This is a genomic window from Streptomyces sp. NPDC048671 (genome assembly GCF_055587045.1).
This window is the reverse complement of sequence record NZ_JBVJHB010000004.1, coordinates 401,489-459,159: the sequence shown is the minus strand read 5'-3', so window position 1 is coordinate 459,159 and position 57,671 is coordinate 401,489. Positions and strand designations below refer to the sequence as shown.

At 71.5% G+C, this 57,671-nt stretch carries 45 protein-coding genes, 1 pseudogene and 2 riboswitches (2 of these 48 running past the window's edge); of the genes and pseudogenes, 28 read left to right on the top strand and 18 right to left on the bottom strand.

From position 1 onward, the window contains the following. The 7 genes from ACZ6S6_RS10950 to ACZ6S6_RS10920 all read left to right on the top strand — a co-directional run. Positions 1-399, top strand: the final stretch of a protein-coding gene (locus ACZ6S6_RS10950; RefSeq protein ID WP_469705013.1) for a non-ribosomal peptide synthetase. 3,093 nt of this gene lie to the left of the window's left edge; the window shows 399 of its 3,492 coding nt (coding positions 3,094-3,492); the start codon falls outside the window, past its left edge; it ends in the stop codon at positions 397-399. A 106-nt stretch (positions 400-505) separates the two neighbouring features. Continuing rightward, on the top strand, positions 506-724 hold the full coding sequence (locus tag ACZ6S6_RS10945; RefSeq protein ID WP_362964285.1) for an MbtH family protein: 219 nt from the start codon (positions 506-508) through the stop codon (positions 722-724). Positions 725-785: 61 nt separating this feature from the next. Further along, positions 786-1,856 carry an ornithine cyclodeaminase family protein gene (locus tag ACZ6S6_RS10940; protein WP_469704937.1) on the top strand — a complete coding sequence of 357 codons (1,071 nt, stop codon included), beginning with the start codon at positions 786-788 and terminating at the stop codon, positions 1,854-1,856. A 39-nt stretch (positions 1,857-1,895) separates the two neighbouring features. Continuing rightward, entirely contained in the window at positions 1,896-9,161 is a 7,266-nt protein-coding gene (locus ACZ6S6_RS10935) for an amino acid adenylation domain-containing protein (protein ID WP_469704935.1), read from the top strand. 26 nt (positions 9,162-9,187) lie between these two features. Next, the gene (locus ACZ6S6_RS10930; protein ID WP_469704933.1) at positions 9,188-10,234 is read left to right on the top strand and encodes a GntG family PLP-dependent aldolase; all 1,047 of its coding nucleotides are present in this window, start codon (positions 9,188-9,190) and stop codon (positions 10,232-10,234) included. Between the two features lies 1 nt (position 10,235). Continuing rightward, positions 10,236-16,805 (top strand): amino acid adenylation domain-containing protein, encoded by a 6,570-nt coding sequence (locus ACZ6S6_RS10925; protein ID WP_469704931.1) that lies wholly within the window; start codon positions 10,236-10,238, stop codon positions 16,803-16,805. Between the two features lie 236 nt (positions 16,806-17,041). Beyond that, positions 17,042-17,713 (top strand): hypothetical protein, encoded by a 672-nt coding sequence (locus tag ACZ6S6_RS10920; RefSeq protein WP_469704929.1) that lies wholly within the window; start codon positions 17,042-17,044, stop codon positions 17,711-17,713. Between the two features lie 85 nt (positions 17,714-17,798). Here the strand turns inward: ACZ6S6_RS10920 and ACZ6S6_RS10915 are convergent, their stop codons facing one another. Further along, positions 17,799-19,241: an LLM class flavin-dependent oxidoreductase gene (locus ACZ6S6_RS10915; protein ID WP_469704927.1), complete on the bottom strand. Its 1,443-nt coding sequence runs from the start codon at positions 19,239-19,241 to the stop codon at positions 17,799-17,801. Positions 19,242-19,468: 227 nt separating this feature from the next. Beyond that, complete coding sequence (locus ACZ6S6_RS10910; RefSeq protein ID WP_362964299.1) at positions 19,469-20,161, bottom strand: hypothetical protein; 693 nt, start codon at positions 20,159-20,161, stop codon at positions 19,469-19,471. 117 nt (positions 20,162-20,278) lie between these two features. Between ACZ6S6_RS10910 and ACZ6S6_RS10905 the strand changes: the two genes are divergently transcribed. After that, positions 20,279-20,935 (top strand): TetR/AcrR family transcriptional regulator, encoded by a 657-nt coding sequence (locus ACZ6S6_RS10905; protein WP_362964301.1) that lies wholly within the window; start codon positions 20,279-20,281, stop codon positions 20,933-20,935. A 260-nt stretch (positions 20,936-21,195) separates the two neighbouring features. Here the strand turns inward: ACZ6S6_RS10905 and ACZ6S6_RS10900 are convergent, their stop codons facing one another. The 4 genes from ACZ6S6_RS10900 to ACZ6S6_RS10885 all read right to left on the bottom strand — a co-directional run bounded on the left by ACZ6S6_RS10900 (position 21,196) and on the right by ACZ6S6_RS10885 (position 24,353). Then, a complete protein-coding gene (locus ACZ6S6_RS10900; RefSeq protein ID WP_469704923.1) occupies positions 21,196-22,014 on the bottom strand; it encodes an isocitrate lyase/PEP mutase family protein in 819 nt (272 codons plus the stop codon). A 323-nt stretch (positions 22,015-22,337) separates the two neighbouring features. Next, positions 22,338-23,156, bottom strand: a complete 819-nt coding sequence (locus ACZ6S6_RS10895) for an SAM-dependent methyltransferase (RefSeq protein WP_469704921.1) — start codon at positions 23,154-23,156, stop codon at positions 22,338-22,340. An 82-nt stretch (positions 23,157-23,238) separates the two neighbouring features. Further along, the gene (locus tag ACZ6S6_RS10890; RefSeq protein ID WP_362963096.1) at positions 23,239-23,490 is read right to left on the bottom strand and encodes a DUF397 domain-containing protein; all 252 of its coding nucleotides are present in this window, start codon (positions 23,488-23,490) and stop codon (positions 23,239-23,241) included. After that, positions 23,487-24,353 carry a helix-turn-helix domain-containing protein gene (locus ACZ6S6_RS10885; protein ID WP_362963094.1) on the bottom strand — a complete coding sequence of 289 codons (867 nt, stop codon included), beginning with the start codon at positions 24,351-24,353 and terminating at the stop codon, positions 23,487-23,489. Before ACZ6S6_RS10885 ends, ACZ6S6_RS10890 begins: the two co-directional genes overlap by 4 nt. Before the next feature lie 309 nt (positions 24,354-24,662). Here ACZ6S6_RS10885 and ACZ6S6_RS10880 point away from each other — a divergent pair, with 309 nt between their 5' ends. From ACZ6S6_RS10880 to ACZ6S6_RS10865, 4 genes are all read left to right on the top strand, one after another. Continuing rightward, entirely contained in the window at positions 24,663-25,121 is a 459-nt protein-coding gene (locus ACZ6S6_RS10880) for an ATP-binding protein (protein WP_362963092.1), read from the top strand. 200 nt (positions 25,122-25,321) lie between these two features. Beyond that, a complete protein-coding gene (locus ACZ6S6_RS10875; protein ID WP_362963090.1) occupies positions 25,322-25,573 on the top strand; it encodes a hypothetical protein in 252 nt (83 codons plus the stop codon). 327 nt (positions 25,574-25,900) lie between these two features. Then, entirely contained in the window at positions 25,901-26,524 is a 624-nt protein-coding gene (locus ACZ6S6_RS10870; protein ID WP_362963088.1) for a TetR/AcrR family transcriptional regulator, read from the top strand. Positions 26,525-26,613: 89 nt separating this feature from the next. After that, positions 26,614-28,272 carry an acyl-CoA dehydrogenase family protein gene (locus ACZ6S6_RS10865; RefSeq protein ID WP_469704917.1) on the top strand — a complete coding sequence of 553 codons (1,659 nt, stop codon included), beginning with the start codon at positions 26,614-26,616 and terminating at the stop codon, positions 28,270-28,272. 120 nt (positions 28,273-28,392) lie between these two features. Here the strand turns inward: ACZ6S6_RS10865 and ACZ6S6_RS10860 are convergent, their stop codons facing one another. Then, positions 28,393-29,595 (bottom strand): erythromycin esterase family protein, encoded by a 1,203-nt coding sequence (locus ACZ6S6_RS10860; RefSeq protein ID WP_469704914.1) that lies wholly within the window; start codon positions 29,593-29,595, stop codon positions 28,393-28,395. 58 nt (positions 29,596-29,653) lie between these two features. Between ACZ6S6_RS10860 and ACZ6S6_RS10855 the strand changes: the two genes are divergently transcribed. Beyond that, the gene (locus ACZ6S6_RS10855) at positions 29,654-30,403 is read left to right on the top strand and encodes a TioE family transcriptional regulator (protein ID WP_469704912.1); all 750 of its coding nucleotides are present in this window, start codon (positions 29,654-29,656) and stop codon (positions 30,401-30,403) included. Between the two features lie 68 nt (positions 30,404-30,471). Here ACZ6S6_RS10855 and ACZ6S6_RS10850 read toward each other — a convergent pair whose 3' ends face one another. Continuing rightward, positions 30,472-31,566, bottom strand: a complete 1,095-nt coding sequence (locus ACZ6S6_RS10850; protein WP_469704910.1) for a Rieske 2Fe-2S domain-containing protein — start codon at positions 31,564-31,566, stop codon at positions 30,472-30,474. A 206-nt stretch (positions 31,567-31,772) separates the two neighbouring features. Beyond that, on the bottom strand, positions 31,773-33,185 hold the full coding sequence (locus ACZ6S6_RS10845; RefSeq protein WP_469704908.1) for a hypothetical protein: 1,413 nt from the start codon (positions 33,183-33,185) through the stop codon (positions 31,773-31,775). A gap of 120 nt (positions 33,186-33,305) precedes the next feature. Next, a riboswitch (cobalamin riboswitch) is annotated at positions 33,306-33,382 on the bottom strand. Between the two features lie 404 nt (positions 33,383-33,786). Between ACZ6S6_RS10845 and ACZ6S6_RS10840 the strand changes: the two genes are divergently transcribed. The 5 genes from ACZ6S6_RS10840 to ACZ6S6_RS10820 are packed head-to-tail and all read left to right on the top strand — an operon-like array spanning position 33,787 to position 41,102. Next, on the top strand, positions 33,787-36,510 hold the full coding sequence (locus ACZ6S6_RS10840) for a prenyltransferase/squalene oxidase repeat-containing protein (protein ID WP_469704906.1): 2,724 nt from the start codon (positions 33,787-33,789) through the stop codon (positions 36,508-36,510). After that, on the top strand, positions 36,507-37,430 hold the full coding sequence (locus tag ACZ6S6_RS10835; protein WP_469704904.1) for a hypothetical protein: 924 nt from the start codon (positions 36,507-36,509) through the stop codon (positions 37,428-37,430). The genes ACZ6S6_RS10840 and ACZ6S6_RS10835 overlap by 4 nt, the downstream gene beginning before the upstream one ends. Next, positions 37,427-38,620 (top strand): energy-coupling factor transporter transmembrane component T, encoded by a 1,194-nt coding sequence (locus tag ACZ6S6_RS10830; protein WP_469704902.1) that lies wholly within the window; start codon positions 37,427-37,429, stop codon positions 38,618-38,620. Before ACZ6S6_RS10835 ends, ACZ6S6_RS10830 begins: the two co-directional genes overlap by 4 nt. Then, a complete protein-coding gene (locus ACZ6S6_RS10825) occupies positions 38,617-40,281 on the top strand; it encodes an ABC transporter ATP-binding protein (protein ID WP_469704899.1) in 1,665 nt (554 codons plus the stop codon). Before ACZ6S6_RS10830 ends, ACZ6S6_RS10825 begins: the two co-directional genes overlap by 4 nt. Continuing rightward, positions 40,278-41,102, top strand: a complete 825-nt coding sequence (locus ACZ6S6_RS10820) for an ECF transporter S component family protein (protein ID WP_362963068.1) — start codon at positions 40,278-40,280, stop codon at positions 41,100-41,102. Before ACZ6S6_RS10825 ends, ACZ6S6_RS10820 begins: the two co-directional genes overlap by 4 nt. 80 nt (positions 41,103-41,182) lie before the next feature. On the opposite strand, the gene metE is transcribed toward ACZ6S6_RS10820, so the two are convergent. After that, a complete protein-coding gene (gene metE / locus ACZ6S6_RS10815; protein ID WP_469704897.1) occupies positions 41,183-43,501 on the bottom strand; it encodes a 5-methyltetrahydropteroyltriglutamate--homocysteine S-methyltransferase in 2,319 nt (772 codons plus the stop codon). Positions 43,502-43,664: 163 nt separating this feature from the next. After that, a riboswitch (cobalamin riboswitch) is annotated at positions 43,665-43,880 on the bottom strand. Positions 43,881-44,190: 310 nt separating this feature from the next. Between metE and ACZ6S6_RS10810 the strand changes: the two genes are divergently transcribed. From ACZ6S6_RS10810 to ACZ6S6_RS10790, 5 genes are all read left to right on the top strand, one after another. Further along, the gene (locus ACZ6S6_RS10810) at positions 44,191-44,439 is read left to right on the top strand and encodes a hypothetical protein (RefSeq protein WP_362963064.1); all 249 of its coding nucleotides are present in this window, start codon (positions 44,191-44,193) and stop codon (positions 44,437-44,439) included. A 197-nt stretch (positions 44,440-44,636) separates the two neighbouring features. Then, positions 44,637-44,975, top strand: a complete 339-nt coding sequence (locus ACZ6S6_RS10805; protein ID WP_469704894.1) for a YciI family protein — start codon at positions 44,637-44,639, stop codon at positions 44,973-44,975. A 2-nt stretch (positions 44,976-44,977) separates the two neighbouring features. Then, a complete protein-coding gene (locus ACZ6S6_RS10800; RefSeq protein WP_469704892.1) occupies positions 44,978-46,135 on the top strand; it encodes an RNA polymerase sigma factor in 1,158 nt (385 codons plus the stop codon). Between the two features lie 162 nt (positions 46,136-46,297). Further along, positions 46,298-46,855, top strand: a complete 558-nt coding sequence (locus ACZ6S6_RS10795; protein ID WP_362963058.1) for a YceI family protein — start codon at positions 46,298-46,300, stop codon at positions 46,853-46,855. 96 nt (positions 46,856-46,951) lie between these two features. After that, on the top strand, positions 46,952-47,395 hold the full coding sequence (locus ACZ6S6_RS10790; protein WP_362963056.1) for an ester cyclase: 444 nt from the start codon (positions 46,952-46,954) through the stop codon (positions 47,393-47,395). A gap of 79 nt (positions 47,396-47,474) precedes the next feature. Here ACZ6S6_RS10790 and ACZ6S6_RS10785 read toward each other — a convergent pair whose 3' ends face one another. Both ACZ6S6_RS10785 and ACZ6S6_RS10780 read right to left on the bottom strand, forming a co-directional pair. Beyond that, positions 47,475-47,903, bottom strand: coding sequence for a pyridoxamine 5'-phosphate oxidase family protein (locus ACZ6S6_RS10785; RefSeq protein ID WP_362963054.1), 429 nt, complete (start codon positions 47,901-47,903; stop codon positions 47,475-47,477). A 163-nt stretch (positions 47,904-48,066) separates the two neighbouring features. Next, complete coding sequence (locus ACZ6S6_RS10780) at positions 48,067-49,026, bottom strand: quinone oxidoreductase family protein (RefSeq protein WP_469704888.1); 960 nt, start codon at positions 49,024-49,026, stop codon at positions 48,067-48,069. A gap of 287 nt (positions 49,027-49,313) precedes the next feature. Between ACZ6S6_RS10780 and ACZ6S6_RS10775 the strand changes: the two genes are divergently transcribed. Then, positions 49,314-49,772: a helix-turn-helix transcriptional regulator gene (locus tag ACZ6S6_RS10775; protein WP_362963050.1), complete on the top strand. Its 459-nt coding sequence runs from the start codon at positions 49,314-49,316 to the stop codon at positions 49,770-49,772. Positions 49,773-49,850: 78 nt separating this feature from the next. Beyond that, positions 49,851-50,000, top strand: coding sequence for a hypothetical protein (locus tag ACZ6S6_RS10770; RefSeq protein ID WP_469704884.1), 150 nt, complete (start codon positions 49,851-49,853; stop codon positions 49,998-50,000). A 210-nt stretch (positions 50,001-50,210) separates the two neighbouring features. Here the strand turns inward: ACZ6S6_RS10770 and ACZ6S6_RS10765 are convergent. The 3 genes and pseudogenes from ACZ6S6_RS10765 to ACZ6S6_RS10755 form a co-directional block, all read right to left on the bottom strand. Then, a pseudogene (locus ACZ6S6_RS10765) lies at positions 50,211-50,462 on the bottom strand (NF041680 family putative transposase); the annotation flags it as partial. A 23-nt stretch (positions 50,463-50,485) separates the two neighbouring features. Further along, positions 50,486-51,982 (bottom strand): caspase family protein, encoded by a 1,497-nt coding sequence (locus tag ACZ6S6_RS10760; protein WP_469704882.1) that lies wholly within the window; start codon positions 51,980-51,982, stop codon positions 50,486-50,488. Then, a complete protein-coding gene (locus tag ACZ6S6_RS10755) occupies positions 51,979-52,884 on the bottom strand; it encodes an effector-associated constant component EACC1 (protein ID WP_469704880.1) in 906 nt (301 codons plus the stop codon). The genes ACZ6S6_RS10760 and ACZ6S6_RS10755 overlap by 4 nt, the downstream gene beginning before the upstream one ends. A 172-nt stretch (positions 52,885-53,056) precedes the next feature. Here ACZ6S6_RS10755 and ACZ6S6_RS10750 point away from each other — a divergent pair, with 172 nt between their 5' ends. Next, positions 53,057-53,893 (top strand): carboxylesterase family protein, encoded by an 837-nt coding sequence (locus tag ACZ6S6_RS10750; RefSeq protein WP_469704878.1) that lies wholly within the window; start codon positions 53,057-53,059, stop codon positions 53,891-53,893. 192 nt (positions 53,894-54,085) lie between these two features. Here ACZ6S6_RS10750 and ACZ6S6_RS10745 read toward each other — a convergent pair whose 3' ends face one another. Continuing rightward, positions 54,086-54,709: a TetR family transcriptional regulator gene (locus ACZ6S6_RS10745; RefSeq protein WP_469704876.1), complete on the bottom strand. Its 624-nt coding sequence runs from the start codon at positions 54,707-54,709 to the stop codon at positions 54,086-54,088. 132 nt (positions 54,710-54,841) lie between these two features. Here ACZ6S6_RS10745 and ACZ6S6_RS10740 point away from each other — a divergent pair, with 132 nt between their 5' ends. Both ACZ6S6_RS10740 and ACZ6S6_RS10735 read left to right on the top strand, forming a co-directional pair. After that, complete coding sequence (locus ACZ6S6_RS10740) at positions 54,842-55,687, top strand: class I SAM-dependent methyltransferase (RefSeq protein WP_362963042.1); 846 nt, start codon at positions 54,842-54,844, stop codon at positions 55,685-55,687. Between the two features lie 205 nt (positions 55,688-55,892). Then, positions 55,893-56,345, top strand: a complete 453-nt coding sequence (locus tag ACZ6S6_RS10735; RefSeq protein WP_362963040.1) for a flavodoxin family protein — start codon at positions 55,893-55,895, stop codon at positions 56,343-56,345. Positions 56,346-56,561: 216 nt separating this feature from the next. Here ACZ6S6_RS10735 and ACZ6S6_RS10730 read toward each other — a convergent pair whose 3' ends face one another. After that, the gene (locus ACZ6S6_RS10730) at positions 56,562-57,497 is read right to left on the bottom strand and encodes an NADP-dependent oxidoreductase (RefSeq protein ID WP_469704873.1); all 936 of its coding nucleotides are present in this window, start codon (positions 57,495-57,497) and stop codon (positions 56,562-56,564) included. Positions 57,498-57,576: 79 nt separating this feature from the next. Next, positions 57,577-57,671, bottom strand: partial view of a DODA-type extradiol aromatic ring-opening family dioxygenase gene (locus ACZ6S6_RS10725; RefSeq protein WP_469705011.1) — the final stretch only. Its footprint extends 655 nt past the window's final position; the window shows 95 of its 750 coding nt (coding positions 656-750); the start codon falls outside the window, past its right edge; its stop codon occupies positions 57,577-57,579.

Below are 57,671 nucleotides of genomic sequence, written 5' to 3'. Positions count from 1 at the left end.
GTCCTGCTGCTCGCCACCTTCCCGCTCACCCCGAACGGCAAGGTGGACCGCAAGGCGCTGCCGGAGCCGGACCGGCTGCGGGACTACTCCGAACTGGCCTTCGTACCGCCTGAGGGGCCCGTCCAGGAGAACCTCGCCGAGATCTGGGGCGACATCCTGGGCGTCGACAAGGTGGGGGTGCTCGACAACTTCTTCTCGCTGGGCGGCCATTCCCTGGTCGCCACGCGGCTGGCCTCCCGCATCCGCCGGCGCTTCGGCGTGGAGCTGCGCCTCCAGGACGTCTTCGGGATGCCGACCATCACGGCGATGGGGGACGAGGTGGAACGCCTGCTGGCCGAACGCGTCAACAGCATGACCGAGGACGAGGTCAGGGAACTGTTCGAGCAACTCGGCGGCTGAGCCGCCCCGTACGGCGTCCGTCCGACCGGACGCGTCCGACACCCGCCGATCCGATACCCGCCGATCCGATACCGGCCCCATCCGACAGCAGAGGGGAAAACCAACCATGCCCAATCCGTTCGAGGACGCCGACGGCACGTTCCACGTCGTGGTCAACGCCGAGGGACAGCACTCCCTGTGGCCGGCCTTCGCGGAGGTCCCCGCGGGCTGGGAGACGGTCTACGGCGAGGCGGACCGCGAGTCGTGCCTGAAGTACGTCGAGGAGTCCTGGACCGACATGCGGCCGCGGTCGCTCGTCGAGGCCACCGACGGCGCGTCCCGGTGAACCCCGTACCCCTTCGTTTCCCTGTTCTCTTCAGGAGCACCCACTACCACGGAGTTCCCTCATGACCACTGTAGTTCTGGACGCGCGGGACATAGCCCGCATCATCGGCACCATCGGCCGGGACCAGGTGATGGACCGGGTCACCGACCGCCTCCTCGTCGCTTTACGCGCACTGGCGAACGGCGAGGGCGGCATCACCCCCGCCCGTGACGGATTCATCAGAGAGGCCAACGGCCAGGGCTGCCTGGAGTGGATGCCGCACCATGAGCCCGGGAAGAGCGTCACGCTCAAGACGGTCGCCTACTCTCCGGGCAACCCCGAACACTGCTCGCTGCCAACCATCCTCGGCACCGTCGCCCGCTTCGACGACGTGACGGGCCGACTGATGGCCCTGGCCGACGGGGTCGTGCTCACCGCGATCCGCACCGGCGCGGCCTCGGCCGTCGCCAGCCGGCTGCTCGCGCACCCCGACAGCAGCGTGGTCGGCCTGATCGGCGCAGGCGCACAGGCGGTGACCCAACTGCACGGCCTCAGCCGGGACTTCGACATCAGCAAGGTCCTCGTCCACGACATCGACCCGCGCCACGTCGCCGGCTTCCCGCAACGGGTGGAGTTCCTCGGCCTCGACGTACAGATCGCCTCGGCCGCCGAAGTCGTCGCCGCGGCGGACATCCTGTGCACCGCCACCTCGGTCGAGGTCGGCGCGGGCCCGGTTTTCCAGGACGCCGGCGTGCGCGAGCACCTGCACATCAACGCCATCGGGGCGGACCTGCCGGGCAAGACAGAGCTGCCGAAGGACCTGCTGGAGCGGTCGTTCATCTGCACCGACCACATCGAGCAGGCCCTGCGCGAGGGCGAGTGCCAGCAGCTCGGCGCGGACGCGGTCGGCGCGCACCTGGCCGACCTGTGCGCCAAGCCCGAGCTGGCGCAGCCGCACCGGACGCGCACCTCCGTCTTCGACTCCACCGGGTTCGCCCTGGAGGACCACGTGGCCCTGGACGTGCTCCTCGAACTGGCCACCGAGCTGGGCCTCGGCACCGCGATCGACATCGAGTACCACCCGGCGGACGCCCTCGAGGTCTACCCGCCGCTCCAGGCAGGTGACCGACGCGTGGGGATCACGGCCGGCTGATACCTGGACCACCCGCGACCGAGAGAACAGGAATTCACGTTGAGTGCAAGCCAGTCGGAGGCCGCGACCACGAGCCGGCCGGGCGGCGCCGTCGGCCAGGAGTTCTATGTGTTCCCCGCCTCGCGGGCCCAGAAGCGCATGTACTTCCTACAGGAGCTGGCCGGCGACGCGTCGACCTACCACGTGCCCCTCTTCTACACGCTGACCGGCACGGTCGACGAACAGGCGCTGCGGGAGGCCGCCCAGGGCCTGGTGGACCGGCACGAGGCGCTGCGGACCCGGTTCGCCGTGCGCGACGGCGAGCTGCTCCAACTGGTCAGCCCCGAGGGCCGGGTGGACTGGCGGGCCGAGGAGGTGGCCGACGACGACGCGGCCGTCGCGTGGTGGGTACGGCGCGAGAGCGACCGGCCCTTCGACCTGCTCGGCGGACCGCTGTTCCGGGTCGCGCTGCTGCGCAGGTCCGCCCGTACCTCGGTGCTGCTGATCGACGCGCACCACATCGTCACCGACGGCTGGTCCACGGGCATCCTCCTGGAGGAACTCTCCCGCGGCTACGCGAGCCTCGTCGCGGGCGCGCCGGACGCCCAGGAGCCGCCGGAGATTCAGTACGCGGACTACTCCGAGTGGCAGGACGAGTGGCTGCGGAGCGAGGCGGCCGCCCGGCAGGAGCGCTACTGGCAGGAGCGGCTCGCCGGTGACCTCCCGCTGCTCGAACTGCCCACCCCCCGGCCCCGCCGGCAGGACGCGCCCGCACCCGGCACCGCCGGGATCCATGTCTTCGAGCTGCCCGACCGGGCCGTGGAAGCGCTGCGCGGCCTGTGCCAGGAGGCGGGCGGCACGCTCTTCATGGGGCTCCTCGCCGCCTTCAAGGTGCTGCTGAACCGCTACAGCGGGCTCGACGACATCCTCGTCGGCACGCCCATCGCCAACCGCAACCGCGAGGAGTTCGAGAAGACGGTCGGGCTGTTCGTCAACACCACGGTCCTGCGCTCGGACCTGGCGGGCGATCCGGCCTTCCGCGAACTGCTCGGGCAGGTCCGCGACCGGGTCCTGGAGGCCCAGGACCACCAGGACATCCCGTTCGAGCGGCTCGTGGACATGAAGAACCCGCAGCGCGCGGCGGCCGCGTCCCCCGTGTTCCAGGTGATGTTCGGCATGAACCGCGCCGGCGACCTGGCCTGGACCCTGCCGGGCGTCGACGTCGAATGGCTCCCGACGCCCCTGTCCCAGGCCAAGTTCGACCTGCTGCTCGACGCGACGGACGGTCCGACGGGCGTCGAGTGCTCCTTCGAGTACCGGGCCGATCTGTTCGGCGCGGAGACCGTCGCCCTCCTGGCCGAGCACTACGGCGTGCTGATCGAGAGCATCGTCCGCAACCCCGACGCGCCCGTCTCGGCCCTGCGCGTGCTGACCGACGCCGAGCTCGCACGGCAGGCCCCGGCCCCGCCGCAGGGCCGTACGGCCGGACCGGCGCCGCAGCCGTGCCACGAGCGGTTCGGGCAGTGGGCGGCGCGCACGCCCGACGCCGTCGCGGTGGTCGACGGCGGCGAGCACCTCACGTACGGTCAGCTGGACGGCCGCGCCAACCAGCTGGCCCACCACCTGAGGGCGGCCGGTGTCGGGCCCGGACACCTGGTGGGCCTGAGCATGAACCGCAGCGCCGACCTGGTCGTCGCGATCCTCGGCATCCTCAAGGCCGGCGGATGCTACGTCCCCTTCGACCCCGCCTACCCGGCCGACAGGCTCCGCCCCATGGCCGAGGACGCCGGCGTCGCCACCCTGGTGGTGGGCGAGGGCGTGCCGGTGTGGTGGGAGGGCGCCGGCGGCCGGGTCATCGACCTGGCCGAGGACGCCGAGGCCATCGCCGGGCAGCCGAGGACCGCCCCGGCCGCCGAGGTGACCGGGGACGACCTCGCGTACGTCATCTACACCTCCGGCTCGACGGGCCGGCCCAAGGGCACGCTCATCCCGCACCGCAACATCGCCCGGCTGTTCTCCGCCACCGACCACTGGTTCGGCTTCGGACCGCAGGACGTGTGGCCCCTCTTCCACTCCTACGCCTTCGATTTCTCGGTGTGGGAGCTGTGGGGAGCGCTGGCGTACGGCGGCCGCCTCGTCGTGGTGCCCTACGAGACGAGCCGCGACCCCGAGGCCTTCCACCGGCTGCTGAGCGCCGAGCGGGTGACCGTCCTCAACCAGACGCCGTCCGCCTTCTACCAGCTCATGCGGGCCGACAAGGAGGCGTCCGCCGCCCTTGCCCTGCGCCTGGTCGTGTTCGGCGGCGAGGCCCTGGACCTGCCCGCCCTGCGGGAGTGGTTCGAACGGCACGGCGACACCTCGCCGCGGCTCGTCAACATGTACGGGATCACCGAGACGACCGTCCACGTGACCTACCGGCCGATCTCGCTGCGGGACCTCGACGAGGGCCGCGGGAGCGTGATCGGCTGGCCGATCCCCGACCTGCGGCTGCACGTCCTCGACCGGCACGGGCGCAGCGTTGCGACCGGGGTTCCCGGCGAGCTGTACGTCGGCGGGGCCGGGCTGGCGGACGGCTACCTCAACCGTCCGGACCTGACCGCCGAGCGCTTCGTACGGGCGCCGTTCGCGGACGGCGCCGGCGAGCTCCTGTACCGCACCGGAGACCTTGTACGCGTCCTGCACGACGGCGACCTCGAATACTGCGGGCGCGTCGACCGACAGGTGAAGCTGCGCGGCTTCCGCATCGAACTCGGTGACATCGAGGCCGCCTTGAGTTCTCACGAGGACGTCTTTGACTCGGTGGTGCTGCTGCGCACCGACGAGGCCGCTCACCCCTACCTGGCCGCGTACGCGGCCACCCGGGCCACGGCTCCCGACGCGGACGCCCTGCGCGGTCATCTGGCCCGGCTGCTGCCGGAGCACATGGTGCCGGCCTCGTACACCGTGCTGCCCGCCTTCCCGCTGACCGCCAACGGGAAGGTCGACCGCGACAGGCTGCCCGAACCGCACTGCGCGCAGGGCCCGTCGGGCCGGTCCGAGGACCACGTCGCGCCGCGCACCGCAGTCGAGCGCACCCTCGCCGACATCTGGGGCCGGGTCCTGGGACAGCGGGTCGGCATCGACGACGGCTACTTCGCCCTCGGCGGCGACTCGATCCGCAGCATCCAGCTGCTCTCCCTGGCCCGCGAGGCGGGCCTGGACTTCAGACTCACCGACCTGATGACCCGCCAGACCATCCGCGGCCTGGCCGGCGCCGTCACCGTACGCACCCCGCGCGCGGAGCCCGAGGCCCGGCGGGAGGCGTTCGACCTGCTGTCCCCGGCGGACCGCGCCCTGCTGCCGGACGGCCTCGACGACGCCTACCCGATGACCCGGACGCAGCTGGGGATGCTGTTCCACAGCGGGCTGTCCACCAACGGCACGGCCGAATACCACAACACCTCCACCTACCGCATCCGCGCCCGCTGGGACGTCGCCGCCTGGCGGGCCGCGGTCGCCGAGACGATCGGCCGGCACGAGATCCTGCGGACCTCCTTCGACCTGCACTCCCTCTCCGAACCGGCGCAGTTGGTCCACCGTGACATCGAACTCCCGCTGACCCACGAGGACGTGACCGATCTCGGCGCCGAGGACCGGCGCGCGGCCGTCGAGGCCCGCGGCGCGCGGGAGCAGGAGCGTCCCTTCGACTGGCAGCGGGCACCGCTGATCCGGTTCCACGTCCAGCGGCTGACGCAGGACACCCTGCAGCTGTTCGTCACCGAGCACCACGCCATCCTGGACGGCTGGAGCGAACGCTCGCTCTTCGCCGAGCTGCTGCTGCGCTACGCCGTCGCGGTCGCCGGCACCGGGCAGCCGGACACGGCCCCGCCCGCCTCGCGCTTCGCCGACTTCGTCGCCCTGGAAGCCGCGGCGCTGGCGGACGAGGAGACCGCGGCGTACTGGACGGCGGAGCTCGACGGCGCCTCGCTCACCCGGCTGCCGCGCCCGGACCGGCCCCCGCACCGCGGCGGCGGCTCGGACATGCGCTTCCATGAGGCCCCGCTCGCCCCCGAGGTGACGGCCGCGCTCCCGGCCCTGGCCGCCCGCCTCGGGGTACCCCTGCGCTGTGTGCTCCTCGCCGCCCACCTGCGGGTGATGAGCCTGCTCAGCGGGGGTGAGGACGTGGTCACCGGCGTCGTCTACAACGGGCGCGGTGAGGAACGCGACGCCGACAAGACGCTCGGCGTCTTCCTCAACACGCTCCCGTTCCGCGGCCGCCTCACCGGTGGCAGCTGGGCCGGGCTGATCGAGGAGACGGCCCGCCAGGACGTCGGCATCCAGCCCCATCGCCGCTTCCCGCTGCCGGAGATCATGCGGCGCACCGGCGGGGCGGGGCTGTTCGAGAGCTTCTTCAACTACACCCGCTTCCACGTCGAGGACACCGCCGCGCGGCAGGGGGACGTCGTCGTCCTCGAAGCGGAGGGCACCGCGCCCACGAACCTCCCCTTCGGCGCCGAGTTCGCGGCCGGCAGCCCGGACGAGCAGCTCACCCTCGGACTGCGGTACGACGCCGGGCAGTTCCACGAGGAGCAGATCGCCGCGTTCCACGGCTACTACGCCGCTGTGCTCGCCGCCATGGCGGACGACCCCGACGGGCGCTACGAGGACGCGGACCTGCTCACGACCGCCGAGCACGAGCGGATCGCGTCGTGGAACGCCACCGACCGCACCTACGACAGACCTCACGTCCTGCACACCCTGATCGAGGAGCAGGTGCGCCTGCGCCCCGACGCGCCCGCCGTCCGCTACGAAGGGGAGGAGCTGAGCTACCGCGCCCTCGACGAACGGGCCGCCCGGCTGGCCCGCGCCCTGCGTGCCCACGGCGTGGACCGGGGGCAGTTCGTCGGTCTGTATCTGGAGCGTTCGCTCGACCTGTCCGTCGCCCTGCTCGCGGTCCTCAAGGCCGGGGCCGCGTACGTGCCCCTGGATCCGGACCATCCCGACCTGCGCCTGAGGCAGGTCCTCGATGCCGCCGGGATCTCCGTGGTCGTCACGGCCGAGCCGGGTGATTCCCGGCTCGACGACGCCCCGGGAATCACGGTCGTACGGGCGGACTCCGGCGCCGGACCGGCCTCGGACGGCCGCGGCGCGGCGGAGCCGGTCGCCAGCGCGCCCGAGGACCCCGCCTACATGATCTTCACGTCGGGTTCGACCGGCACGCCCAAGGGCGTCGTGGTGTCCCACCGGGCCATCTGCAACCGGCTGCTGTGGATGCAGGACGAGTACGGCCTGCGCGCCGGGGAGCGGGTCCTGCACAAGACCCCCTACACCTTCGACGTGTCGGTGTGGGAGCTGTTCTGGCCGCTGCTCGCCGGCGCGACGCTGGTGCACGCCCGGCCCGGCGCGCACCGTGACCCCGCCCGGCTCGCCCGCCTGGTGACCGCAGAAGGGATCACCACGGCCCACTTCGTCCCGTCCATGCTCCAGGCGTTCGTCGAGGAGCCCCTGGCACGGGAGTGCACCGGCCTCACCCGGGTCATCTGCAGCGGCGAGGCACTGCCGCACGACCTGCAGACCCGCTTCTTCGCGGTCCTCGGGGCCGAGCTGCACAACCTCTACGGGCCCACCGAGGCCGCCGTGGACGTCACCGCCTGGCTATGCCGGGACGACGGGCGCGGCGTGGTGCCGATCGGCCGCCCGATCGCCAACATGCGGACCCACGTCCTGGACCGGCGCGGACACACCGTCCCGGTGGGCGTCACGGGCGAGCTGCACCTCAGCGGTGTGGGGCTGGCCGACGGCTACCACGGCCGCCCCGACCTGACGGAGCAGAGCTTCATCCACCACACCGACCGGCACGGCGTGCGGCGGCGCATGTACCGCACCGGCGACCTGGCCCGCCGGCTGCCGGACGGCACCCTCGAATACCGGGGCCGGGTGGACTCCCAGGTCAAGCTGCGGGGTTTCCGCATCGAGCTCCAGGAGATCGAGACGGTCCTCGCCGGGCACCCGGACGTCGCCGAATGCGCCGTCGTCCTGCGCGAGGACCGGCTCGTCGGGTACGTCGTCGCGGCGGCCGGTGCGGACCCCGACCCGGCGGACACGGCCCGGTACCTGCGCGAGCGGCTTCCCGCCCACATGGTGCCCACCACCTGGACGCGGATCGACGCCATGCCGCTCACCGGCAGCGGCAAGCTCGACCGGAAGGCGCTCCCGCAACCGCCCGCGCCCGGCGCGGCGCGTGCCGACGGCGCGCCGACCCCGCCCTCGGACGCCGACGAGGAACGGCTGCTGCGCCTGTGGCAGCGGCTCCTGGACGCCACGGAACTCGGCGTCCACGACGACTTCTTCGCCCTGGGCGGGCACTCGCTCATGGCCGTGCGCCTGGTGTCGCTGATCAACGCCGAGTTCGGGCGCGCGCTCGGGGTGGCGGCGGTCCTGGAACACCCCACGATCGCGGGCCAGGCGGCGCTGCTGCGGCGGGAGCCCGGCGCGGCGGACGGCTCGGCGGACCTCGTGACGATGCGCGGGGGCGGCCACCGAGCCCCGCTGTTCCTGGTCCATCCCGTCGGCGGGGGAGTGACCTGCTACCGCGAGACGGCCACCGCCCTCGGTGACGAGCAGCCGGTGTACGCGCTGCCCGCGCCGGGCCTCGCCGACGGCGAGGAGCTGCCCGACTCGGTCGAGGCCCTGGCCGAGCGGTGCCTTCGGGCCGTACGCGCGGTCCGGCCCGAAGGCCCGTACGCCGTGGGCGGCTGGTCGTTCGGCGGGATGGTCGCGTACGAGATGGCCCGCCGGCTCGCTGAGGAGGGTGAGGAAGCCGTACTGCTCGCCATGATCGACAGCGGCTTCCCGGACGCGGGGCCGCCGCCGGGGGAGCCCGAACTCCTGGAGGCCTTCGCGGCGGACGTGCTCGGCTCCGCCGGCGGGGCCGCCGGCGCCGTCCTGCCGGCCGACGTGGCCGCACCCGCGGAGGCCGGAAACGTCGCCGAGGCCCTGGGCGCCCTCGCCCGTCACCTGGACGCCGCGTCCGCGGACACCGGCGTCACCGCCACCCGGCTCGGCCGCCACTACGAGGTATTCCGCACCAACCTCCGGCTGTCGGCGGCCTACCGGCCCCGGCCCTACGGCGGGGCGGTCAGGTTCTACCAGGGAACGGACGGCGCCCGCGCCGGGGCCGCCGCGCGCTGGGCTCCCCTGACGCGGGGGCGCCTGGTCCTGCGCGAGCTCAAGGCCGACCACTACGACATCGTGCGCGCCCCGCACCTCAAGGCCCTGGCCGACGACCTCGGCGCCGCCCTCGCGGCCGCCGGGGACCCGGCCCGGACTTCCCCGACCTCCCACTGACGAACCAGCTCCAGGAGACACCCCCCATGATCGAGCTACGCAGCGACACCTTCACCCTGCCGTCCCCCGCCATGCTCCGCGCGATGGGCCGGGCGCGCCTCGGCGACGACGTGTACGGCGAGGACCCGACCGTCAACGAACTGGAGGCCAGGGTCGCCGGCCTGCTCGGCAAGGAGGCCGCCTGCCTCATGCCGAGCGGCACGATGGCCAACCTCGCCTCGATCATGACGCACTCGCCCCGAGGGTCGAAGGTCCTGGTCGGGGCGGAGAGCGACATCTACGTCTACGAGGCCGGCGGCGCCTCCGTCCTCGGCGGCGTCGCCTACGAGCCCATCGCCAACCAGGCCGACGGCCGGCTGGCGCTGGACGACCTGCGGGCGGGATTCCCGGATGACCCGGAGGACCCCCAGTTCGCCCTGCCGTCCCTGATCTGTCTGGAGAACACCCAGAACCGTTGCGGCGGCGTGGTGCTCTCCATGGACTACCAGCGCGAGGTGCGCGCGTTCGCCGACGAGCGCGGGGTCGCCGTCCACGTGGACGGAGCACGGATCTTCAACGCCGCGGTCGCCCTCGGCAAGCCCGCCGCGGAACTCGTGCGGTACGCCGACTCGGTCCAGTTCTGCCTCTCCAAGGGGCTGTCCGCGCCCATCGGGTCGATGGTGGCGGGGGACACGGAGTTCATCCGGCGCGTCCGCCGGGTCCGCAAGATGCTCGGCGGCGGCATGCGCCAGGCGGGATTCCTCGCCGCCGCCGGCCTCGTCGCGCTCGACGGCACCGGCCGGCTCGCCGACGACCACGACAACGCCCTGCGGCTGGCCAAGGGCCTGGCCGACACCGACGGCATCGAGGCCGACCCGGCCGCCGTGCAGACCAACATCGTCATGTTCCGGGTGACAGCCCCCAGGTTCACCTGGCAGACCTTCGCCGACGCCGCGGGCCGGCTCGGGCTCGCGGTGGCCGAGCTGGGCCACGGCCGGCTGCGCGCCGTCACCCACTCGGGCGTCACCTCCGCCGACATCGACGCCGCCGTGGCGATCGTCCGGCGCGTCCTGTCCAGCGGAGCGGAGGCCTGAGATGACGGCGCACGAAGCGGCACCCACCGCGTCCGCGATGCGCGACGCCCTCCTGCAGAAGCTCCGCGGCGGCAAGCGCGACACCCCCGCCGCCGGGACCATCACCCGGGCACCGCGCACCGGCCCGGTCCCCGCCTCCAGCGCGCAGAAGCGCCTGTGGTTCCTCGACCAGCTCTACGGCCGCAACGCCGCCTACAACGTGGCGTTCGCCGTCCGCGTCGACGGCGCCCTGCGGCTCGACGTACTGCGCGACGCCGTGGGCGGGGTCGTCGCCCGGCACGAGGCCCTGCGCACCCGCTACACCAGGCAGGGCGAGGAACTCTTCCAGGACATCGCGCCGTCCCTGACGCTCGACGTGCCCTGCGAGGACCTCTCCGCCCTGGAGGAGGCCGCGGCCGAGACCGAGGTGCGCAGGCTGCTGGCCGCCGAGAGCCGCATCCCCTTCCCCCTGATCGCCGAGCCGCTCGTGCGCTCCCGGGTGTACCGCACCTCCGCCACCCGCCACTACCTCTTCGTCAACTTCCACCACAGCATCACCGACGGCTGGTCCGAGGGGATCTTCTTCCGGGAGCTGTGGGCCCTGTACGAGGGCGCCGCCGCCGGGCGGGAGGTCCGGCTTCCCGACGTGCCCCTGCAGTACGCGGACTACGCGGTGTGGGAGCAGAGCGAAGGCGCGAGCGCCGACGTCGAACGCCAGGTCCGTTACTGGAAGGACCGGCTGTCCGGCACCCTGCCCGTCATGGACCTGCCCAGCGACCGGCCCCGCCCCGCCGTTCCCAGCTTCCGCGGCGCCTCCGTCGCCGTGCAGGTGCCCCCGGACCTCGCGCGGGAGCTGGACGAGCTGAGCCGCCGCGAGGGGGTGTCGCCCTTCATGGTCCTGCTCACGGCGCTCAACGCCCTGCTCCACCGCTACACGCGCGAGCAGGACATCGTCGTCGGCACCCCGGTGGCCAACCGCACCCGCCCGGAGGTCGAGGACACGATCGGGTTCTTCGTGAACACCGTCGCCCTGCGCACCGACCTCTCGGGCACCCCCACCTTCGCGGAACTCCTGCACCGCACCCGGGACGTGACCCTGGGGGCGCAGGCCCACCAGGAAGCACCCTTCGCGCGGGTCGTCGAGGAGGTCGCGCCCGGCCGCGACCTGGGGGCCAACCCGCTGTTCCAGATCCTGTGCAACTACCTCGACCTCCAGGACGCCTGGCACCTCGGCGACGTGACCGCGCAGGTCGTGGACATCGCGGACCAGTCCACCCGCTTCGACCTCGAACTGCACGCGGAGAAACAGGAGTCCGGCTACCTCTGCAGGTTCGTCTTCGCCACCGACCTCTTCGATGAGGCGCGGGTGCGGCGCATGGCCGACCACTACCTCACCCTGCTGGCCTCGACGGTGCGCGAACCCGGTCACCGGATCGACGCGAGCGAGCTGCTCCCGCCCGAGGAGCGGTCCCTGGTCCTGGAGACGTGGAACGCCACCGCACGGCCGCTGCCGGACCGGACGGTCGTCGAGCAGTTCGAGGAGCAGGCCGCGCGGACCCCCGAGGCCACCGCGCTCATCTTCGAGGACGAGTCCCTCTCGTACCGGGAACTCAACGACCGCGCCAACCGGCTGGCCCGGCTGCTCGCCGGACACGGCGCGGGACCCGAGCAGATCGTGGCCCTGGCGATGCCGCGCTGCCTCGACACCTTCGTCAGCATGGTCGCCGTCCTCAAGGCGGGCGCCGCCTACCTGCCGGTCGACCCCGACTACCCCGCCGAGCGCGTCGCCTACATGCTCACGCACACCCGGCCCGCGCTGGCGCTGACGCACGAGGCCCGACGGGACGGCCTGCCCGACGGCACCCCGGCGATCTGCCTCGACGCGCCCGCGACGGCCGCCGGCCTCGCGGCCCGGCCGGCCGGGAACCTGACCGACGACGAGCGCGGCGGCCCCCTCCGGGACGCGGGCCCCGCCTACCTGATCTACACCTCGGGCTCCACCGGGCGCCCCAAGGGTGTCCTCATGCCCCACGCCGGCCTGCGCAACATGCTCGCCGCCCACCGCGAGGCGTTCCCCGCCGGAGGCCCTGGCACCCGTACGGCGCAGTTCTGCTCCATCGGCTTCGACTTCTCCGTCGAGGAAGTCCTGGCGACCCTCCTCCAGGGGCAGACCCTGGTGGTGCCCCCGGACGAGGTCCGCCGCAGCGCGGAGCAGCTCGCCCGCTGGATCGAACGCCACCGGGTGAACGAGCTGTTCGCCCCGACCGCGGTCATCGAGGCCCTCTACGAGAGCGCGCGCGAGCAGGGCCTGCCCCTCGACTCGCTGACCGACGTCATCCAGGGCGGCGAGGCCCTCACGCTCGGCGAGCGGACCCGGACCTTCCACCGCGCCGGGCCCGGACGGCGCCTGCACAACGTCTACGGTCCCGCCGAGACCCACGGCGTCACCATGTACACGCTCCCTGAGGACAGCACGGCCTGGCCGCCCGCCGCACCGCTGGGCGGCCCCATCGGCAACACCCGCGCCTACGTCCTCGACGACCGGCTGCGCCCCGCGCCCATCGGCGTGACCGGCGAGCTGTACCTCGCGGGAGCCTGCCTCGCCCGCGGCTACGCCCACCAGCCCCGGCTGACGGCGGAACGGTTCGTGGCCTGCCCCTTCGGCGCGCCCGGCGAGCGCATGTACCGCACCGGCGACCTCGCCCAGTGGCAGGAGGGCGGCGTGCTGCAACTGTTCGGCCGCTCCGACGAGCAGGTCAAGATCAGGGGCTTCCGGGTGGAGCCGGGCGAGGTCGAAGCCGTCCTCGCGGCCCACCCCGCCATCGCCCAGGCAGCGGTGACGGCACGCCAGGACAGGCCGGGAGACTCGTATTTGACGGCCTACGTCACCTCGGCCGACGGCGCCACCCTGGACATGGGCACCCTGCGTGCCCACCTGGCCGGCCGGCTGCCGACCTTCATGGTGCCCGCCGTCTTCGTCCAGCTCGACGCCCTGCCGCTGAGCCCCAACGGCAAGCTCGACCGCAAGATCCTGCCCGCCCCCGACCGCGGCGCGCACTCCGGCCGCGCCCCGCGCACCGAGGCCGAGCGCCTGCTGTGCGGGCTCTTCGGTGAGATCCTGGGCCTCCCCTGGGACAACGTCGACGACAGCTTCTTCGCCTTCGGCGGCCACTCCCTGATGGCGACACGGCTGGTCACCCGCATCCGCACCGAATGCGGGGTGGAACTGCCGCTCCGGTCGGTGTTCGAGAGCCCGACCGTCGCCGAACTCGCGCCCCGGCTCGGCGACCGCGGCGCGGCCCGCCCGGCACTGGAGGCGGGTCCCCGGCCGGACGTCGTACCGCTGTCGTTCGCGCAGCGCCGGCTGTGGTTCCTCAACCGCTTCGAGGACCAGCGCGCGGTCTACAACATGCCCTGGGCGCTGCGCCTCACCGGAGCCCTGGACACCGCCGCGCTCCAAGCGGCCCTGGCCGACCTCCTGGAGCGGCACGAGAGCCTCCGTACGGTGTACCCGGAGGTCGCGGGCCAGCCGTACCAGCGCATCCTGCCCTCGCACGAGGCCAGGATGCCCCTGCTGAGGCACGACGCCGCGGACGCGGACGGCACGCCGGGCAGCCTCGCCGAAGCGGTCGCCCGAGCGGCCGCCGAGGGGTTCGACGTCACCGCCGACCTGCCGCTGCGCGCCCACCTCTTCACCGAGGCGCCGGGAGCCCACATCCTGCTGATCGTCGTGCACCACATCGCCTGCGACGGCTGGTCCATCGGCCCGCTCTGGCGGGACCTGGGCGCCGCCTACACCGCCCGGTGCGTGGGTGAAGCCCCAGGGCAGGCCCCGCTGCCCGTCCAGTACGCCGACTACGCCCTGTGGCAGCGGCGGATCCTCGGCGAGGCCGACGACCCCCGCAGCGCCCTGGCCCGGCAGAGCGCGTACTGGAAGGACGCCCTCGCGGGACTGCCCGACGAGCTGAACCTGCCCACGGACCGCCCGCGCACCCCGGACAGCGACCACCGCGGCGGCATGGTCCCCTTCGAGATTCCGGCCGCCCTGCACCAGCGTCTCGCCGCCCTGGCCGAGCGCACCGGCGGGAGCACGTTCATGGTCGTCCAGGCGGCCCTCGCCGCCCTGCTGTCCCGTGCGGGTGCCGGCACGGACATCCCGCTCGGGACACCGCTCGCGGGCCGCACCGACGAGGCCCTGGACGACCTGGTCGGATTCTTCGTCAACACCCTCGTCCTTCGGACGGACACCTCGGGCGACGCCACGTTCGCGGAGCTCCTGCGCCGTACCCGCTCCGGCAGCCTCGCGGCGTACGCGAACCAGGACATGCCCTTCGACCTCCTGGTGGAGGCCCTGAACCCCGACCGCTCGGTCAGCCGGCACCCGCTGTTCCAGGTGATGCTCGCCTTCCAGAACAACGCCGGCGGCGAGTTGGAGCTGCCGGGGCTGCGCGTCGAGGACTACGCGTTCGACCTGCGCCACTCCATGTTCGACCTGCTCTTCAACATCACCGAACACCGGGACGCCCAGGCCGCCCCCGCCGGACTCGGCGGGTACGTCACCTACCGGCTCGACCTGTTCGACCGGAGCACGGCCGAGTGGCTCACCGCGGGCCTGGTCCGCATGCTGACCGCCATCGCGGCCGACCCGGACCAGCGCCCCCGCGACGTCGAACTCCTCGACGACGGGCAACGCCGCACGCTCCTGACGGACTGGAACGCCACCGGCCGCCCGCTGCCCGAGGCGGGCCTCGCCGAACTCGTCGAGCGGCAGGTCGCCCGCACGCCCGAGGCCCCCGCCATCGGCTTCGGCGCGCTCACGCTGACGTACGCCGAACTCAACGCCCGCGCCAACCGCCTCGCCCGCCGGCTCGTGGCCGACGGGGTGGGCGCCGAGGACGTCGTCGGGCTGCTCCTGCCGCGCACCCCGGAGCTGGTGGTCGCGGTGCTCGCCGTACTCAAGGCGGGCGCGGCCTATCTGCCGCTGGATCCGCAGCAGCCCGTCGACCGTATCGCGTACATGCTGCGGGACGCGGCGCCGGCGGTCACCCTGACCACCGCACCGCTCGCCGCACAGATCCTGGACGGGGCCCCCGCCCGACGGCTGTGCCTCGACGACCGGGAACAGGCCGCCGCCATCGCCGGGCAGCCGGCCGCGGACCTCGAAGACGCGGACCGGGCGCGCCCCGCCTCATCGCGCCACCCGGCCTACCTCATCTACACCTCCGGGTCCACCGGCCGCCCCAAGGGCGTGCTGATGCCCGGCACGACCCTGGTCAACCTGCTGTCCTGGGAGGGCCGGAACCATCCCGGGCCGGCCGGCGGGCGCACGGCGCAGTTCACGACGCCGAGCTTCGACGTCAGTGTCCAGGAGATCCTGGCCACCCTGGTCGCCGGCGACACGCTGGTCATCCCGGACATGGACATCCGCGCCGACTTCGCCGCGTTCGTTCGCTGGGCCGACCGCGAGCGCATCACCCGCCTCTACGCGCCGAACGTCGTCATCGAGACGCTCTGCCAGATCGCCGAGGACGAGGACCTGCCGCTGGCCTCGCTGCGCCGGGTGGCCCAGGCCGGTGAGGCTCTGGTGCTCACGGACCGCATGCGGAAGTTCTTCGCGCAGCGGCCCGAATGCCGTCTGGAGAACCACTACGGACCGGCCGAGACCCATGTCACGACCGGGTTCGCCCTGCCGACGGACCCCATGTCCTGGCCCTACACGGCCCCCATCGGGCGCCCCCTGGACAATACGCGGGTCTACGTCCTCGACAGCGGGCTGCGCCCGGTGCCGCCCGGTGTGCCGGGCGAGCTGTACCTCGCCGGCGCGGCGCTCGCCCGCGGCTACGCAGGGCGCCCGGGTCTGACGGCGGAGCGCTTCGTCGCGTGCCCCTTCGGCCCGCCCGGAGAGCGGATGTACCGCACCGGCGACGTGGTGGCGTGGACCGCGCGGGGCCTGCTCGAATACCGGGGGCGCGCCGACGACCAGGTCAAGGTACGGGGCTTCCGCATCGAGCTGGCCGAGGTCGAGTCCGCCCTGGCCGGCCATCCCGCGGTGGCGCGGGTCAAGGTGCTCGCCGAGGACCACCCCACCCGGGGCAGGCAGCTCGCCGCCTACGTTGTACCCGCGACCGGCTCGGAGCCGCCGACGGCGCGGGACCTCCAGGAGCATGCGGGCCGCTCGCTCCCCGGCTACATGATCCCGGCACGCTTCGCCGCCGTGGACGGCTTCCCCTCCTCGCCGAACGGCAAGGTCGACGTCAAGGCCCTGGCGGCGCTGGCCAAGGAGCTGCCGTCGGAGGAGGAGCACACGCCTCCCGCGACCCCGGTGGAGCGGGCGATGGGCGCGGTCTGGCAGGAACTGCTCGGCACCGACCGGGTCGGCGTACACGACAACTTCTTCGCCCTGGGCGGCCATTCGCTCCTGGCGACGCAGGCGGTCTCGAAGCTCCGTACGGCCCTGGGGATCGCCCTGTCCATGCGGGAGTTCTTCGCCCACCCGACCATCGCCGCCCTGGCCCGCGAGGTCGAGACCCGAGAGGAGTCGCCGGACACCACCGAAGTCCGCGTGGTCCGCCGCACCCGCACCACCCTTTGAATCCCGGCCGCCCGACTGCGCAGGTCAACCGCTGGACGCGCGCTTCGACGGCGACGGATGCCGACCGATGGGTTGTGCGGGTGGAGAAGGCAATTCCGTAACTGTCTGACGCACTCTTGATCACGCCACCTCCCCCTGAGCCCCGCCTGATCTCCGAGGCCGGACAGGATGAGTCCACCATCCACCTGCGGCCCGGTGTGTTTCCCGCTCGGGCTCGGCGCTCAGAGGATTTACCTGTGCTTCATCGCCGGACAGCGCCCCTGACTCTGGTGCTCTTGGGGCTGATGCTCTCCGCATGCTCCTCGAGCCGGCCCGCACCACCGAAGAGCGGCCCCCAGGTGGTCCGCGACCGGCTGGCCGCAGCCGCCGACGCCCCGTACTCGGCCACGCTCAGAGCCATCACGCAGTCGGGGCCCAGACGACTCCAGCTCATGGAGGGGCGGGTCAACCTCAACGCGCCGTTCACAGGGCGCACGACAGACACGACCGAGCAGTACACCGAAGACGTCGTGATCACCCGGCAGAAGGTGTACCGGCGCGCCACCGGAACTCACGGGGTATGGCAGGAGTTCCTCGCGTCGGCGGCAAAGGGCGGTATACCCACGGACCGGCTCCCGCAGTACGTGCGGCTCATGCTCGGTCACAGCGCATCCGTGCACCAGGGCGGCGAACCCATGCGCGTATCGGCCCGCCTCACGCCGAAGGACGTCGAGGCGGTGGACAGGACCGTCGGACGCAACCTGCGACCCGCCACCGCGATCGACGCGGACGCATGGATCGACAACGAGGGCCGAGTCGTGCGCGTACGCCAGAAGACCCACTTCGCGTCCGACCCCGACATCGAAGCGACGATCACGTTCACCGACTTCAAGAACGCCATGCCGGTCAACGCACCCGCTGCGTCCTGAGCACCCTCGTCCCGGTCATGACAGGCCGAGAGTCGGGCGTAGCGGCCCCGGCGCACGCCGCCGGGTCACCATCGCGTGGGGGAGGTCAGACGACGATGTTGTGGCGGGCGATCGGGTCCAGGAGTTGTTCCTCTTCGTAGGTGAGATGGGAGAGGAGACAGTCGGCGAGCCTGTCGAGGACGGTGCGGACCTCTTCCAGGCGGGACGGGTCCTCGACCATCGCGACCAGCACCTCGTCCAGGCGCGCGATCAACGAGGCGATCAGCTCGTGTTCCTCTTCCAGGCGGGCCAGCACCGGCGTGAGGTCCTCCTGGGCACCGCGCAGCTTGCCGAACATCACCTCGTCCTCCAGCAGATGGTGCTGGGTGACGATCCGGCAGTACGTGGCGCAGAAGGCGCCCAGCGACCAGTAGTTCTGGCGCATGGTCATGGCGTTGAGGAACGAGCGGGCAGCGGCCGGGCTGTCGCGTCCGGCCAGGACCTCGCCGACCGCGTGCTGGAGCTGGGCCAGTTCGTCGCGGAGGCTGTCGTGGACCAGTACCAGGGTCTGGGCGGCGCGCTCACCGGCGGCGCCGGCGGCGGGTCGGTCCGGGTGCGGCCGCGGTGCGACGGGGCGTTTCGAGGGGTCGAGCCGCCGGTGCTCGATCCGGGCGTCGTCGGGGAGTGCGGCGGCGGCGGGCGTGCCGCGCTCTTGTCCGACCGCTTCGCGTACTGCTGGGGCCACCTCTGCGGCGAAGCGCATCAGGGCGCCGGCGCCGTCCGCGTTCACGCTCAGGAGGAAGCCGCTGAGTCCGTGGGTGAGAGCGAGTTCCGTCAGCTGGGCGGTGGTGAAGGAGGGGTCGACGATGTAGACGCGGCGCACGGCGGACGGCTCCCGCCCCGCCGTCCGCGCCCCCTCGTCCAGGGCGCGCATCAGACCGGCGAGCTTCTCGGGCGGGGCGTAGGAGGCGCTGCCGAGCCAGCCGTCCGCGAGCCGCCCGGTCAGCCGCAGCATGCGCGGGCCGTAGACCCCGAGCCAGATGCCGACCGGGTGCGCGGGCAGCGGTCCGGGTTGAGCGCCCGCGAGCCGGTAGTGGGTGCCCTTCAGCCGTACGCCCGGTCCGTCCGTCCACAAGGCGCGCAGCACGCCGATGGCCTCCTCCAGCGCTGCCACGGACTCCCCGGGCGTACGGCGCGTGCCGCCCATCGCCTCGATGGCGTCCCAGAACGCCCCTGCTCCCAGGCCGAGTTCCACCCGGCCGTCGCTGAGGAGGTCCAGTGTCGCCACGCTCCTGGCCAGCATGGCCGGGGGCCGTAGCGGCAGATTCGCAACCGCGGGAACCAGCTTGATGCGGCGGGTCACCGACGACAGATGCGACAGCAGCGTCCAGGTGTCCAGGAAGGCCGGCTGGTACGGATGGTCCTGCACCCCGAGGAGGTCGAGTCCGGCCTGGTCCGCCTCTTGGGCCAGTCGTACGAAGGCACGATGGCGGGCAGCCTCGGGCGGCGCGAAACAGCCGAAGAGGAGGTCGTGGCCGAGGTCAGGCATCGGGGTGCTCCTACGATCTGTGGGCGGCACAGACCCCCAGCCTCACCCAGGTCACGTCAACCCGCACGCCGACCGCCGTGACGCTGCCCGCTGGGTTCTCAGGTTCTCAGGTACGGCTACCCAGCTGCGACCTGTCATCCAGGGACCGAGCGAGGGTGTCGCCGGCGGCTCGGTACGCGGGTGTGTCCATCGCAACCGGACGGCGTCTGCGGCTGACGAGCGCTGCCTCAGGTGCGGGCTGCCGCTGCGGCGATGATCCAGTTCCTGAACTCGACGGCGTAGTGCCGGAGATGGTGCTCCAGGACGTCGTCCGGGCACGTGACGGGGAAATACACCGTCAGGTCAGCGGTGAAGCCGTCGCTGGTGTCACCGAACTGGATCAGCGCACGCCCGACGACCGTGCCGTCGGGCAGGAACAGGTTCGAGGACATCTTGCGCGGAAACTCGGACTCCGGGAGGAGCTCGGCCGCGTCCGCGGCCCAGGCCATCGCGTCCGTTCCCCAGCCGCCCATGTAGAAGGAGCAGACATGGGGGCCGATGTTCTCCACCACGCGCGCTCCGATGGCATCCGTGCCCATCACGTAGTGCTCGGGGTGTGCCGCGAGGAGTGCGCTCTCGTTGCCCGCGAACGCCTCGTCCATCCAGGCCAGGAACGCGCCCGAGGTGAGGCCCTGCGCCGTGAGCACTGTCGTGCCTGCCTTGAATTCTCCGTCGGAGGTGCGCGCGCTCTCGCGCAGGAAGGCATTGCCCTCCTCGATGTCCTCGGCCAGGAGATCGAGGAGCCCCTGGTGTCCCAGCCGCGTCCTGAGGCGGTCGAGGGCGCGACGGGCGTAGAACAGCTCGAAGTCGTCGATGCTCCCGCCGGTGGGTCCCGAGGCAAGCGTCACGGTGACGGGCGGGGGCGTCTGTGTCTCAGTCATTCTCGAACCTCCATTACGATGCGAATGTGAATTCGCATTCTCGTATTGAGAGTACCTAGAGGAGCGCCGGGCTTGTCAAGGATGGCTGCCGAGACTGCCGCGGATACCATCAGGGACGTGAATGATCAGCCGGACCGCCCAGCGCCCTACCGGGAACCACAGCAGGCGCGCAGCGCCGCGACGCTGGCTCGCGTACTGCGGGCGGCCGAGGAAATCGCGTCATCGGACGGCCTGGAAGAGATGACGATCACTGGCGTCGCGGAGCGGGCCGGTGTCTCGGTCGGCACGATCTACCGCCGCTTCGAAGACAGAGATCAGCTGATCACCGCCCTTTCCGAGCGCATGCTGGAACGGCGCGAGGAGTACGTCGCCGAGCAACTGCGCGCCGCCGAGCCATCGTTGTCCGGCGTCATGGACGCCTACGCGCACGCGCTGCTGCAGTCCTTCGCGGGCAGCGGCAATCTCTTCCCGGAACTGCTGCGCGCGCGGGGAGCCGGCGCATCGGACCGCGGGGCACGCACCATCATCGAAGTCCACCGCCTCCTTCTCGAAGCGGCATCCCCCTACGCGCACCGGATCCGGCGCGCCGACCCGGACACGGCGCTGGACACCGTGGCCCGCGCCATCCTCGGCGCCTGCTTCCACAACTCGGTCCGCCCCGACCCCGCCACGGGCGAGACGGGCCTGCGCCGGTACGCGGACGAACTCGGTGACATGGCGATCGCCTACCTCCTCACTCCCGACCGCGACCGCGACCGCGCCGCTCTTCCCTGAGTGCCACGCGGCCTTGGGCGGTGAACGACGTACTCGTTGGTACTGACGACCGATGGGGAGGTCTCCGGGGGGTTTATGGAGCGCGCGTCCGCTGATGAGGGCCGGATCGGGCGCGTCGCCACTCCCGCCGCGAGATCTTCCGCCCATGCCCGACACGGGCATGGGCGGCCTGCCGCCCCCGCGCGCCGGCGCGCCACACACCCTGCCACGCGGCTCGGGCACGATGGCCCGCGCGGCCGTACCGACCGACTCGTCCAGGGTCAATGGGACTTGGAGAACAGCGCGTTGAGTTCCGGGAAGGCCATGCCTTCACCGAGGGAGTCGTAGCCGCCGGTGCCGAAGAGCTCCTCCGCGGTGCGGCGGGCGGCAGCGTAGGCGACCTGTGCCACGCCCGAGCCGAGGCTGACGCGAGCCACGCCGAGGGTGCCGAGCTCGGCAACGGTCGGGGCGCCGGGGCCGGCCATGACGTTCAGCGGTACGGGGATGTCCCTGGCCAGCGCCGCGATGGTGGCGGTGTCGGTGATGCCGGGGACGAAGATGCCGTCCGCACCCGCATCGACGTACATGTGCGCCCGGGACAGGGTTTCCTTCAGGCGGCTGTCCGGGGCACCGAGCCCGAACAGGAAGGTGTCGATACGGGCGTTGAGAAACAGGTCCGCGCCTGCCCGGTCAACGGTCTGCCGGGCCGCGGCCAACCGCGCCGTCAGCTCTGTCGGGGGTCGGGTGCCGTCCTCGATGTTGACGCCTACGGCGCCCGCCGCGAGCACCCCGGCGACGGTTTCGGCAACACCGGCGGCGTCCTTGCCGTACCCGCCCTCGATGTCAGCGGTGACCGGAACCGCGACGGCGGTGACGATTCGTCGAATCAGTTCCAGCGCCCGGTCCCGGGTAAGGACGTCGCCGTCCGGAGAACCCAGTGACCAGGCGGCGCCGGCACTGGTCGTGGCGATCGCGGAGGCACCCGCGGCCTCGATGACGCGAGCGCTCGCAACGTCCCAGGCGTTGGCGAGCGCGAGGGGGGCGGTCGGAGTGTGCAGGGAGCGGAAGACGCGGGCATTGTCCGGCTGTGTGATGGTCATGGACGCAGTCAAACATCGACTGCCTCCCGTCTTCCGGCGAGAATCCGACACAGACGTCGACCTCGGAACCGACGCGCCTGCCCCCCACCTCCGGAGTCAACCCCCGAAGGACTTCCGGAGCCGACGGCTGACAGAGGGCCTGCTCCGGACATCAGTGCGGCGTCGTTGGTGAAGAGCGCGCGCATCCCTGTCTCTCCGCGCGAGGAGCTTCCGAACAGCGGGCGACAGGCCGTGCACCGCCGCCCCGATCGGCTCTCGGCGGCCGCCCGTCGCGGCAACCGGACACTCGCGGCCGGGGTGCGGAAGTGCGCGCCGCGCTCCGGCTAGCGCTTGATGCCCACGCCTGCCAGCAGGCTGATCTGGGCGTCCGGGATCTGCGCCCCGTGCGCGGCGGGTTCGGCGGACCGCCAGCGGTGGCAGCAGCAGATGCCGGGGTCGACCAGGTCGAGTCCGTCGAAGAAGCGACGGACGTCGCTGTGCGAACGGAACTGCACCGGGGAGCCGGACTTCGTGTAGACCTCCGCGACCTTGTTCCAGGTGGGGGGGTCGAAATCGGGCGTGCAGTGGTTCATGGCCAGGGCGCTGCCCGCCGGGAGCGGGTCGAGCAGCCGGCGGACGATGGCGTACGGGTCGTGCGGGTCGGTGATGAAGTGCATGAGCGCGTTGAGGGAGAGGGCGATGGGCTGGTCGAAGTCCAGGATCCCCGAGTCCTCCACGGAGTTCATCAGCGCATCGGGGTCGGTGACGTCGCCCTCGACGTAGGTCGTGCGTCCCTGTGTCGTGCTGCGCATGAGGCGTTCGGCGTACTTGAGGACCAGCGGGTCGTTGTCCGCGTACACGACGCGGGCGTCGCGCGCGACGGACTGGGCGACCTGGTGCAGGTTGGGCTCGGTCGGTATGCCCGTGCCGATGTCGAGCCACTGGCGGATGCCGTGCTCCTGCGCCAGGACCCGGGTGGCCCGGTGCATGAACGCCCGGTTCTCACGTGCGGTCACGTAGATGCCGGGGTGGGCCTGGGCGGCGACCAGGGCCGCTTCCTTGTCGATCTCGAAGTGGTCCTTGCCGCCGAGGAAGTAGTCGTACATCCGGGCCGAGTGCGCCTTGCTCGTGTCGAGACCGCGGCCGGCCTGCCTGGTGGTCATGTGCTCCCCTTGATGCGCGTGTCTGTCGGCCCGCAGGCCGGGGACGGGACCGGTGTCGTCGTCCCTTCTGCTCGCCGTCGGATCACCCGGCGGCCAAGTGATCGGCCAGGCCCTCTTTGACCCCTCGGACGAACGCGGCGATCTCCTGCGGCGTGTAGATCAGCGCCGGCCCGGCGGGGTCGGTGGACTGGCGTACGGCCACGCGCCCGTCTGCGAGCTGTTTCGCCTCGACGCACTGCCCGCCGTTCGGCCCGCTCCAGGGACGCTCCCAGCCCTGTTCCCCGAGATCGCAGGCCGGCATGCCGTTGTAGACGCCCTCGTCGGTGATCGTCATGAGTACTCCTTACGCATGCGGTTCAAGAGCGCTGTGCTGTCCTCGGACGAGGTCAGCAGCGCCATGCGGGAATGTGCCTCAAGATGGGAGACGACGTCCGCGCGCTGGTCCAGGTAGACCGAGGCGGACAAGAGTTCGCTGTAGACGATGTCGGGTAATTCGGGTTCCTCGAACCGGAAATACGTGAACGGGGCACACGCTCCGACATGCGCGCCCGCGGTGAAGGGCACGATGTCGAGGCTGACGTGCACGAGCTCGGAGACGTCAAGGAGTCGCTCGATCTGCTCTCGCATCACGTGCGGGCCGCCCACCACCCGGTGCAGTACGGCTTCCTCCATGACCACCCACAACGTGGGGGCGTCCTCCCGCTCCAGCAGGCTCTGGCGGCGCAGCCGCAGCTCCACACGGCGTGCGAGCTCCTCCTCGCTGCCGTTCGGTATCCCGCCGCGCAGCACCGCGTGCGCGTAGTCGGGGGTCTGCAGAAGCCCCGTGACGTACTGGGGTTCATATGTGCGCAGGGTCTTGGCGCCGGACTCCAGGCTGACGTAGGCCGTGAACCAGCCGGGGACTGCATCGCGGTAGGAGTGCCACCAGCCGGGCTTGTTGGCCTGCTCGGCCAGGTCGACGAACTCGTCGATCTCCTGGCGGTCCGCGCCGAAGGTCTCCAGGAGCTTCTCCACGTAGAGAGGCTTCAGCGCGACCTCCGCCTTCTCCAGCCGGCGGACCGTCAGCGTCTGCACGCGCAGTGCCTTTGCCGCGTCCTCCAGTGAGGCACCGGCCCCGAGCCGAATATCCTGCAGCCGACGGCCGAGGATCATGCGCAGGACTGTTGGCGCGCTGGTGCTGGAACGGGCTTCGCTCACGCCCAACCTCCTGAGGAACCGTCAACATCAGCATTCTTACAGCGATTTGATGTTGACGCCAGACTGATACCCGCGCTGCTGAAATTATCAGGGAGTCGGTTGCAGCGTGAGCTCTCTCACGCGCATAGTGGACGTGTGAGCGGTCAAGTCACAGCAATGACGCAGGATCCGGTCCGGGGAAGGCGCGTGATGTCGATGACGTCGTCGGCACCCCACCGCCGGGCGCTTGCCTCGGCACACGCCTCTCGCCGCAGCCCCGCATCCCCCCACCGCGCCCCGCCCCCCGGAAGGCGCTGGAAGGCGACATCCGTGACTCTGTCCACGCCCTCGGCCCCGTTCTCGCCCCCCGCCTTAGTCGGGACCGTGCCGCGCCGGGAGTACTGGTTCGGCCTGCCCGCCCTGCGTACCAGCGTGAGAGCGGCCCGCGACACCGTGCGCGACCGGCTCTGTGCCTGGAAGCTGCCCGGCGACACATGCTGTGACGCGGTGCTGCTGGTCTCCGAGCTGACCACGAACGCTGTACTCCACACCGGCGGCAGTCGCGTCCTGTGCGGCCTCGTGCTGACCAGCGACGAGCGACGCCTGCGCATCGAACTTCATGACGAGGGCAGCACCCCGGTCCGCCCGCCCGAGCACCGCGCCGGCCCCGGCGAGGAGAGCGGGCGGGGCCTGTTCCTCGTCGCGCAACTCGCGGAAAGCTGGGGCTCCGCACGCTCGACGCGGGCCGAAGGCAAGGTCGTCTGGGCGGAGTTGACGGCACACTCCTGACGCCACGGCCCCGCCACGTCCCCTTCGCGGGGCGGAACCCCTCCTCCTCGATCCGTCTACAGAGGGCGCACATGACTCCCCACGGTGAAACCGCTTCTCCCGTCGTGCTGTACGTATGCGCCGACCGAGCCCGGAGTGCGCCCGGGGGAGCCACGCAGCGCGCGCAGGCGGAGGGCCGCGCGTTCGCGGAGGAGCGCGGAATGACGATCGCCGAGGTCGTCACCGACACGTTCGGTGAGCCGGACCCGGCCCGGCGCAGAGGGTGGCGGCGGGTGAGACAGCTGGCGCAGACGGGCGACGTCACTGCGGTACTCGTCCGCTGGCCCAGCGCCATCGCCCCGGAGTCCGCGCGCGAACTCCGGCACCGCGAGGCCGCCTGGCTCCGCGACCAGGGCGTGCGCGTCCGGTACACCTGGGCGCCCTTGTCATCAAGGGGCTGCGAGGCCGGCTGATCCCGCTCCAAGGCCCCCTGATCCCGCTCCGAGGCCTCCTGACAAGTCTGGACGGACGGCTTCGGGGTGCCAGGTGTGGCCGAATCGCCGCACCTGGGAGAGTTCCGCCCAAAGCCCGACAAGCCCTGAGATGGCGCCGACCGGGAGCGGCCTGCCGTTGAACCCGCGGGAGGTCCAACACCGCTCGGGTGGACCTACCGCTTCGTTGCCGCCGGCCGGGCGGACCGCGCTGTCGGGCAGCGTTCCGAGCCCCATGGGTTCCCCTGTCGAGCCGTGCCGGTGGTGCCGGCCATGGCGGGAAACTCTGAATGGTGGTTCACTTCTTCTATGGCCTACCGCAAGACCCCGGCCGAGATCGGCCGGCTCGAAGCCGCCAGGGAGCACCTCGTCGCCTGTGCCACCTCGGTGGTCACCGAAGTGGGCTGGGCGCAGACGTCCGTGACCGCCGTCGCGGACTCGGCGGGCATCGCCGCCGGTTCCGTCTACCAGCACTTCGCGTCCAAGACGGCACTGGCCGTCGAGGTGTTCCGGCGCGCCGCCGGACGCGAGGTCGACGTACTGGGCGAAGTGCTCCAGGGGCCGGGAGACCCCGTCGAGCGGATCGGCCGCGGCGTCGAGGTCTTCGCCCGCCGCGCCCTGGAGAACCGCGGGCTGGCCCACGCGCTCCTCGCCGCCCCGGCCGAGCCGGCGGTAGGCGCCGAACGCCTCGACTTCCGCCGCCGCTACCGCGCCCTGTTCGCCCAGGTCGTCCACGAGGGCATCGAGGACGGCCTGCTGCCCGCCCAGAACGGCGAGATCACCGCCGCCGCGCTCACCGGGGCGATCGGCGAGGTGCTCGTCGAACCGCTCGGCACCGGCGACGAGAGGGCCGCGGAGGAACTCCTCGCCGAACTCGTCGCCATGGCGCTGCGCTGCGCGGGCGCCCCGCCCGCCGCCGCCCGGCAGCCCTGACCCGGTCCAAGCGCCCCAGCCGCCCGTCCCCGACTTCCGTTCCCGGCCGCTTTCCCCGAATCCCGTTCCCTTCCACCCGGAGGAATCCCGTGCCCGCGACCGAATCGCCCCGCAGCCACCCCACCGCCCTGACGCACGAAGTGACCAACCAGCCGCCGCCATTGACCGGTCACGACGTCGCCGAGGACGCGGTCCTGCTGGAGGGCGTACGCCGGGAGGGAGCGGAGTGGCACACCGACGACATCCACCGCCTCGGCCGTCTCGTCGGCAGCGAGGAGGCCCAGGAGTGGGCCGACCAGGCCAATCACCACGAACCCGTGCTGCGTACGCACGACCGCTACGGTCACCGTGTCGACGAGGTCGAGTTCCACCCCGCCTACCACCACCTCATGGACACCTCGGTGGGCGCGGGCCTGGCAGGCGCGGCATGGGCCGACGAGCGGCCGGGCGCCCATGTGGCCCGAGCCGCGGGCTTCATGCTGATGACGACGCTGGAGCCGGGACACCTGTGCCCCGTCTCCATGACGTACGCGGTCGTCCCGGCGCTGCGCCACTCACCCGACCTGGCCAAGACGTACGAACCCCTGCTCACGAGCCGGGTCTACGAGGCCGGGCTGCGTACCCCCGCCGACAAGCGCGGGCTGCTCGCCGGGATGGGCATGACCGAGAAGCAGGGCGGCACCGACGTACGCGCCAACACCACCACGGCCACCGAGGCGGCCGACGGGACCTGGCGGCTGCGCGGACACAAGTGGTTCACCAGCGCACCGATGAACGACCTGTTCCTCGTGCTCGCCCAGGCTCCCGGCGGGCTCTCCTGCTTCCTCGTGCCGCGCGTACTGCCGGACGGCAGCCGTAACACCTTCCGCATCCAGCGGCTCAAGGACAAGCTCGGCAACCGTGCCAACGCCAGCAGTGAACCCGAGTTCGACGACACGGTGGCCTGGCTCGTCGGCACCGAGGGCAAGGGCGTACGCACCATCATCGACATGGTGACCATGACCCGCCTGGACTGCGTCCTAGGCTCCGCGGCCGGCACCCGCGCCGCACTCGCCCAGGCCGCCCACCACGTACGCCACCGAGCGGTGTTCGGTGCCAAACTGATCGACCAGCCCCTGATGCGCAACGTGATCGGCGACCTCTCCGTGGAGTCCGAGGCCGCCACCACGCTCGCGCTGCGCCTGGCCGGCGCCGCCGACCGGGCCCAGCGGGGCGACGCCGGGGAGCGCGCGTTCCTGCGGCTCGCCACCGCCGTCGGCAAGTACTGGGTGTGCAAGCGGCAGCCCGCCGCGGTGGCCGAGGCGCTGGAATGCCTGGGCGGCAACGGTTATGACGAAGCATCAGGGATGCCCCGTCTCTACCGGGAGGCTCCGCTCAACGGAATCTGGGAGGGCTCGGGCAATGTGAACGCCCTCGACCTGCTGCGGGCGCTGGCGCGCGAGCCCGAGGCCTTCGACGCCTTCCGCAGCGAGATCGAGGCGGCCTCGGGCGCCGACCGGCGACTGGACGCGGCCTGGCAGACGCTGCGCGGCGAACTCGTCCTGACCGAGGACGCCCCGCTGCGCGCCCGCCGTCTCATCGAGCGCGCCGCGCTCGTGCTTCAGGGCTCCCTCCTCGTCCGGCACGCGCCGTCCGCCGTCGCCGACGCGTTCTGCGCGTCCCGGCTGGACGGGGACCGGGGTCTGGCGTTCGGCACCCTCGCGCCCGGCACGGATTTCGCCGGGCTGCTGGAGCGGCTCCCCGCCTGACTCCGGGACGGTGAGGGGCTGTCACGCGGCCTCGTCGTCCGCGAGCCGGGACAGGGAAACGGCTCGCGTGGTCCGTGCGTGCCGGACCACGCGAGCCCAGCATGATCCAAACGAAAGACCCTAGCTCTGCGGGACGTCCTTGACGAAGACCATCCCGTCGACTCCTGCCAGGTGGGCCGGGTCAAGTGGGGCGTAGCCGTAGTAGGGAGACACCCGAGGGCCGGGTCGCGTGTCGCCGAAGGCGTCGGCCAGCCGGGGGACATCGACCACGCAGCGGTCGTCCGGGAGCGCGTACAGGAGCCCTTCGACGGTGTCCGGCGGCGGGGTGCCCACCCCCTGGTGCCGGATCGTGCCGAGGGCCGTGGCCAGGAAGGCGTACCCCTCACCGAGGCGGGCGCTCACGAGCGCGCCGGCGCTCCACCACTCCAGCGGCAGGCCGCCCATCCGCATCGTGCTCCTGGCCCGCTGGAGATGCCCGTTGTGGGCGTGGACCAGTGCCGGGCCCCGTTCGGCGAGGGCGAGCAGATTGGCCGCCATCATCGAATCCCGCAGGCTCACCAGCCACGTCATGCGGCTCGGTGAGGTGTCCGCCATCCAGAAGTGGTACCGCAGCAGCCCGGTGGCGGTGCGCCCGTACAGGCGTGCCCGGTCCCAGCCGTGCCACGAGGTCGCCGTGATCAGGTGCGGTGTCTGCGCGTCGAGCAGCGCCAACAGATCGTCGGCGAGCAGCCGCAGCTCCCTGGCCTCGTCCGACTGCCCGACGGACCGGGCCGGGTCCGTCATCGCGGCGGGGTCGGTCCAGCGGGCGTCCGCGCCGAGCAGGCGGTCGAGCGCTTCCGCGGTGCAGGGGAGCAGCGCCGGGTCCACCCGGTCCGAGAGATAGCCGTGGAGCGCGGTGAGGGCCGTCCGGGGGCTCGCGGCGCCGGTGATCTCCAGCGGGCCGTCGAAACCGGCGAAGCGGATCCGCTCGGACTCGGGCAGGCCTTCGTTGTGGGCGCGCATCCAGCGCACGAGCTCGCGGTTGGCGGCTGAGGCGCCCCAGCCGTGGCTGAATCCGTGCTCCATGGCCTCGTCGAGAGTGCCCGTGCCCGAGGTGACGTAGCCGTCCACGACCAGGCCCATCACGCAGTCACTCTCGATCGCGACCGTCCGGTAGCCCTCCTGCTCGACGAGCTGGCGGAAGAGCTCGTTGCGCACGTCGAGCAGCGCGTCCTCGCCATGGGTGGGCTCGCCCAGAGCGAGCAGCCGAGGCCGGGCCGGGAGCAGCTTCATGACGGCGGAGGCCTCGACGGCATGGGTGATGTCCTTGAAGTCAGTAGCCATGCCTTCAACGGTATCGTTGAACCTTCGGTTGAGACTTTCCCGCGATATTGGCAGGACCATGAGGCAGAACCTTCAAAACGATGGGCGGCTCAGGCCGGTCGATCTGGCGCGCGGGCACGGTCTGTCCACGCAGGCGGTCAGGAACTACGAGGAGGCCGGCATCCTTCCGGCCGCCGGTCGCACAGCCCACGGCTACCGCACCTATACCCCGCTGCACGCGGGCGCCCTGAGCGCATTTCTCGCCCTGGTGCCCGGCCACGGCCACCGGATGGCGACGTCGGTCATGCGGGCGGTGAACGAGGGCGCGGTCGATGAGGCGCTCCACCTCATCGACGAGAGCCACGCTCAGCTCCTCGACGACCGCCGCACCCTCCAGGCCGTGGAGAGCGCCCTCCGTGACCTGGAGCCCATTACGGCGTCCGAGCCCGGTACGGGCTCCGAACCGGCCGCGGTCCCCGGGTCCGGCGGTACGTTCATCGGGCCGCTCGCGGGAATGCTCGGCATCCGGCCCGCGACGCTGCGCAAATGGGAGGGGGCCGGGCTGGTGAGCCCGCGCCGCGACCCGCTGACCGGGTACCGCGTCTACGACGAGGCCGATGTGCGGGACGCCCGGCTGGCTCACCAACTGAGGCGGGGCGGCTACCCGCTGGAGCAGATCGCCCCGCTGATCGCCCAGGTACGGGCGGCCGGCGGGCCGGAGCCACTGGAGGCCGCGCTGGTGGACTGGCGCGGCCGGCTGTCCGCCCGGGGACGGGCGATGCTGACCGGGGCCGCGGAGCTGGAGGCGTACCTCCGCCTGCGCGGATGAGAATCCCCGGCCCGCCGGTTCCGGCCTCAGAGGAGTTGCGGAGTCGGAGAGCCGGCGAGTCGAGGCCGTCAGGGCAGCAAGGCTCCGCCGCCTCCCTCGCTGTGGTTGACCCGCGCCACCAAATCCCCAGTGGCCGGCTGCGGGTAGAACCGCCGGGCCCAGCGCCGGAACGGGCCGATCGGGCCGTCGCCGGAGGCCAGCCGGGGCGGTTGCAGGTACTGCTTGTGATGCCAGATCGGGAAGTCCGCTGCCGTGAACTCGCAACTGGACCGGAAGATGGCGCGGTCCAGCAGCCGGGCGGCGACACGGCTGACCGCCCGCGCGAGCGGGGGTGGCAGCCGGCCCGGCTCGGCGAAGGCGATGCGGTTCAACTGCCGGAACTGCATCCGGTTGGGCGCGATCGCCGTCGGCATCACCATCGTGCACATCCGCAGACCGAGGCGAGGTGTGTGCACGTCGGCATGAAGACAGCCGAGCCCGTACCCGTCCACCTCCACATCGACGGTGAACCCGCCCAGGAGCGGTGCCGTCTCATGGGCGCGCATGGATACGTGGAACGCGGCGTCGTCGTACACCACCGGCCCGCCGATCTCGGCCTTGGCCCAGCCGTGCAGGGTGGCGAAGTGCCCGAGGTCCACCGAGTTCTCGATGACCTCCTGGACGTTTCCGGCCAGCTCCCAGGCGGCCGTGCGGGCGGGCCGGTGGCCGATCTCGTGCCAGCGGGGGATCAGCCAGTCGGGAGCACGGCCGTCGTGGTGGCGCCAGACGAAGACGGCACCGTTGACCTCGTGCACGGGCAGTTGCGTCAAGGTGGAACGAGGCGGTGGGGTGCCGTATCCCGTACGCACGCAGGTGCCGTCGGCGCCGAACGCGAAGGAGTGGAAGGGGCAGGTGAGTTCGTCCCCGTCGAGCTTGGCCAGGCCGAGGTGGGCGCCGAGGTGCGGACAGTACGGGCGGATGGCCCGGACCGCTCCGCTCCCCAGCCGGTACAGCACCACGTCCTGGCCCGCCAGCGGCCGGGTCAGCACTCTGCCCGGCCGCAGCTCGTGCGAGAAGGCCAGCGCGGACCAGCCGCTCGGGTATGGCAGGGCCGGTGCACCAGCGGCGTCCGCCGGGGTCGGACCCTCACTGATGGCGCGCCCGTACTCGGGTGGCACTTCCACGACTTCCCCTTCCACGATTCGTCGCCCGGAGGCTGCCCCGGACCCCCGCGCGATTCCCTCAACATGCCGCATGTCACCCGAACGGGGACTGATGCGCGATGAGTTGACGTCGTATGTGTGCGTGCGTCACGTCGTCGGACCGAATCGTCGAGGAGGTCTCCCGGTACGAGCGGGGACTCGTCGCGGTGCCCACCCGTGGTGTGAGGTCAGGCGCCCCAGCGCAGGGCGACCGTGTCACCCGCGTTGATCACCTTCCCGCGGGCAGCTCCGGCGAAGGCCGAACCGTCGATGCTGACCTTCCAGGAGTTCGACCCGCTGTTGGACTTGCCGTTGACGGCGGTGACCGTGCCCGTTCCCGAGGAGGGCGTCACGCCGCTCACACAGCCGGACGGGGTGGCCGTGGTGGCGGCCGAGTCCAGAACCGTGCCGAGGGTGGTCGTGGTGCCGGTGGGCGTGAACGCGACGGAGCAGACCTTCAGGCCTCCCGCGCCGCCGTCAACCGTCAGGGCCAGCTTCGTGGCAGTGCCGGAGGCGAAGGTGCCCTGCGCCGCCCACCGGGGTGCGCCGCTGGTGACCGGGACCGGGGGAGCCGCGGTGAAACCGCCGCCCGCGACGGCACGCAGTCCGTCGATGGACGCGTAGGCGGATGGGGTGGTGTCACCGGGCAGGTACTTGAAGCCGCCGCCGGGGCTGAACTGCTGGGCTATCAGGAAGTCGACGGGGGTCTTGCCCGCGGAGGTGAGGAAGTCGCCGGTCTGCGGGTTGATGCCGCAGGCGTTGAGTCCGGAGACGGCCCAGCCGTTGGAGTCGGTGTTGATGCCGAACATGGCGTTGAACGCGCCGCTGCCCGGTACCAGCTTGCTCTTGAGGAACGCCTTGGCCCGGGAGATGCCGGTGTCGGTGTTCGCGACCCCGGAGACGCAGAGCGCGGCCATCGCGGCGCCGGTCATGTCGATGTCGCTCGTGGCGGCGAGCGCGGCCGGGTCGCCCTCGGCCTTGCTGAAGTTCCAGCCACCGTCGTCGTGCTGGTTGGCGCGGAGACGGGTGACGAGGGAGTCGCGCAGGGACTCGGGCACGCGCTGCGTCCCCGCCTGAGTCCTGGCGCCACCGAGGGCGAGCGCGGCGAAGACCGTCCCGTTGAAGTTCGCCGAGGGACCGAAGTAACCCGGTTCGGCCGTCTGCCAGTAGCCGTAGATGTCACCGATCAGATTGCGTGAGGCGGAGACCCGGGCCGGGTCGATACCGGCCGCGTACGCGTTGAGGGTGGCGCGTTCGTAGTCGCTGACCACCGGTGCCGCGGACGGCCAGCCCGCCGTGGCGAGCAGTGCGCGGTAGACGGATCTCGCGTTCTTCGTGGTGTCGCCGCCCGGTGTGACGTCGACCGCGGCGGTGCCGGCCGAGGCGAGTGCGCTGAACGCCCATTCGTTGGACAGCCCCGCCGAGGCGTAGGAACCGTCCGCCGCCTGGAGGGATTTGAGATACGCGACACCGTTCGTCTTCGACGTGGCGATCTGGGCCGGCGTGGCAGTGGCCGCGGCCGGCAGGACGCTCAGACAGAGCGCCCCGACTGCGGCGGTCGCCGTGAACGCGAGGCGACGTGAGATCGAGGGTCGGGACATGGCCTGCTCCTGGGATGAGGGGCGCGCCGACCGGGCCCGCGGGCTCCCCAGGGAGGCAGCACAACGGGCAGGCTGGCCGCCCGAACGCGTGGACCGGCTTCCTGTGGTGCGTCGCCGCTCGGGCATTCGGGCTCGGAACGGCCTCCAGCCGTCCCACTACCGCTGCGCGTCAGCCCCGGATTCTCACCGGGTTCCCCCAAGTGGCAGCCCAGGACGCTACCGGAGACGTTCCGGTCCCGCCAGACGTACCCCGCGCAGCCGCCGCGCACCCCGCCCCCATGCCTTGACGGCGTGTCACTCTGCGTGCTCCAATCCGCCTGATACGCACTGAGTTCCAGGGGAAGCCGGTCTGAATCCGGCGCTGACCCGCAACCGTAGGCCCGGTTCCACCGGGCGAGCCGGAATGCCTGGACCTGATCTTCAGCGAGAAACGCCGTCGCGGACTACGGCGTGGTCGATCAGCCCCGCCTGCGGTGAACCCGTGTGCGACGAGGCCGTCTCCACCACGTTCAGGTCCCCGCGGAGACAGAACGAGGGGGCCGCGGTGGGGACCGCACAGCGAAGAGACCGGCAGACGAGGACCAGGGCGTTCCTGTCCCTGATGTCAGCGGCATTCCTGCTGCTTGCCATGTCCGTGACACTCGTCACGGTCACCCCGGCCGCGGCCGACCCGCTCGGGGACTGCACGGCCACCAAGGGCGCGATCGTCGCTGTCGACTTCGGCCCCTTCGCGGGCAAGGTCGAGCGCGGCTGCGACACGACGCCGACGACCGGTTACGAACTCCTCGACGAGGCGGGCTTCACCACCGAGGGCACCCAGCACGACGGCCCGGCCTTCATCTGCCGCATCGGCCTCGGCTCCGGTACCCAGTACCCGACCACGGGCCAGGAGTCGTGCGTACTCACCCCGCCCGCCACGGCGTACTGGTCGTACTGGATCGCCTCACCGGGCCAGAGCAAGTGGACGTACAGCCAGTACGGCGCCATGGACCGCAAGCCGAAGGACGGTGACGTCGACGCCTGGGTGTTCGGCGGGACGGACATCGGCGGCACCACGGGCATGCCGACGTTCACACCGGACGACGTGCGCGCCGGGGGAGGCGGTGGGAGCCCTGATCCCGGCGGCACGCCGACCGCAGCGCCCGGTGAGATCGACGTCGCCGCCGCGGCCGGCTGGGTCGCCGGCACGCTCAAGGACGGCGAACGCGTCGTCGATGACGGCGCCGACACCGCCAACTACCTGCTGACCACCGAGGCCGCCTACGCTCTCGCGGCCGCGGACACCGACAGTGCGAACCTCGACAAGATCGCCGCGTTCCTCGCCGCCCACGCCGACGACTACGCCTACGCCGCCGGCAAGGACCAGGCACCCGACGCCACCGCCGCGGCCCGCCTCGCACTCGTTGCCGAGGTCACCGAAGGCGACCCGCATCACTTCGGCGGACACGACCTGATCGCAGACCTCCTGAACAACGTCTGCACCGCGGGTCCCGAATCGGGAACCTTCGACCCCGGTTGCACAGCGAAGGGCGACTTCCGCAACGCCTCCTACGGCGACGGCCAGGCCCTCGCGCTGCTCGCCGTGCTCCGTGCCGGTGCCGAACCCCCGGCCGCGACGGTCGAGCGGCTCACCCGGCTCCAGTGCGACGACGGCGGTGTCACCGGCATCCTGATCCGCCCCGGTGAGTACTGCGACGGCGACCCCGCCACCACCGGCCTGGTGGCCCTGGCCCTGCACGAGGCGGGAGGCCAGGACGCCGCCGTGGCCAAGGCCGGGACGTATCTGAAGAAGGCCCAGCGCGAGGACGGTGCGTACCCCGGCTACACGGGGTCCACGGCAGGCAGCGTCCACGCCACCGCCTACGCGGCCCAGGCACTGCGCGCGCTCGACGACACCGCACAGGCCGACGCGGCCGTGTCCTGGCTCTCGCGTGAACAACTGGACGGCGGCGGCTTCGGATTCGAGGAGGCGGCCACCGACCCGGCTCTCTACGCGACCGGCCCGGCGGTCCTCGCCGGCGCGGACACCGACCTCGCACGTCTGACGACGAAGAAGCCGGACCCGACGGACCCCCCGACCACCGCCCCTCCGACCACCGAACCGCCCACGACCGAACCGCCCACGACCGGCCCGACCCTCCCGGCCGGTGAAGGCCCCGATCTGAAAAAGGGGGTCGCCTACCTCACCAGCGCGGCCAACCTCGAGCAGGGGCAGTACTACGGTGACGGAACGGGCCGCGCGGACTTCGGTCTCACCATCGACGGCGCCTACGCCCTCGCCGCCACCGGCCTGAACAACGACAAGCTGCGCGGCATCGTCGACTTCCTCGACAAGGGCGGCAAGGACCCGGGCGGCAGGACCCTCCAGGACTGGACCAGAACCGGCACGAAGTACGCGCTCGGCGGCTCCATCGGCAAGGCCGCCCTGCTCGCCGAGACTGTCGGCCGCGACCCCCGCTCCTTCGGCGGCAAGGACCTCATCGCCGCACTGAACAAGGCGGTGTGCACCGCGCCGAGCACGGCTCCCGACCGCGGCTGCGCCGCCAAGGGCGCCTACACCTACGCCCCTTCCGTCTTCTCCCAGTCCTTGGCGATCATGGCCCAGGTGCGTGCCGGCGAGAAGACAGCGGCACAGGATCCGATCGCGTATCTGGAGAGCCTTCAGCACGGCAGCGGCGCCTGGCCCAGTCTGATTCCCGCCACGGACGACTCCGACGTCGACTCCACCGCCATCGCGGCCATGGCCTTGGACCTCGCGGGGGACGAGAAGGCCGGCAAGGCGGTGGACAAGGCGCTCGGCTGGATCGCGGGCAAGCAGCTTCCCGACGGCGGCTTCCCCGGCGCCGCGGGCGACTCCGTCAACTCCGCCGCCCTCGCCGTTCAGGGGCTCTCGCTGGACGCGAAGCGGTACGCCGCCCAGATCGCCAGGGCGCGTAAGTTCCTCGCGGGCCAGCAGAACACCGACGGCGGGTTCAACGTCGCCAAGGAAGGGCAGCGCGGATCAAACCTGCGCGCGTCCACCCAGGCGGTCGGCGGGGCGACCGGGATTTCGTTCGGCACGCTGGAGCGGAGCCTGACCGGCACCACGGAGCAGCCCACGCCCAGCCCCAGCTCCTCCACTCCGTTGATCGTCACGCCCGATGACTCCTCCGGGGGCACGGGCGGGATCGTCGACACCGACGGAGGCGGCGCCGGCGGGGGAGCGCTGGCCTCGACCGGTGTGCAGGTCGGCGCGCTGGTCGGTTTCGCGGCGCTGCTGGCCGGCGCCGGGTGGCGCGTGGTGGTCGTGGCCCGTCGCCGGGCCTCGGCGGGGGGACGGATATGAGCACCCCCGGGTGGCGCAGGGCCGTGCAGGCGGCCGCCGCCCTCCTCCTGTCGACTGCCGCACTGACGGCGACCGCGCCGCCGGCGGCGGCGGATCCACAGCCCATGGGCCGGTGCACCACCACATCCGGAGCCGTCCTCGCAGTCGACTTCAGCCACTGGGGCGGCCCGGTCTACCGCTCCTGCGGCACGACGCCGACGACCGGGTACGAACTCCTCAACCAGGGCGGCTGGCGGACCACCGGCACCGGACACGACGGCCCCGCCTTCATCTGCCGCATCGGATACAGCGGTCAGCAGGGCGGCAAGCAGTACCCGACGCCCCAGCAGGACGACTGCGTGCTGACGCCTCCGGCTTCCGCGTACTGGTCGTACTGGCACGCGGACCCGGGCGCGAATTCCTGGGAGTACAGCCGGCTCGGCGCCATGCTCTACAAGCCGAAACCCGGCAGCGTCGACCTGTGGATCTTCGGCGGCACCGACATCGGTGGCACCGAAGGACGTCCGAAAATCACCCCGGACCGACTGCGCGCCCACAACACCGCGGCGACGGGCAACGTCGGCAAGCCCGCATCGACCGAACGCGCCCCGGAGGTGCCGCCCGGCACCGACACGGGCCCGAAGGCGCCCGAGCAGAAGAAGCCGACGCCGTCGAAGTCCGCTTCCGCCACGGCGAAGCCGTCCAGGAACGCGTCGCCCAGCGCATCGGAGCCGGTGTCACCAAGCCCTTCGTCCACCGTCCCGGTCAGTCCCGCCGAGAGCGCTTCGGCCACCGGGACCGGGGTGGTCGACGCGGCTCCGGCAGCCGACGCGAAGGCCGACTCCGGCTCTCTGGTGCCGGTGGTGGTGGGCGGCTCGCTGATCGTGCTCGTCGGCGGAGCGGCCGTGTTCGCGGCCAAGCGCCGACGCCGCACGGAGTGACCGGGGTGTCGCACACCACTCCCGTGGCGGTCCGGCCGGTGTCCGGTCACACACCGGACACCGGCGGCCGTCGGCTGCCCCGCACGCTGCACCCGGTCGCGTGGTGGATCTGGGCACTCGCCCTGGCCACCGCCGTCAGCCGCACCAACAACCCTCTCCTGCTGTTCCTCGTGCTCGCGGTCCTCGGCTATGTCGTCACCGCGCGCCGTACCGAGGCACCCTGGGCCCGCGGCTTCGTCTACTACCTCTACCTCGCGCTCACCGTCGTCGCGATCCGCATCCTGTTCCGGGCGGTGTTCGCCACCGGGATCACCCCGCACGACCACTTCCTCTTCTCGCTCCCGCACATCCCGACCCCGGACTGGTACGCGGGCATCCAGCTCGGCGGACCGGTCTCGCTGGAGGCGCTGCTCTCGGCCGCCACCGACGGGCTGCGGCTGGCCTGCATGCTGTGCTGCGTCGGCGCCGCCAACACCCTCGCCAACCCCAAACGGGCCCTGCGGATCCTGCCCGGCGCACTCCACGAACTCGGGGTCGCTGTCACCGTCGCGATCAGCGTCGCACCCCAACTGGTGCAGAGCGTCCAGCGGGTGGCTCGCGCGCGCAGGCTCAGGGCGGGACGCGGCAAGGGGCTCAAGGCGCTGCGGGGCATCGTGGTGCCCGTCCTGGAGGACGCCCTCGAACGCTCCCTGCGCCTGGCCGCCGGAATGGACTCCCGGGGCTACGGCCGCGCGGGCACCGCCACCCGCCGCTCCCGCCGCGTCACCGGGGCGCTCATGCTCCTGGGGATGTGCGGTCTGTGCGCCGGGGCGTACGGGCTCCTCGACGCGACCACGCCCGCCTTCCTCGGCCTCCCCGCCATGGCGGTGGGCGCCGTGCTGTGTGTGGCCGGTCTGCGTCTGGGCGGACGCAGGGTCTCACGCACCACGTACCGGCCCGACCCCTGGCTGCTGCCCGAATGGGCCGTCGCCGGAGCGGGCGTGCTCTCCGCCGTCCTGCTCTTCGCCGACGTGGGCTACGACGCGGCCGAGCTCAACCCGTCCATCTACCCCCTCAGCTGGCCGACGCTGCCGCTGGTGCCCACCGTCGCGATCCTGCTCGCCGGGACCGCCGGGTTCCTCGCGCCGCCGCCGGCCCCGCCGCACCCGGTCGTTCCCCGACAGCGCGCCGAGAAAGCCGAAGCCACGTGATCACCTTCGATCAGGTCACCGTCCAGTACGACGACACGGCCGAACCCGCCCTGCGCGGGGTCGACCTCACCATCGAGGAGGGCGAACTCTGCCTCGTCGTCGGACACACCGGCGTCGGCAAGTCCACCCTGCTGGGTGCCGTCAACGGCCTCGTGCCCCACTTCACCGGCGGCACCCTCCACGGTCGTGTCACCGTCGACGGCCGGGACACCGCCCACCATCCGCCCCGCGAACTCGCGGATGTGGTCGGCGTGGTGGGCCAGGACCCGCTCGACGGATTCGTCACCGACACCGTCGAGGAAGAACTCGCGTACACGATGGAGCAGTTGGCCATCGCGCCGAAGGTCATGCGCAAGCGGGTCGAGGAGACCCTCGACCTGCTGGGCCTGGCCGACCTCCGCCACCGCCCCCTGCACGAACTGTCCGGTGGCCAGCAGCAGCGGGTGGCCATCGGATCGGTCCTCACCGCGCATCCCCGCGTCCTCGTCCTCGACGAACCCACCTCTGCCCTGGACCCGACGGCCGCCGAGGAGGTACTCGCGGCCGTCACCCGGCTCGTCCACGACCTCGGTGTCACCGTCCTCATGGCCGAGCACCGCCTCGAACGAGTCGTCCAGTACGCCGACCGCGTGGTCCACCTGCCGGGCAATGGCCAGGTCGTTCACGGCGCCCCCGGAGACATCCTTCGTACGTCCTCCATCGCCCCGCCGATCGTGGAGCTGGCCCGTGCCGCCGGCTGGAACCCGCTGCCGCTGTCCGTCCGCGACGCCCGCCGCGCCGCCGCCCCGCTCCGGGCCGGGCTGGCCGGCATCACGCCCGTTCCGGTACGTCCCGCCCAGGCGGCCGGACAGTCCGCGCTGCTGACGGCGCACGGCATCACCGTCAGCTACCACGCCGTCCCCGCCGTCCGCGCGGTCGACCTCGACCTGTGCGGCGGCGAGATCACGGCACTGATGGGGCGCAACGGCTCGGGGAAGTCCTCCCTGCTGTGGACGTTGCAGGGATCCGGCCCGCGCGGAGCCGGCACGGTCCGCGTCACCGGCGACGGGGGACCGCGCGATCCGCACACCATGCCCGCCGCCGACGCGCGGCGGCTCGTCGGGCTCGTCCCCCAGACGCCCGCCGACCTCCTCTACCTCGAAAGCGTCAAACAGGAACTCGACCAGGCCGACAGCGAGTCCGCCGACGGGAACGAGACCTCCGGGGCACGGGTCATCCTCGACCGCCTGGCCCCGGGCATCGCCGACGCGACCCACCCACGAGACCTGTCCGAAGGACAGAAGCTGGCCCTCGTCCTGGCGATCCAGCTCACCGCGACCCCTCAGGTGCTGCTGCTGGACGAGCCCACACGTGGGCTCGACTACCGGGCCAAGGCCGAACTGACCCGGATCGTCGCCGCACTCGCCGCCGAAGGCCGTTCCGTCGTCATCTCCACGCACGACGTCGAGTTCGTGGCACGGACAGCGGACCGGGTCGTGGTCATGGCCGAGGGCGACATCGTGGCAGACGGCCCCACCTCCGAAGTCATCGTCGCCTCACCGGTGTTCGCACCGCAGACCGCCAAGATCCTCGCACCGCTGCCGTTCCTCACCGTCGATCAGGTGACCTCGGCACTCGCAGCGGGCGGCGCCGCACCCCACGACGCCGAGGACCCGGCATGAGCGCCGGCGCCGCGACGGCCATCCGGCTCAACACCCGCGTCTCGCTGGTCATCGCCCTGGCCGCCTTCCTCGGAGCGGTCGCCTTCTTCTGGCCCTTCGTCGTCGCGCCGGGAAAGTTCGGCTCGAACTACGCCCCGCCCCTCATCTTCGGCGTCCTCCTGGTCCTCGTCCTGTGCGTGGTGCTCTCCGAGATGGCCGAGGGTGGCATCAGCTCCAAAGCCCTGGCCATGCTCGGCGTACTGTCCGCAGTCAACGCCGCCCTGCGCCCCCTGGGCGCCGGAACGGCCGGCATCGAGACGGTCTTCTTCGTGCTGGTCCTGGCCGGACGGGTCTACGGACCGGGCTTCGGCTTCACTCTCGGCTGCACCTCCCTCTTCACCTCCGCGCTGATCACGGGCGGCGTCGGGCCGTGGATGCCGTACCAGATGTTCGGCTGCGCGTTCGTGGGCATGCTCGCCGGATTCCTGCCCCGCGCCACCGGCCGCCGCGAGGTCCTCATGCTCGCCGGCTACGGATCGCTCTCGGGCTATCTCTTCGGCTTCCTGCTGAACCTGTCCTTCTGGCCGTTCTCCCTCGACCCGAACAGCTCCATCGCCTACCTCCCCGGGCTGCCGTTCACCGAGCAGTGGCACCGCTATCTCGCCTTCGACCTCGCCACCTCCCTCGGCTGGGACACCGGGCGGGCCGTCACCAACTTCGTCTGTATCGTGCTGGCGGGCCCGGCCGTGCTCACCACGTTCCGCCGGGCCGCCCGACGCGCCCGCTTCCAGGCCCCGGTGCGCTTCACCGCCTCCGGACCGGCGAATCCTGACGGGAAGTGAGGGCCGGACGGGCGGGGTGCCCGCGCCACGCTCACACGCGGGTACCCCGGCCCCCTCCGGTCCTCCGGATCCTTCCTGGGTCAGGAGGCGGGCAGCTCACCGCGGACGGTACGGGCCGCGGTGACCAGGTTCTCCAGGGACGCCCTGGTCTCGGGCCAGCCGCGGGTCTTCAGACCGCAGTCGGGGTTGACCCACAGCCGTTCGGCGGGAATGGCCTCCAGCCCCTTGCGGAGCAGAGCGGCGGCCTCGGCGGCGTCGGGAACCCGAGGGGAGTGGATGTCGTACACGCCGGGCCCCGCCTCGCGCGGGTAGCCGTGTGCGGCGAGTTCGCGGGCGACCTGCATGTGCGAGCGGGCGGCCTCCAGGCTGATGACGTCGGCGTCGAGGTCGTCGATGGCCTGGACGATGTCGCCGAACTCGGCGTAGCACATGTGGGTGTGGATCTGGGTGTCCGGACGCACACCGCTGGTGGTGAGCCGGAACGACTCGGTGGCCCATTCCAGGTACGCGGCGCGGTCCGCCGCGCGCAGGGGCAGCGTTTCGCGCAGCGCGGGCTCGTCGACCTGGATGACCGAAGTGCCCGCGCTCTCCAGGTCGTTGACCTCGTCCCGCAGCGCGAGGGCGACCTGCCGGGCGGTGTCCCCGAGGGGCTGGTCGTCGCGGACGAAGGACCAGGCCAGCATGGTGACGGGCCCGGTCAGCATCCCCTTGACCGGACGGCCGGTGAGCGACTGCGCGTACGAGGTCCAGCGCACCGTCATCGCTCCGGGACGGGAGATGTCGCCGGCCAGGACCGGCGGGCGGACGTAGCGGGTGCCGTAGGACTGGACCCAGCCGTGCCGGGTGGCCAGGTAGCCGGTGAGCTGTTCCGCGAAGTACTGCACCATGTCGTTGCGTTCGGGCTCGCCGTGTACCAGGACGTCGATGCCGGTCTTCTCCTGGAAGGAGATGACCTCACCGATCTCGGCCCTGATCCGCTCCTCGTAACCGGCCGTGTCGATGCGGCCCGCGCGCAGGTCGGCGCGGGCCGTGCGCAGCTCGTCGGTCTGCGGGAACGAGCCGATGGTCGTCGTCGGCAGCAACGGCAGCCCGAGATGGGCACGCTGGGCGGCGGCCCGCTCGGTGTAGGGCTGGGAGCGGCAGCCGTCGGCGTCGGTGACGGTGGCGGTCCTGGCCCGTACGGCGGGGTCGGCGGTGATCGGGGAGTTCCTGCGGGAGGCGAGGTCGGCGCGGTTGGCGGAGATCTCGGCGGCGACGGCGCCCGTGCCCTGGGCCAGTCCCCTGGCCAGCGTGACGACCTCGGTGGTCTTCTGCCCGGCGAAGGCGAGCCAGCGCAGGATCTGGGGGTCGATGTCCCGCTCGGGTGCCGTGTCGAGGGGGACGTGCAGCAGGGAGCAGGACGCGGCCACATCGACACTGTCGGCGAGGCCCAGAAGGGTGGCGAGGGTGGCGAGGGACTTCTCGTAGTCGTTGATCCAGATGTTCCGGCCGTTGACGACGCCGGCGACGAGCCGCTTCCCGGACAGTCCGCCGGCGGCGGCGAGGTCTTCGAGGTTGGCGGCGGCCGAGCCGGTGAAGTCCAGGGCCAGGCCCTCCACCGGGGCCTTCGCCAGGACGGGCAGGGCGTCGCCGAGCCGGTCGAAGTAGGAGGCGACGAGCAGCTTGGGGCGGTCGGTGAGACCGCCGAGGTCACGGTAGGTGCGGGCCGCCGCGTTCAGCTCGGCCGGGGAGCGGTCCTGGACCAGCGCGGGCTCGTCCAGCTGCACCCACTCCGCGCCCGCGGCACGCAGATCGGCGAGCACCTCCGCGTAGACCGGCAGCAGCCGGTCCAGCAGGGTGAGCGGTTCGAAGCCGGCCGGCGCCCCCGGAGCGGGCTTGGCCAGCAGGAGATAGGTGAGGGGACCGACGAGTACCGGCCGGGCGGTGTGCCCGAGCGCGAGGACTTCCTTCAGCTCGGTGACCTGCTTGGTGGAGTCGGCGGTGAAGACGGTGTCCGGGCCGAGTTCGGGGACGAGGTAGTGGTAGTTGGTGTCGAACCACTTGGTCATCTCCAGCGGCGCCACGTCCTGGGTGCCGCGCGCCATCGCGAAGTAGCCGTCGAGGGCGTCGGCGTCGACGGCCGCACGGTGGCGCGCCGGGACCGCGCCGACCATGACGCTGGTGTCCAGCACATGGTCGTAGTACGAGAAGTCGCCGGTGGGCACCTCGTGGACGCCGGCGTCCGCCAGCCGCCTCCAGTTGGTCCGGCGCAGGCCGGCCGTCGTCTCCCGGAGGGCGTCGGCGCTGACGCGGCCCTTCCAGTAGCCCTCGATGGCCTTCTTCAGTTCCCGGTTCGGGCCCTGGCGGGGGTAGCCGTACACGGTGGCTCGTGCTGCCGCGGCTGCGGGCTTGGCTGTCACGGAAATCTCCTTCGCGAGATGACTCCTGAACATCCCGGGGACGGGACACGGACGCGAAGGGATGACGTACCGGACGGATCTCGCACACGCCATCGGCGCGGTCTTCCGTCTGGTATGTACGCCGACCCGCCCACGAGGTCACCGGGATATCCGCACGCGAGGGGTCGCGTGCGGGCAACGGGCAGGTCTTCGGACTCGCGGGCACATCCGCCTGGGCGGACACCTACTGGCCGTCGCTTCCCAGATCCAACCGGATCCAGTGCGTATGACGGCGGTCGTTCCCACTCACCGCTGCGGGGCAGTCCCGGAATTCCACCGGGTTCCCTCTTGCGACGCGCCTGCCTGGCGGACAGGGCGAACCAGCTGCACGGACCAGACTAGACGGTCGTCCACTGCCCAGGCGCCGCTGTTCACATTCCGGAACGTGAAATGAGACCCCGGCCCATGTTCTCGGTGAGCGTGATCCGCTCTCCTGTGGGACGAATGTATTGCCCAACCTGGAGCAGGCCGTGCACCGTCGGAGCCGGGAGGCGGCCGAGGACGGACGAGGACGGACTGACCGGGGCGACCGGCCAGGGGCACGCAACCCCTGACCAGTAGCCATCCGTTACCGCGGTGGCCATGCATCAGCGCCGGTCACCCGGGTACCTGCACCGGGCATGACGCCTATGGGAGGAAGAGAGAACACCGTGAACGACCTTCACCCGAAAGACCGGGGGAACAGCGGAGACCCGATTCCGCGGGACCCGCCCGATCAGCAGGCCACCGCCGACGAGGACCCCTTGGACGTGGTCGGCGGCCCGATGCGGCCGAAGGCCGCCGAGCAACCGGACCTGGAGATGCCCGATACGGACGAGGCAGGAACCGGCCGGCGCGGCGCCCCGCCCGCAGGCCATCGCCATCCGGACCACCCCGTGCCCGACGAACCGTCCGGCTGACCCGGTTCCCGAAGGCACCCGAGGGGCCGGCCCGTCGCGTTGCCCACGATGACGCCGGCGCCGAGCCGGCGGCCGTACGGTTGGACCCGCTGCCGCTGCCCGCCTGCCGCTGCCCGGCATCGGTGACCCCGTCGCTGTCCCCTGCGCCGCTGCTCGTTCGTCGTGAGGGTGAGAGCCCGCTGATTCCGGAGGCCGTGATGCGGTACGCCCTGATGATCTACACCGAGCCCGGCCACGAGGAGACGCTGTCGGAGGAGGAACGCGAGGCGGCGTACGCCGAGTATCTGGCGTTGGCCGACGATCCGCGGTGCGTCGGCGCCGGGCAGTTGCAGTCCGCCGAGACGGCGACGAGTGTGCGCGTGGTCGGCGGCCGGACGCTGATGACCGACGGCCCGTTCGCGGACACCAAGGAGGTGCTCGGCGGCTTCTGCCTGATCGAGGCGGCCGATCTGGACGAAGCGATCGAGCTGGCGTCGCGTGTCCCGGCCGCCCGGCTCGGCGGTGTTGTGGAGATCAGGCCGGTGGTGCGGCGCTGAACGTGCTGGAGGAGGTCTTCCGGGACGAGTGGGGCCGGGTGCTGGCGTCGCTGGTCGGGTACCTCGGTGACTTCGACAGGGCGGAGGACGCCGCGCAGGAGGCGTTCGCCGTCGCGGCGCGGAGCTGGCCCGCTTCGGGCGTACCGGCCAATCCGGGTGCGTGGCTGGTGACGACTGCGCGCCACCGGGCGATCGACCGGATTCGCCGGGAACACACCCTTGCCGAGAAGATCCACCTGCTGCCCGCACCCGAGGCCGTCATGGACGAGTTCGACGACACCGTGATCAAGGACGAACGGCTTGAGCTGATCTTCACCTGCTGCCACCCGGCCCTGCCGCTGGAGGGGCAGGTGGCACTGACCCTGCGGGCCCTCGGCGGCCTGGAGACGGCTGAGATCGCGCGGGCGTTCCTCGTCTCCGAGGAGACCATGAAGCGGCGCCTGACGCGCGCCAAGAACAAGATCAGGGCAACCGGGATCCCGTTCGCGGTTCCGGGCGCGCAACTGCTGCCGGACCGCGTCGACGCGGTACTCGCGGTGATCTACCTGATCTGCAACGAGGGCTACCGGGGCCGGGTCGACCTCGGCGCCGAAGCCATCCGCCTGGGACGGGTGCTCGCCTCGCTCATGCCGGACGAGCCGGAGGCGCACGGGCTGCTGGCACTGATGATGATCCACCACGCCCGGCGGCGGGCCAGGTTCTCCGGCGAGGACCTCGTGCTGCTCGGCGATCAGGACCGGTCGCTGTGGGACACCCGCCGGATCGCGGAGGGACGGGTGGTGCTCGACCGGGCGCTCGCGCTGGGCGGGCGCGGCGCCTATGTCGTCCAGGCCCTGATCGCGTCGATGCAGACGCGGGAGCGGATCGACTGGCCCCGGGTCGCCGCGTTGTACTGGCGTCTGGTCGAACTCACCGGCTCCCCGGTGGTCGAGCTCAACCACGCGGTGGCGGTCTGCCAGGCCGGCGACCCCGCCGCGGCGCTGCGCACCGTCGACAGCCTCGACCTGGACGGGTACCTCTACCTCCACTCGACCCGTGGCGAGTTGTTGCGGCGTCTCGGGCGTGACGCCGAGGCCCGGAACGCGTACCGGCGGGCGCTCGAACTGGCCACCTCGACCCCCGAGCGACGGTTCCTGATCAGGCGGATCGAAGAACTCTGACCCGGGCTGTCCCCTGGGCGGGTGTTCGTTCGTCGCTTTGGTATGAGGGACATACCAGCGGTCATGCCCAGGACGGTTCGCGGCGGTCGCGTCGCGGGGCCCGCGCACGGGCGGCCCGCCGGGGGTGTCCCCGGCAGCGGCATCACGACCATGGAGGAAGCCATGAGCTCCGCACCAGCGACCGGCACGATCCCCGGCTATGCGGCCGGCACCTGGAAGGCCGACCCGGCGCACTCCGAGATCGCCTTCACCGTCCGGCAACTCATGGTCAGCAAGGTGTGCGGCCGGTTCACCGGCTCCGACGTCACGATCGTCACGAGCGAGGACCCACTGGGCTCGTCGGTCGTCGCGACGATCGACACCGCGTCCATCGGCACCGGCAACGAGCGGCGTGACGACCACCTCCGCTCCGCCGACTACTTCGACGTCGGGAAGTACCCGACGATGAGCTACCGCTCCACCGGCATCCGCCGGACCGCTGACGGCTGGGCCGTCGACGGTGAACTGACGATTCGCGGTGTCACCCGTAAGGTGCCGCTGGCCGTGAGGGCGAACGGGTTCGGCCCGGTCCCGTCCGATGCCCGGCGGGCCGCCTTCTCCGCGACCGCGCAGATCAGCCGGCGTGACTTCGGCATCCGCATCCCGATGGACGGCATCGGCGGCGTGGTCGGCGACAAGGTGTCGATCAGCCTCGACATCGAGGCCGTCCTCCAGAAGTGATCCGAGCCGGACGCGCTGCCGCACACCGGCGGCCACGCCCTCGCCGCGACCAGCGGCAACCACCCGAATGCACGTGCCGACCCGAGGTGAAGCCAGATGTCCACAGCCCGGTCAACCGACCACAGAGCGACGCTCGGCCGACTGCATGAGGCCGTCAACCGCGGCGACGCGGAGCTCATCGCGAAGACGATCGACGAGCTGTTCGAGCCGGACGTGCTGATCCGCACGTCCCTGCCGGTCGAAGCGACGGGGGCGCAGGCCCTGAAGGAGGTGTTCACGACGCTTTGCCGGGCCTTCCCCGACCTTCACATCGAGGTCGAGGACATGATCGCCGAGGGGGACAGACTGGTCTCCAGGAACACGGTCACCGGGACCCACCTGGGCGAGTACATGGGCCTTCAGCCCACCGGAAGGCCGGTCGCCTACAACGAGATCTTCATCTTCCGCTTCGCGGGCGACCGGATCGCTGAGACCTGGGGAGTCGTCGACGTCCTCGCGCAGATGCGACAGCTCGGCGCGGCTCCCGGAGCAACTTCATGATCACAGCTGCATGGATCACAGCTGCATGAACGCGGCTGCATGAACGCGGCGACAGACGGCCCGGTGGGTCCTGCCCTCCTCAGACCTCGCCGAGGTCCGAGCTGAGCCAGCGCTGCGGCCGCATGTGGATGACCACCTGCTCGCCGTGCTCCTTCCAGGCGAAGTCGACATAGCCGTCGACCTTCTCGGCGGCGAGGTAGCGCGACGACATCTCCACCAGGCGTTCGCGTGTGGCCGGGACCGTCGAGATGACGGGGCCTTCGACCGAGACGTATCGGACGGTCGGCGAGACACGGTCGACCATCAGGCAGAACCGGCCCGCCTCGGCGATCGCTTTCCCCTTGCGGGAGTTGAGCCCCGTCATGATCCAGACATCACCGCCCGGCCGGTACTGGTACCAGATCGGGACCGTCAGCGGTGACCGGTCCTGCTCGGCGACGTTCACGGCCAGCGCGGCGATGTGCGGCTCCGCCAGAAACCGCTCGCGCTCTTCACGGGTCAAAGCCACGGGGGACTCCTTCGTGGTGGGTGTCGTGAGCTCTTGGAGCCGCATTATGCAACGTCTGCGCCGTCTCGTCCTTGGTGCCGCGGCGCGGACGGTTCATGAATCGCCCCGGTGCCGGAGCGGGGGCGGGCGCGTGGGATCAGCGGCGTGCGGTGCGCGGACGACGTCAGGGCGTCAGGACGATCCGCTGGCCTGGGGCGGTCGCGGTGTTCCAGGCCTGCTCGACCTGGCTCAGCGGGATGAGCAGCGGGTCCACGGTCAGTGTTCCGGCGACGATCTGCTCGGCGAGGGAGGGCAGTTCGGCGACGATGCCCGCGGTCGTCACGGAACCCTGGCCGCTGCCCATGATGTTCAGGTTCGCCGCGCGCAGCAGGGACGAGGGCAGCGTGATGTTCTGGCCGGCCATGGATCCGATCTGGATCCAGGTCAGCGCCTTCGCGCGGTCGGCGCGAGCGGTCAGCAGCGCGGGCATGGCCTGCTGGGTGATCTGGCCCCACAGGTAGTCGATGACGACATCGACGTCCGCGGCCGCCTGCCCGAGCCGGTCGGCCACCGCCGTGTCGTCGCCGGTCAGGCTCACCGTCTCGTCGGCCCCGATGCCCTCCAGCAGGCGGAGGCGTTCCGGGGCGCGGCCCGCGCCGATCACCCGGCCGGCCCCGAGATGCCGGGCGATCTGGACGGCCAGCTGACCGGCGTTGCCCGTGGCACCCAGGACCAGGACGGAGCTGCCGGGCTTGAAGGAGATACGGGAGCGCAGCGCCACCCAGGAGGACATGCCGGGGTTCATGGCCGCGGCCACGTCGGCGGGGTCGGTTCCGGGCGGCAGGGCGATGGCCCGGCGGCGGTCGACCACCGCCTGCTCCGCCATGGTGCCCAGGGCCGTGTCCGTGGCGACGAAGTAGAGCAGTTCGCCCTCCTGGGTGCGGCCGACCGCGTCGAACCCGGGAATCAGCGGCAGCGTGCCGTCGGAGGTGTAGTGGCTGCCGTTCGCGGCCGAGCGCACCCGGGGGTGCAGACCGGCGGCCAGGACGTCGACAAGGACCTCGTGGTCCCCGGAGGCGCTGGGGGCCGGGAAGCTCTCGAACCGGGGCGGGGATCCGAAGGACCGTACGACTGCGGCGTGCATGGGGTTCTCCCGTTCCGATCGGGCTGCCGCCACCCTGTGGTCTGCGGCATGTGGTGTGCGGCACGTACTAGATTCGACCAGATCAGGCCGCTCGGCATCCCGCGCGACCGGCGGGCGGGAACGGCCGCCGGGTGGCCGCGCTCACCGAAGAGCTGTCCGCCGGTCAGCGCACACGGCTCACCGACCTCGCCACTCGCGTCTCGGCACGGTCCGGCACCCAGGAACACGTGCTTTGAGAACGGCGGGAATCGCAGGGTTGGCCGCACGGGCGGAGGTACCCTCGGCACATGGACGACCCGCACCTTGCCAACCTCGCGCACCTGCGCCGGGCGCGGGATCTCGTCGACCGGGAGTACGCACGGCCACTCGACGTGCCGGCCATGGCGAGCCGCGCGCTGATGTCGCCGGGGCATTTCTCCCGAGCGTTCCGGGCGGCCTACGGCGAGACCCCGTACAGCTACCTCATGACCCGGCGGGTCGAGCGGGCGATGGCGCTGCTGCGTACGGGCATGACTGTGACCGACGCGTGCATGGCGGTCGGCTGTACCTCCCTCGGCTCGTTCAGCTCACGGTTCACCGAACTCGTGGGGATGACACCGAGCGCGTACCGGGCCGGAGATCACAGCGCCGTGCTGGCATTGCCCGCGTGTCTGGCCAAGGCACACACCCGGCCGGTCAAGGACCAGCCGGTCAGGATCGGGGGAGCGGCCCCCACTGCCCCAGGAACAGGCGCGGGCGCCGTCTAGCTTGACTCTGTCGGGAACCTTGGTGCGTCGGGCTCTGGTCTCGAGGACTGGCCAGGACTTCGGCCGGGGCAGGCCATCATGGTCCAGGAAGGTCTGGCCCCGGCGGTGCTGACGGGTGGGGACGCCCGGCACTGGCCCGGTGACGGTGACCCGGTGCTCGCGTTCGGCCCCGTCCAGGTGGACAAAGGAGCTGAAGCCGGCGTCGACCAGGTGCTCGGCGGGCAGTAGCCCGCGATGCGCCCAGGCGCGTGTGGTGTCGTACGGCGAGACGATCGCAAGGCGGAGGGCGGCAGGGCACCTTCGTCGGCGGTGCGCCAGCGCGGGCGCCCTGCCGGGTCGCGATAGTAGTTCTGCACGACGATCCGTCGCAGCGCCTCGGCTTGTGGGCCGAACCGGTCCGGTCCGTTCTGGTGGATGAGTTCCAGCAGCCGGCAGGCGTCATTGCCGGCTGCGAGGATCCTGGCCTTGGGCCGGGTGGGGTTCTTGCCCAGTTGGACCGGGCGGCCGTAGAGCAGTCCCCAGTCCTCGTCGACCAGGCGGGCCCGGCCGGTTCGGTTTGGCTGCGCGGGCTGGGCATGCCATGTGGGGGCGGAGGTTCCTGAACCCGCGGTGAACGCGGGCGGGGGTGAGTCGACCGGGTTCCGCACGACGTTCCCAGGGTCGGCGGAGGACCTCGGCGAGGGGCCGGAGCCGAGGTGCACGAAACCCAGAGCCTATGCGGTCATCAGGCAGCTGTGCTGGGCTGATGTGTTGGTCTCGTCTGAACTGTTGCGGAGAAGACAGCGGATCTTGCTGGTTCCGCTCAGGGAGAGGAATGGCCCACGGTCGCTTCCGTCGTTTTCCTGCATGGCGGAGAAGACATCGATCAGGGTGAGGTGTGCCGCGGCTCCAGGGATGCCGGCGTGCAGCATCTTGAGCAGTTTGGCAGTGAAGGCTGCGTGGTCGCCTTCCACGTACGCCAGTCCGGTGCGGTCTGTCGAGCAGAGGGTGTAGACGTCGGCCGTCGTAGCGGAGGCGGCGTCCGCCAGACGGCCGCCGAAGCTCGTGTCAGCAATGACGACGTGTTCCCGTGCTCTGGACTCACCGAGGATTCCTGCGAGGACTGAAGCTGGTGCCGCGGTGTAGGAGAGTCGATCCACCCGGCTTCCTCGTGTCAGGAGACTCAGATCGCCTGAGCGTGAGACGCCGCTGTGGCCTGAGTAGTAGACGAGGAGCAGGTCTTCGGCGTCTTCGGCCGCGTCCCCTACGGGCCCGAGCAAATCGGCCGGCGTGCCGGGATCAAGGACCAGAGTGCAGTGCTCCGGAGCGAATCCGAAGATTGTGGCGTTGAGGAGTGCTTCGCGGATCGCCAGGGCGTCGTTGTGGCTTGAGGGAAGATCGATGAGTCCGTCGTTCTCGTAGGTGGCGCAGCCGATGACGACGGCACGTGATCGGCTGAAGTCGAGCTCGGGTACGCCGGGTTCGGGTAGAGGTGCTCCGAATGCGCGATTGCGTACAAGAGGAAAGTCGCCAGCCTCCTTCTTATTGCATTGCTCTGGGAGCGGGAACTTGGTGGCGCGCATCCGCTTGCGCACGTCGCCGTAGATGTCGGTCATGCGCAGCTGCGGCCCAGCCGTTGGGATTCCGCTCTTGAGGGTGTCCAAGAGGTAGTGAGTGAACGCGCTGTAGGTGTCTCCGTCCGGGGCTTTCGAGCGTCGGTGTTTCGGCGCTGACGTGAGGCAGTACAGACCTTCGGCGGCGAGCTGGTCCTTGACCAGCTGCGATGGGTCGGACATGAGGTCACTGTGCGCGCGGCCGCTGTAGCAGCAGTCGAGCACAATGATCTTGGTGGATGCCGCAGACTGCTTGATGATGTCAGCAACGTAGGAGAACGGCAGGCTGGACCACGGTGCCTCGGGTTCGCTACCGGTGAGAGTCAGGTGGAGTTCGCTGTTGTCCCCGGACAGCTGACCATGACCGCTGTAGTAGACCAGCAGGATGTCCTCGGCCTCTTCGGCTGCCTGTTTGAGCGGCTGCATGATGTCTGCTGGTGCCACCGGGTCGTCGACCAACCTCACCTGCTCGGGGGTGAAACTGCTGAGCTCAGGATTGGTGAGCACTCCTGCGAGACCACGGATGTTGTTGTACGAGTGGGGGATTTCTTCGAACACTCGGTAGGTGGCAGTGCCGATTAGTACGGCACGGGCGGCGGCGTTCGGTAGCTGGGTCATGCCTCGGGCTCGCCCTCCAGTTCGCGCAGGATGCGGCTGGCGATGCCGTCCGGGTCACGCAGCCGCGCGGCGTCGATCTCGACCTCCTTCTCGCCGCTGCGCACGCGGATATGGACGTTGCGGCGTCGAACTCCGGCCCAGGTGCCGACGGACGCGGCAAGTGCGGTCAGGACTCCTTGCGGTTCCAGGAGCACTTGCAGTGCCTCGAGGACCGGCCCCATGTCGCCGCTCTCAGAGGGCGCGTACCGACCCGAGATCGTAGAGCCTCTGAGTTCGTCGTCATCTCGTAGCCACGTCTCCAACTGCCGCAACTCGTAGGCCGCTTCGTCGCCGTTCAGGCCGATCTCGACGTTCACGATATTCTCCCCCGCTTTCGACTGACGGAGCACAAAGGATAGTCGGGGTTTAATCGCCCGTTTGGAAGAACGGTGTCCGTTCATCGCCTTCGGGAGCGATCCGGATAGGACGCAGCTGATGTTGCCCTTGAGGAAGGCGAGCCGGATGGTGGCAAGGATGGTTCCTTCCCGGTCCGCGATGGCCTGGAGCGACAGGTGGTCCGGCTCGTACCAGATTCGCCATTGGCCAATACGGGAGGCCGTGTGCTGCTTCGACCGCAGTCTGCGTTGAAGGCCCAGCCACTCCTTCGGGCTGATGAAGGTGTGGCGCGTGGTGAAGTAGCTGTGTGCGTCGAGGCGATGATTGGTGGGGGCGCGCTGCGGCCGGCCCGAGAACGGGTGGGAGCGATAGATGTCCGCCGGTGGAGGGACCTCGGGTTCGGCCAGGTCTGTCAGGTCGCTGGTAGTAGCGTGGGTGAGGACCAGCCCACCCAGGGCGCGCGCATCGCGCAGCACCACATTCACTGGATTTGCCACCGCGTGTCCGTCGAATGGGCGAAGCGTCATCGTCGCAAGAAGGTCCTGATGTGCGGGTGAGTCAGCAGTCGTGTTGAACTCCGAACGTCACGGGGCTGATGCGGAGTTTCGCCGGGCAGCCGTCTCAGCGACACGTTTCCTTCATCCGGGCGCGGATACGGACCCGCCCTTACTGTGACGCTATGTGTCTGAAAGGTGCGTCATGAGGCTGTCCGCGATGTTTGTAGTCGCTGTGGCGCTGGCTGCGCTGTCCACCGCGGGCTGCTCCCAAGCTCCCCTGGAGACGGCGGCCGCGGCAGTGTCGCCGACGGACGCACCGGTCACGGTTCGGGTGGACACCGGGCTGCTGCGAGGTGACTCGACCGCGACGGCCCGGCACTTTCTCGGTGTGCCCTACGCGAAACCGCCGGTCGGCAAGTTGCGCTGGGCGCCACCGCGGCCCGCGGCCTCGTGGCCGGGCGTCCGGGAGGCCACCCGACCCGGCAGCAGTTGCCCGCAGACGTCCCGTGGGCCGGGTCAGCCCGCCTCCACGGACGAGGACTGCCTGTTCGTCAACGTCACGACGCCGCGCAAGGTGGTGCCGGGTGCCGAACTGCCCGTCATGGTGTGGTGGCATGGCGGCGGCTACACCAGCGGCGCCGGCAGCGAGTACAACGCCGACCGGCTGGCGGCCCAGGGCAACGTCATCGTGGTGACCCTCAACTACCGGCTGGGCGTCTTCGGCTACTTCGGCCTGCCCGGCCTGCCCGGATCGGGCAACTTCGGACTGGCAGACCAGATCGCCGGCACCCAGTGGGCCAAGGACAACGCAAAGGCGTTCGGCGGCGACCCGGACAACATCACCGCCTTCGGTGAGTCGTCGGGCGGCATGTCGGTGTGCGCGATGCTGACCTCCCCGCAGGCACGCGGCCTGGTCGACAAAGCGAGCATCGCGTCCGGGTCCTGCCTCCTTGACTGGCCGACCGGCGGCCTGTACCCGGGCGCACCGCACAGCAACGCCCGGGATGGCGCTCCCGGAGGGATCTGGCGCCACTGGTAGGCCAACGGCAGACCGCGTCAAGTCGCTGGTGCCGGACCACCTGCCGATCCGCGTCATTCACGCCTCCACGGCGCGCCCGGCGAGGCGCGTCGGTCGCCCCATGGCCGCGAACATCCGGGGGGACCGGCCGCGCCACGTCCTGACACCCCGCGACCGGGAGCAGGGCCGCGGCGGCGGCAGGCGTACCCGCGTCTACTCCCCGGCCGATGCGTCGTCGGAGGCGGCAGACCCGGCAGCCCCAGCGAGCATGGCGATCAGCCCGCGCACCTGCTCCCGGGGGTCCGGGGCGCCGGGCCAGCCCGTCATCAGTAGGTGATGAGTGGTTCCGACCACGGCGAGCGCGACCGCGGCCGTGTCGGTACCCGCCGCGAGACGGCCCAGGTGCTGTTCGGCGTCCAGATACCGGGTGATCGACTCCTGGATCGACGCGAAGCCCGGCGCCCCCGCCTCCAGTGCCTGGCGCAGCCGCAGGGAGGCGGCAGGGCGCGTCACGGCCAGGCCCGCGATCGTCGGACCGCCGGAGTCCAGAAGCGCGAGCGCGACATCGCGGAGATTCCCGGCCACCGTGCCCCCGCCCGCCCGTCCGGGCAGCGCCTCGGCCTGCCGTGCGGTGTGCGCGAACCTGTCCAGCACCAGATCGGCGACGAACTCGTCCAGGCCGGCGAAATGGGCGTGCAGCACGCCCTTGGCGCAGCCCGCCTCGCCGGTGATCGCCCTGCTGGTCAGGGCTCCCGGCCCCTCACGGGCCAGCACACGCTCCGCCGCGGCGAACAGCCGCTCCCGAACGTCCGGCATCGCTACTCCACGCGGTGACATGGGGGCTCCTTCCGAAGTGATGTCGCGGCCCGCCGGGCAAGGCTGGGGTTGCCAGTATGGGCGCGCGCCCATACTGTATGGGCGTACGCCCATCATAGATCCGGCGTTCCCGCACCCAGTAGGAGGCACCCGATGCTGAGCATCGCCAACACCGAGCAGGCGCAGGCATGGAACGGCTACGAAGGCACGTACTGGGCGCGCAATCAGGACCGCTGGGACGCGGTGAACGGGGGCTTCAACGAACCGCTGCTCGCCGCGGCCGCGATAGGCGAGCGGGACCGGGTGCTCGATGTCGGCTGCGGAGCCGGAAAGACGGCACGGCTGGCCGCCGGGCGAGCCGCCCTCGGGCGGGTGCTGGGGGTCGACCTGTCGGTCCCCATGCTGGAGCGCGCCCGGCTGACGGCGGCGCGGGAGGGCATCGGCAATGTGACGTTCGATCACACGGACGCCCAGGTCCACCCCTTCGAGCCCGCCGCCTTCGACGTGGCGGTCAGCCGCTTCGGGGTGATGTTCTTCGGTGACCCCGTCGCAGCCTTCACCAATATCGGCCGCGCCCTGCGCCCCGGAGGCCGCCTGGCGTTCATCTGCGCCGCTGACGCCGGCGGCAACGAGTGGATCCAGGCCATGTCCGTGCTGCGCGACCACCTGCCCCTCGGGGAGTTCGGGGCGCCGGGCGGTCCGGGGATGTTCTCCCTGGCGGATCCGGACCGCATCCGCACGGTGCTTTCCTCGGCGGGGTTCGTGGACGTCAGTCCGGTGGGCGTGGAGGCGTACGGGGACTGGGGACGGGACGCCGAGGACGCGGCGGACTTCCTGCTGGACAGCGGTCCTGGACGCCATCTGACCGATCAGGTGGACCAGGGGACCCGGGACCGCGCCCGCGAGGCGCTCGTGAACCGCCTGCGCGACCACGAGGAACGGGGTGCCGTCCGGCTGCGCGGTACCGCTTGGCTGGTCACCGCCCGCCGTCCGGCGTGATCGTGCCCGGCCGGCGGACCGGAAGCGGTGCACGCGCCGGGTGGACCGGAAACGGTGCACGCGCCGGGCGGACCGGGAGCGTGCCGCCGCAGGGCGGACCGGTGAACGGTGCGCGCGCCCGGCGGTTTGAGCGCCCGTGGTGCGGTCGCCATGTGACGCGTGCCTCGCTTGCGGCCTGGAGGCGGGGGCGGCAGGGTTCGGGGGTGTGGCCACTCTGCTGATCGTTCATCACACGCCCTCGCCGAACTGCCAGGCGCTGTTCGAAGCCGTCGTCTCCGGTGCGGCGGCGGAGGGGATCGAGGGCGTCCGGGTCGTGCGGCGCGCGGCACTCGCCGCGACGGCGTCCGACGTGCTCGCCGCCGACGGCGTTCTGCTCGGCACCCCGGCCAACCTCGGCTACATGTCGGGAGCCCTCAAGCACTTCTTCGACCAGGTCTACTACCCCTGCCTGGACACGACGCGCGGCCGGCCCTTCGGGTACTACGTGCACGGTGGCAACGACGTCACCGGGGCGGTACGGGCCATCGAGTCGATCACCACGGGTATGGGGTGGCGCCGCGCGGCGGACGCCGTGACGGTGACGGGCGAGCCGGGCAAGGCCGATACCGAGGCGTGCTGGGAGCTGGGGGCGACACTCGCGAGCGGCCTGATGGACTGATTCCTCCCAACGGTGCCCCGGCCACGGCCGGGGCACCGTTCCCCGTGCCGCGGAAGTGGGCAGGTCTTCGCCGTCGGCGGCAATGTCGAGGGTGCCCGGCGGACCGGCATCCGTGTGCCGTTCATCCGGATGTCCGTCTTCTCGATCGCCGGCACCATGGCGGCGGATCGTCGGACTTCCGGGCCGCCCACCGGCGGGCGGCCCGGAAGGGTGTGATCAGGGAGCGACCACGACCGTCTTGCCGAGCAGCCGTCCGGCGCCGGCATCCTCATGCACGGCGGCCAGCTCGGCCACCGGGCGGTGGTCGGCGACGTGGAGCCGGAGCGTGCCGGCGTCCATCCTGGCGACCAGCTCGGCCAGCTGCGCTCCGTCGCTGCGGACCCACAGGCTCGCACTGCGCACCCCCCGGGCGGGGGCCTCGGGAATCGGGCCGGCTGTGCTGGCGGCGACTCCGCCGTCGGCGACGTAGTTCGTCAGCTGCGCGAGCTCCTCCGGGGCGACGCGCACGTGGTTCACCACGACGTGGAACGGACCACCCACGGCGGCCGGGCCCGAAGCGAGGGCGAGGGGGCCGACGACCCGGTCCGCGCCGTAACCCCGAAGGCGGTCGGCGTGCTGCGGCGAGTCCACCGCGGTCACGTGCGCGCCCGCCTCGACGGCGAGCTGAACCACGAGGCTGCCCACCGCGCCCCCCGCCCCGTTGACCAGGACGGTCTGACCGGGCTTCAGCTCGGCGAGCTCGAACGTCGTCTGCCAGGCCGCCAGGCCGATCAGCGGCAGTGCCGCCGCGTCGACCAGTTCGGTCGTCCGGGGCGCCGGGGCCAGGGACTCGGCCGGGGCGAGCGCGTACTCGGCGGCGCCGCCGGCGGAGTCGAGGGGCAGCATCGCCACGACCCGGTCGCCGACCTCCAGGCCCGTCACGTCCGCGCCGAGTTCGGCGACGGTGCCCGCCAGGTCGATCCCCGGCACGTACGGGAGAGTGATCGGCATCATCTCGGCCATGACACCGGCGCGGATGTGGTCGTCGACCGGGTTGAACGATGTGGCCGCCACCCGCACCAGCACCTGCCCGGTGCCGGGGACCGGACGGTCGACGTCCTCGTAGCGCAGGACCTCGCTGTTGCCGAACTCGTGGAAACGTATTGCCTTCATGGCACTTTCCTCCAGGGTGTATCGATGCCGTCGCCAACGGATGGGGCGATCGGGCGGGACGGGAAGTACGTCGGGGTGCTCAGGTCAGCTGAACCGACCGGGTGGAGTTGCCCATCACCATGCGGTCGATGGCGCTCACGGCGCTGCCGGGGTCGTCGGCGGCGCCGACGGTGA

What these genes read in the sequence shown, in the direction of transcription:
- ACZ6S6_RS10855 (WP_469704912.1), top strand. Translation starts at nt 29,654, where the DNA reads ATGAGGCAGAACCTTCAAAACGATGGGCGGCTCAGGCCGGTCGATCTG.
- ACZ6S6_RS10840 (WP_469704906.1), top strand. Translation starts at nt 33,787, where the DNA reads ATGTCAGCGGCATTCCTGCTGCTTGCCATGTCCGTGACACTCGTCACG.
- ACZ6S6_RS10910 (WP_362964299.1), bottom strand. Translation starts at nt 20,161, where the DNA reads ATGACTGAGACACAGACGCCCCCGCCCGTCACCGTGACGCTTGCCTCG.
- ACZ6S6_RS10770 (WP_469704884.1), top strand. Translation starts at nt 49,851, where the DNA reads ATGGTCCAGGAAGGTCTGGCCCCGGCGGTGCTGACGGGTGGGGACGCC.
- ACZ6S6_RS10870 (WP_362963088.1), top strand. Translation starts at nt 25,901, where the DNA reads ATGGCCTACCGCAAGACCCCGGCCGAGATCGGCCGGCTCGAAGCCGCC.
- ACZ6S6_RS10820 (WP_362963068.1), top strand. Translation starts at nt 40,278, where the DNA reads ATGAGCGCCGGCGCCGCGACGGCCATCCGGCTCAACACCCGCGTCTCG.
- ACZ6S6_RS10780 (WP_469704888.1), bottom strand. Translation starts at nt 49,026, where the DNA reads ATGCACGCCGCAGTCGTACGGTCCTTCGGATCCCCGCCCCGGTTCGAG.
- ACZ6S6_RS10750 (WP_469704878.1), top strand. Translation starts at nt 53,057, where the DNA reads ATGAGGCTGTCCGCGATGTTTGTAGTCGCTGTGGCGCTGGCTGCGCTG.
- ACZ6S6_RS10795 (WP_362963058.1), top strand. Translation starts at nt 46,298, where the DNA reads ATGAGCTCCGCACCAGCGACCGGCACGATCCCCGGCTATGCGGCCGGC.
- ACZ6S6_RS10930 (WP_469704933.1), top strand. Translation starts at nt 9,188, where the DNA reads ATGATCGAGCTACGCAGCGACACCTTCACCCTGCCGTCCCCCGCCATG.
- ACZ6S6_RS10755 (WP_469704880.1), bottom strand. Translation starts at nt 52,884, where the DNA reads ATGACGCTTCGCCCATTCGACGGACACGCGGTGGCAAATCCAGTGAAT.
- ACZ6S6_RS10835 (WP_469704904.1), top strand. Translation starts at nt 36,507, where the DNA reads ATGAGCACCCCCGGGTGGCGCAGGGCCGTGCAGGCGGCCGCCGCCCTC.
- ACZ6S6_RS10925 (WP_469704931.1), top strand. Translation starts at nt 10,236, where the DNA reads ATGACGGCGCACGAAGCGGCACCCACCGCGTCCGCGATGCGCGACGCC.
- ACZ6S6_RS10895 (WP_469704921.1), bottom strand. Translation starts at nt 23,156, where the DNA reads ATGACCACCAGGCAGGCCGGCCGCGGTCTCGACACGAGCAAGGCGCAC.
- ACZ6S6_RS10890 (WP_362963096.1), bottom strand. Translation starts at nt 23,490, where the DNA reads ATGACGATCACCGACGAGGGCGTCTACAACGGCATGCCGGCCTGCGAT.
- ACZ6S6_RS10775 (WP_362963050.1), top strand. Translation starts at nt 49,314, where the DNA reads ATGGACGACCCGCACCTTGCCAACCTCGCGCACCTGCGCCGGGCGCGG.
- ACZ6S6_RS10945 (WP_362964285.1), top strand. Translation starts at nt 506, where the DNA reads ATGCCCAATCCGTTCGAGGACGCCGACGGCACGTTCCACGTCGTGGTC.
- ACZ6S6_RS10940 (WP_469704937.1), top strand. Translation starts at nt 786, where the DNA reads ATGACCACTGTAGTTCTGGACGCGCGGGACATAGCCCGCATCATCGGC.
- ACZ6S6_RS10790 (WP_362963056.1), top strand. Translation starts at nt 46,952, where the DNA reads ATGTCCACAGCCCGGTCAACCGACCACAGAGCGACGCTCGGCCGACTG.
- ACZ6S6_RS10875 (WP_362963090.1), top strand. Translation starts at nt 25,322, where the DNA reads ATGACGATCGCCGAGGTCGTCACCGACACGTTCGGTGAGCCGGACCCG.
- ACZ6S6_RS10845 (WP_469704908.1), bottom strand. Translation starts at nt 33,185, where the DNA reads ATGTCCCGACCCTCGATCTCACGTCGCCTCGCGTTCACGGCGACCGCC.
- ACZ6S6_RS10900 (WP_469704923.1), bottom strand. Translation starts at nt 22,014, where the DNA reads ATGACCATCACACAGCCGGACAATGCCCGCGTCTTCCGCTCCCTGCAC.
- ACZ6S6_RS10740 (WP_362963042.1), top strand. Translation starts at nt 54,842, where the DNA reads ATGCTGAGCATCGCCAACACCGAGCAGGCGCAGGCATGGAACGGCTAC.
- ACZ6S6_RS10745 (WP_469704876.1), bottom strand. Translation starts at nt 54,709, where the DNA reads ATGTCACCGCGTGGAGTAGCGATGCCGGACGTTCGGGAGCGGCTGTTC.
- ACZ6S6_RS10805 (WP_469704894.1), top strand. Translation starts at nt 44,637, where the DNA reads ATGCGGTACGCCCTGATGATCTACACCGAGCCCGGCCACGAGGAGACG.
- ACZ6S6_RS10915 (WP_469704927.1), bottom strand. Translation starts at nt 19,241, where the DNA reads ATGCCTGACCTCGGCCACGACCTCCTCTTCGGCTGTTTCGCGCCGCCC.
- ACZ6S6_RS10860 (WP_469704914.1), bottom strand. Translation starts at nt 29,595, where the DNA reads ATGGCTACTGACTTCAAGGACATCACCCATGCCGTCGAGGCCTCCGCC.
- ACZ6S6_RS10730 (WP_469704873.1), bottom strand. Translation starts at nt 57,497, where the DNA reads ATGAAGGCAATACGTTTCCACGAGTTCGGCAACAGCGAGGTCCTGCGC.
- ACZ6S6_RS10760 (WP_469704882.1), bottom strand. Translation starts at nt 51,982, where the DNA reads ATGACCCAGCTACCGAACGCCGCCGCCCGTGCCGTACTAATCGGCACT.